The organism is Neobacillus sp. PVCKKU3, assembly GCF_058323225.1.
The window spans coordinates 115,343-163,556 of record NZ_JBLVQN010000007.1 but is presented as its reverse complement, the minus strand read 5'-3'; the positions used below and the strand labels follow the sequence as shown (position 1 = coordinate 163,556).

At 41.4% G+C, this 48,214-nt stretch carries 40 protein-coding genes (1 of these 40 only partly in view); 33 read left to right on the top strand and 7 right to left on the bottom strand.

From position 1 onward, the window contains the following. The coding region (gene glmS / locus ACNQGS_RS07180; RefSeq protein ID WP_491486739.1) for a glutamine--fructose-6-phosphate transaminase (isomerizing) at positions 1 to 1,621 on the top strand (1,621 nt) is incomplete at its 5' end. A gap of 322 nt (positions 1,622 to 1,943) precedes the next feature. Here glmS and ACNQGS_RS07175 read toward each other — a convergent pair. From ACNQGS_RS07175 to ACNQGS_RS07165, 3 genes are all read right to left on the bottom strand, one after another. Next, positions 1,944 to 2,930, bottom strand: a complete 987-nt coding sequence (locus ACNQGS_RS07175) for a hypothetical protein (protein WP_491486738.1) — start codon at positions 2,928 to 2,930, stop codon at positions 1,944 to 1,946. 16 nt (positions 2,931 to 2,946) lie between these two features. Further along, positions 2,947 to 3,918, bottom strand: coding sequence for a phosphodiester glycosidase family protein (locus ACNQGS_RS07170; protein WP_491486737.1), 972 nt, complete (start codon positions 3,916 to 3,918; stop codon positions 2,947 to 2,949). Between the two features lie 429 nt (positions 3,919 to 4,347). Further along, positions 4,348 to 4,986, bottom strand: coding sequence for a YigZ family protein (locus ACNQGS_RS07165; RefSeq protein ID WP_491486736.1), 639 nt, complete (start codon positions 4,984 to 4,986; stop codon positions 4,348 to 4,350). Positions 4,987 to 5,268: 282 nt separating this feature from the next. Between ACNQGS_RS07165 and ACNQGS_RS07160 the strand changes: the two genes are divergently transcribed. The 12 genes from ACNQGS_RS07160 to ACNQGS_RS07105 all read left to right on the top strand — a co-directional run bounded on the left by ACNQGS_RS07160 (position 5,269) and on the right by ACNQGS_RS07105 (position 17,342). Beyond that, entirely contained in the window at positions 5,269 to 6,411 is a 1,143-nt protein-coding gene (locus ACNQGS_RS07160) for a sensor histidine kinase (protein WP_423799679.1), read from the top strand. A 66-nt stretch (positions 6,412 to 6,477) separates the two neighbouring features. Beyond that, positions 6,478 to 7,161, top strand: coding sequence for a response regulator (locus ACNQGS_RS07155; protein WP_213144093.1), 684 nt, complete (start codon positions 6,478 to 6,480; stop codon positions 7,159 to 7,161). A 139-nt stretch (positions 7,162 to 7,300) separates the two neighbouring features. After that, positions 7,301 to 8,143, top strand: coding sequence for a DegV family protein (locus ACNQGS_RS07150; RefSeq protein ID WP_491486735.1), 843 nt, complete (start codon positions 7,301 to 7,303; stop codon positions 8,141 to 8,143). A 128-nt stretch (positions 8,144 to 8,271) separates the two neighbouring features. Then, on the top strand, positions 8,272 to 8,400 hold the full coding sequence (locus tag ACNQGS_RS07145; protein WP_491486734.1) for a hypothetical protein: 129 nt from the start codon (positions 8,272 to 8,274) through the stop codon (positions 8,398 to 8,400). Between the two features lie 68 nt (positions 8,401 to 8,468). Beyond that, positions 8,469 to 9,446, top strand: a complete 978-nt coding sequence (locus tag ACNQGS_RS07140) for a nuclease-related domain-containing protein (protein ID WP_491486733.1) — start codon at positions 8,469 to 8,471, stop codon at positions 9,444 to 9,446. 21 nt (positions 9,447 to 9,467) lie between these two features. After that, complete coding sequence (locus ACNQGS_RS07135; protein WP_491486732.1) at positions 9,468 to 10,958, top strand: ATP-dependent helicase ComFA; 1,491 nt, start codon at positions 9,468 to 9,470, stop codon at positions 10,956 to 10,958. 29 nt (positions 10,959 to 10,987) lie between these two features. Then, positions 10,988 to 11,704 carry a ComFC family protein gene (locus ACNQGS_RS07130; RefSeq protein WP_491486731.1) on the top strand — a complete coding sequence of 239 codons (717 nt, stop codon included), beginning with the start codon at positions 10,988 to 10,990 and terminating at the stop codon, positions 11,702 to 11,704. Positions 11,705 to 12,028: 324 nt separating this feature from the next. Further along, complete coding sequence (hpf, locus tag ACNQGS_RS07125) at positions 12,029 to 12,571, top strand: ribosome hibernation-promoting factor, HPF/YfiA family (RefSeq protein WP_491486730.1); 543 nt, start codon at positions 12,029 to 12,031, stop codon at positions 12,569 to 12,571. 164 nt (positions 12,572 to 12,735) lie between these two features. Then, positions 12,736 to 14,346 (top strand): gamma-glutamyltransferase family protein, encoded by a 1,611-nt coding sequence (locus ACNQGS_RS07120; RefSeq protein ID WP_491486729.1) that lies wholly within the window; start codon positions 12,736 to 12,738, stop codon positions 14,344 to 14,346. Between the two features lie 182 nt (positions 14,347 to 14,528). Further along, positions 14,529 to 15,377 carry a DUF1028 domain-containing protein gene (locus tag ACNQGS_RS07115; protein WP_491486728.1) on the top strand — a complete coding sequence of 283 codons (849 nt, stop codon included), beginning with the start codon at positions 14,529 to 14,531 and terminating at the stop codon, positions 15,375 to 15,377. A gap of 178 nt (positions 15,378 to 15,555) precedes the next feature. After that, on the top strand, positions 15,556 to 15,960 hold the full coding sequence (locus ACNQGS_RS07110) for a cytochrome-c oxidase (RefSeq protein WP_491486727.1): 405 nt from the start codon (positions 15,556 to 15,558) through the stop codon (positions 15,958 to 15,960). A 158-nt stretch (positions 15,961 to 16,118) separates the two neighbouring features. Then, positions 16,119 to 17,342, top strand: coding sequence for a DUF5667 domain-containing protein (locus tag ACNQGS_RS07105; RefSeq protein ID WP_491486726.1), 1,224 nt, complete (start codon positions 16,119 to 16,121; stop codon positions 17,340 to 17,342). A 301-nt stretch (positions 17,343 to 17,643) separates the two neighbouring features. On the opposite strand, the gene secA is transcribed toward ACNQGS_RS07105, so the two are convergent. Beyond that, positions 17,644 to 20,154 carry a preprotein translocase subunit SecA gene (secA, locus tag ACNQGS_RS07100; RefSeq protein WP_491486725.1) on the bottom strand — a complete coding sequence of 837 codons (2,511 nt, stop codon included), beginning with the start codon at positions 20,152 to 20,154 and terminating at the stop codon, positions 17,644 to 17,646. Positions 20,155 to 20,640: 486 nt separating this feature from the next. On the opposite strand from secA, the gene ACNQGS_RS07095 reads away from it, so the two are divergent. From ACNQGS_RS07095 to ACNQGS_RS07065, 7 genes are all read left to right on the top strand, one after another. Continuing rightward, on the top strand, positions 20,641 to 22,059 hold the full coding sequence (locus tag ACNQGS_RS07095; protein ID WP_491486724.1) for a NapC/NirT family cytochrome c: 1,419 nt from the start codon (positions 20,641 to 20,643) through the stop codon (positions 22,057 to 22,059). A gap of 28 nt (positions 22,060 to 22,087) precedes the next feature. Beyond that, the gene (locus ACNQGS_RS07090; RefSeq protein WP_491486723.1) at positions 22,088 to 23,248 is read left to right on the top strand and encodes a cytochrome c3 family protein; all 1,161 of its coding nucleotides are present in this window, start codon (positions 22,088 to 22,090) and stop codon (positions 23,246 to 23,248) included. Between the two features lie 43 nt (positions 23,249 to 23,291). Then, positions 23,292 to 23,999 (top strand): tetratricopeptide repeat protein, encoded by a 708-nt coding sequence (locus ACNQGS_RS07085; RefSeq protein WP_491486722.1) that lies wholly within the window; start codon positions 23,292 to 23,294, stop codon positions 23,997 to 23,999. Next, complete coding sequence (locus ACNQGS_RS07080; RefSeq protein ID WP_491486721.1) at positions 23,996 to 24,967, top strand: 6-bladed beta-propeller; 972 nt, start codon at positions 23,996 to 23,998, stop codon at positions 24,965 to 24,967. The genes ACNQGS_RS07085 and ACNQGS_RS07080 overlap by 4 nt, the downstream gene beginning before the upstream one ends. Before the next feature lie 161 nt (positions 24,968 to 25,128). Further along, entirely contained in the window at positions 25,129 to 26,739 is a 1,611-nt protein-coding gene (locus tag ACNQGS_RS07075; protein ID WP_491486720.1) for a cytochrome c3 family protein, read from the top strand. Positions 26,740 to 27,077: 338 nt separating this feature from the next. Further along, a complete protein-coding gene (locus ACNQGS_RS07070; RefSeq protein WP_491486719.1) occupies positions 27,078 to 29,186 on the top strand; it encodes a multiheme c-type cytochrome in 2,109 nt (702 codons plus the stop codon). 363 nt (positions 29,187 to 29,549) lie between these two features. Continuing rightward, a complete protein-coding gene (locus ACNQGS_RS07065; protein ID WP_491486718.1) occupies positions 29,550 to 31,499 on the top strand; it encodes a cytochrome c3 family protein in 1,950 nt (649 codons plus the stop codon). A gap of 100 nt (positions 31,500 to 31,599) precedes the next feature. Here the strand turns inward: ACNQGS_RS07065 and ACNQGS_RS07060 are convergent, their stop codons facing one another. Together ACNQGS_RS07060 and ACNQGS_RS07055 are read right to left on the bottom strand one after the other, a co-directional pair. Next, on the bottom strand, positions 31,600 to 33,522 hold the full coding sequence (locus ACNQGS_RS07060) for an SEC-C metal-binding domain-containing protein (RefSeq protein ID WP_491486717.1): 1,923 nt from the start codon (positions 33,520 to 33,522) through the stop codon (positions 31,600 to 31,602). Between the two features lie 6 nt (positions 33,523 to 33,528). Further along, on the bottom strand, positions 33,529 to 33,936 hold the full coding sequence (locus ACNQGS_RS07055; protein ID WP_491486716.1) for a UPF0158 family protein: 408 nt from the start codon (positions 33,934 to 33,936) through the stop codon (positions 33,529 to 33,531). A 225-nt stretch (positions 33,937 to 34,161) separates the two neighbouring features. Here ACNQGS_RS07055 and prfB point away from each other — a divergent pair. Beyond that, a protein-coding gene (gene prfB, locus ACNQGS_RS07050) for a peptide chain release factor 2 (protein WP_464491568.1) occupies positions 34,162 to 35,263 on the top strand; the annotation gives its coding sequence in 2 pieces (ribosomal slippage) (positions 34,162 to 34,233 and positions 34,235 to 35,263; 1,101 coding nt in all). 136 nt (positions 35,264 to 35,399) lie between these two features. Here prfB and ACNQGS_RS07045 read toward each other — a convergent pair. Further along, positions 35,400 to 35,696, bottom strand: a complete 297-nt coding sequence (locus ACNQGS_RS07045; RefSeq protein ID WP_491486715.1) for a hypothetical protein — start codon at positions 35,694 to 35,696, stop codon at positions 35,400 to 35,402. Positions 35,697 to 35,928: 232 nt separating this feature from the next. Here ACNQGS_RS07045 and ACNQGS_RS07040 point away from each other — a divergent pair, with 232 nt between their 5' ends. The 12 genes from ACNQGS_RS07040 to ACNQGS_RS06985 all read left to right on the top strand — a co-directional run. Further along, on the top strand, positions 35,929 to 36,795 hold the full coding sequence (locus tag ACNQGS_RS07040) for a YitT family protein (protein WP_423799659.1): 867 nt from the start codon (positions 35,929 to 35,931) through the stop codon (positions 36,793 to 36,795). Between the two features lie 51 nt (positions 36,796 to 36,846). After that, positions 36,847 to 37,179 carry a cytochrome c551 gene (gene cccB, locus ACNQGS_RS07035; protein WP_491486714.1) on the top strand — a complete coding sequence of 111 codons (333 nt, stop codon included), beginning with the start codon at positions 36,847 to 36,849 and terminating at the stop codon, positions 37,177 to 37,179. 376 nt (positions 37,180 to 37,555) lie between these two features. Beyond that, a complete protein-coding gene (ftsE, locus tag ACNQGS_RS07030) occupies positions 37,556 to 38,242 on the top strand; it encodes a cell division ATP-binding protein FtsE (protein ID WP_464491565.1) in 687 nt (228 codons plus the stop codon). Next, on the top strand, positions 38,232 to 39,125 hold the full coding sequence (gene ftsX, locus ACNQGS_RS07025; RefSeq protein ID WP_423799657.1) for a permease-like cell division protein FtsX: 894 nt from the start codon (positions 38,232 to 38,234) through the stop codon (positions 39,123 to 39,125). The genes ftsE and ftsX overlap by 11 nt, the downstream gene beginning before the upstream one ends. 114 nt (positions 39,126 to 39,239) lie before the next feature. Next, positions 39,240 to 40,499: a murein hydrolase activator EnvC family protein gene (locus ACNQGS_RS07020; RefSeq protein ID WP_491486713.1), complete on the top strand. Its 1,260-nt coding sequence runs from the start codon at positions 39,240 to 39,242 to the stop codon at positions 40,497 to 40,499. A 316-nt stretch (positions 40,500 to 40,815) separates the two neighbouring features. Further along, a complete protein-coding gene (locus tag ACNQGS_RS07015; protein WP_491486712.1) occupies positions 40,816 to 42,291 on the top strand; it encodes a S41 family peptidase in 1,476 nt (491 codons plus the stop codon). Positions 42,292 to 42,633: 342 nt separating this feature from the next. Beyond that, positions 42,634 to 43,827 carry a PDZ domain-containing protein gene (locus ACNQGS_RS07010; protein WP_491486711.1) on the top strand — a complete coding sequence of 398 codons (1,194 nt, stop codon included), beginning with the start codon at positions 42,634 to 42,636 and terminating at the stop codon, positions 43,825 to 43,827. A 280-nt stretch (positions 43,828 to 44,107) separates the two neighbouring features. Beyond that, positions 44,108 to 46,327: a TniQ family protein gene (locus tag ACNQGS_RS07005; RefSeq protein ID WP_491486710.1), complete on the top strand. Its 2,220-nt coding sequence runs from the start codon at positions 44,108 to 44,110 to the stop codon at positions 46,325 to 46,327. A 446-nt stretch (positions 46,328 to 46,773) separates the two neighbouring features. Next, the gene (locus ACNQGS_RS07000) at positions 46,774 to 47,028 is read left to right on the top strand and encodes a hypothetical protein (protein ID WP_491486709.1); all 255 of its coding nucleotides are present in this window, start codon (positions 46,774 to 46,776) and stop codon (positions 47,026 to 47,028) included. 29 nt (positions 47,029 to 47,057) lie between these two features. Next, complete coding sequence (locus ACNQGS_RS06995) at positions 47,058 to 47,300, top strand: DUF4871 domain-containing protein (protein ID WP_491486708.1); 243 nt, start codon at positions 47,058 to 47,060, stop codon at positions 47,298 to 47,300. Between the two features lie 229 nt (positions 47,301 to 47,529). Further along, positions 47,530 to 48,036, top strand: a complete 507-nt coding sequence (locus ACNQGS_RS06990; RefSeq protein ID WP_491486707.1) for an RNA polymerase sigma factor — start codon at positions 47,530 to 47,532, stop codon at positions 48,034 to 48,036. Continuing rightward, positions 48,020 to 48,214, top strand: partial view of an anti sigma factor C-terminal domain-containing protein gene (locus ACNQGS_RS06985; RefSeq protein WP_491486706.1) — the beginning only. Its footprint extends 738 nt past the window's final position; 195 of the gene's 933 nt are visible here — the first part of the coding sequence; it begins with the start codon at positions 48,020 to 48,022; its stop codon lies off the right edge, out of view. The genes ACNQGS_RS06990 and ACNQGS_RS06985 overlap by 17 nt, the downstream gene beginning before the upstream one ends.

Sequence of the window (48,214 nt, the reverse complement as noted above, 5' to 3'; positions counted from 1 at the left end):
TGTATTGGCACACGTTGGAATTGGCCATACACGTTGGGCAACACACGGAGTTCCAAGCAGGGGCAATTCCCACCCGCATCAAAGCGCATCTGGCCGCTTTACGCTTGTTCACAACGGCGTCATCGAAAACTATGATCTGCTAAAGCGCGAATATTTAGCAGATGTTCCTTTCAAAAGTGAAACCGATACAGAGGTCATTGTGCAGCTTGTCGAGAAGTTTGCAAACGAAGGCCTGAGTGTATTAGAGGCTTTCCGCAAAACATTGACACTTTTGCATGGCTCATATGCACTAGCGCTTTTGGATGCAGAAGACAATAACACCATTTATGTAGCAAAAAATAAAAGCCCGCTGCTTGTCGGCCTAGGGGAAGGCTTTAATGTGGTCGCAAGCGATGCCATGGCAATGCTTCAAGTAACCGATCAGTTTGTTGAATTAATGGATAAAGAAATTGTCATCGTAACAAAAGATGCTGTGACCATTCAAAACTTAGATGGAGAAGTCATCAGTCGTACGCCATACACAGCCGAGCTTGATGCCAGCGATATTGAAAAGGGGACATATCCTCACTATATGTTGAAGGAAATTGATGAGCAGCCTGCTGTTATTCGTAAAATTATTCAGCATTATCAAGATGAGCAAGGAAAGCTTGTGATTGACCGCGACATCATTGATGCTGTAAACGCTGCAGACCGCGTCTATATCATTGCCGCAGGGACTTCTTATCACGCTGGACTTGTGGGTAAGCAGTTCATTGAAAAAATGGCAAAGATTCCGGTTGAAGTCCATATCTCCAGCGAATTTGGCTACAATATGCCGCTTTTATCTGAAAAGCCATTGTTTGTGTTCATTTCACAAAGCGGTGAGACTGCTGACAGCCGTGCTGTGCTTGTTCATGTAAAAGAAATGGGCTATCCAGCGTTGACGATTACAAACGTGCCTGGGTCGACATTATCACGTGAAGCGGATTATACTTTATTGCTGCATGCGGGTCCTGAAATCGCTGTAGCTTCGACTAAGGCTTATACAGCACAGTTGGCAGTTCTTGCAATTTTAGCCGAAGTGACAGCGAAGAGCCGCAGTTTAGAAGTTGGCTTTGATCTGATTCATGAGCTGGGCTTAGTTGCTAACGCGATGGATGTTCTATGTGACTCTAAGGAAATCCTTGAAGTCATTGCCCGTGAATTCTTCTCAGTCACACGGAATGCTTTCTTTATCGGCCGCGGCATTGATTTTTATGTCGGCTTGGAAGGCGCCTTGAAGCTTAAGGAAATTTCTTATATTCAGGCTGAGGGTTTTGCCGGCGGAGAATTGAAGCACGGAACGATTGCCCTTATTGAAGAAGGGACACCGGTCATTGCTCTTGCTACTCAGGAAAGCGTGAATTTAAGCATTCGCGGCAATGTCAAGGAAGTTGTTGCCCGCGGCGCCAATCCATGCATTATCTCAATGAACGGACTTAATATGGACGAAGACAGCTTCGTTATTCCAGAAGTGCACGAATTATTAACACCACTTATCTCTGTCATACCATTACAAATCCTTGCCTACTACGCAGCCCTGCACCGCGACTGCGACGTCGACAAACCACGTAACCTTGCTAAATCGGTAACGGTGGAGTAGATTTAATAAGATATAAAATAAGTTTTGTTCAGGTATATTAAAGATGTATAGTGAACATTAAATATAGTTCGCTTTTAAAATTGGGAATCCCTACTCCTTTTGGATAGGGATTCTTTCTTTTCTGAATTTACTTTTGTTTACTTAAAACTAATGTTTTCCTCAAATCCATCATGCACAATCAAAACGGAAGCTGAAACTTTTTTTCTTTAAAGGAGCCGATGTTTACATAATCAAGACGGTCATAAGATTCGATAACAAAATTAAAAGAATATCTATTTGGATAAAATAAAAGCGGCAGTGTTAGCCGCTTTTTTAACGATTATTATCGAATTAAATTCGTATCGTTTTTGGTAAGAAGGATAAAATTGTGATTTTCGACGGTGACTTCTGAATCTTTTGGCAAGGTAAAATGTTTATCTTGGCTCATATCGTAATAAACGTTATCTTTGATATAAAGAGTATTTTCATCTTTTGTGATCAGGATATGGTCACCTGATACAGGAGTCGGAAGTTCATCAATCAGTTGTTTTTCGCCATCTTGATAAGAACAAATGCTTGTAACGTATCCATCTTGGTCTAGCTTCCCGTAATAAATTGTATCTTCGTAAACGGAAAGGATCGTAGCATTGGATTCAATGTTCTTTACGGAAGAATTTCGGTTCAACCATATGTTGTGAGACATGTCTTCATAGAACAATTCGTTTTTTGTTGATAACAATGTAGGTTTTTCAATGTAACTATTGCGTAATGGAACATTTGTCATTTTTCCGTTTGTATTAAAGTGATACAATTTGGTAATGGTGTCATTACCAATGAGTGTATACACGTCGTTAGTATACGGACTGTAGCTGATTGATTTAAACGTAGAAGTTGGCGTAACACCTGTGAATGTTGTGATGATCCGCTCTTTTTGTGTCCCTACTTGGAAAGTCTTTAGGACCAAATGGTTTTGTTTTGATTTTAATCCAATAAAGAGACTGTCGCTCCGGATCCATTTGATATAGTTTATTCCGTCTTCTTCATTTGCAGAATACAGCTTGGTATTATGTTCTAAATCAATAATATGAAGCTGATTGTTATTACTTACATATGCCACATATCTTTGATTTTCAGAAATCGAAACTAATTTGACTTTTTCTTCTGCTAAAAGTTTCTTGTTCAAAATAGGAGTTTCGACTTTTTTCTTTGTGCTTGTTTCGGATGCAGATGCAGTAACGGATTGCTGCGCTTTCAATGCATTGTCATAGTGCCAAAAGACACCTGTTTCCAATGCGGAGATGAACACTAAAGCAAGTAAAAATATTCTCACAGTCTGTCATTCCTCCTTATTCTTGTGGCATCACGATGAAACTTGTTGCGATTTTTCGTTCGCCAAGAACATCAGATGGTTCGTTGATTAACATACCATCCTTTACCATTGTGGCAGACGAACCGCCATCTAAGTTCGCTGCGTTCACAGCACCATATTTCAACATTAAATGCATTAAGTCTTTCATGGTGGCACCCAGGTTATTCGCTCCGTGAATCATCCGTCCATCAGTGACGATCATAATGACGGTACCATCTTCTCTTTGGCCAATGGCCGTTCTTGGGGCTGCTCCCCAACCACCGTCACCTTTGACGAGCCCTTTTCCGTCTTTTACAAGAACAGGTCCAAATGATAATGCTTCTGTCACGTCTCTTTCAACTAATTCTTTGTCTGTATAGGTACCTACCAATAAAATTCCGTCACGAGTAAATCCAACAATCGGTGAGGTTCCGCCCGTTGTCACAAATTTACCACTTTGTATGGTGGTACCCAACGGAACTCCACCCGTTCCACGATACCCAACGTCCTGGAACATCCCGCCGTTGATGCCCGCAATTGCTTTATAGTCCTCCACCATTTCGCTTACAGTTTGGCCGACATCACCTATATATTCCGTCACAGCCACACGAATACGGGTTGGGTCCGGAACTAACATGATTTTGGCGGAATACGTTTTGTCTTTATAGTCTTCGATTGTGATAGAATCGTCAGTATTGTTTTCCAAATGGGATTTGATATTTTTATAAATCTCTTTATCTTTATTTATATCTTTTTCGACTTCCACCATCATACTTGGTTTGTTTTCCTCTGCAGATACCGTCCACATGGATAAAGGTGCTAAGTATTGTGGATGCATAGAGGTGGTAAAGATTCCGATCACATAACTTTTAAGTGAGTCAAACGGTCCGTGGAAGACCAAAATAACACTGGAAACCCAAGCGTATATAAAAGAAAGAACAATATACCCAATGATTTTTAAAAATTTCACCAAATGCACTCCTTTACAAACAATGCAAAATTTTTATGGAATCAAACAGAAATCTTTCTAGTTCAAATCTATTATTCAATATCCATATTTTTAAAGATGATAAAATGCAAACACTAGACTATTGTAATGGAAAATGTGCATTTTTACCATAAGAGAATGCTGGTAGCATTGTCAAAATGGGATTTAATCTGAGGAAATCATCGCCGAAAAAATCGGCCTCATCGGTAAAAACTCCCCCATCCTCAACATCCTATAAATATAAGAATAAGCACAGCAAAAAAATAAAAGGGCTTCGGAAATTCGAGAGCCCTTTCAAAATTTATTCATCATAAAAATTTGTCCTACGCCAAAATAGTCCAAATTAAATATTTTTTCCCAATTGCCTACCGCCAAATGTCCTACTATAATTCAAATAAAGAACAACTCGAATTACCGAACAAAGTCTTCTTCCAGATAAACCGTCTCGCCCTTGCCAAGCGTACATTGTCCATTGGTCTGCTCGACCATCCAGTCCATGAAGATTTTACTCTTTTCTTCCTCAACATAGACATCAATTTGGACGTTATCTAAATAGAGAATATCTTTAATTTTGTGCTCGGAAGCACGCAGTTCCCTTTCAATTTTCCCAAGCCAGGTGTAATCGATTTTCACCTGCATGATTTGAACAAGCCGCCTTTCGACAGCACCGACTGCATCTAGACCTTCAGAAGTAGCTTTTCCGTATGCGCGAATTAGTCCGCCTGCACCGAGCTTGATCCCGCCAAAATAGCGGGTAACTACTACAACCGTGTCCTTCAGCTGTCTCTTTTTCAAAACTTCAAGGATAGGTACGCCGGCCGTGCCGCTTGGCTCGCCGTCATCATTCGCTTTTTGGATTTGGTCATGCTCGCCAATTAGGTAAGCTGAGCAGTTATGGGTGGCGTTCCAATGTTTTTTCTTGATGCCCTGTATAAAGTCTTGGGCATCTTGTTCGGATTCGACTCTTTTCAGTTGGGCAATAAAACGGGACTTTTGGATATTTATTTCATGTTCTCCATACTCTTTTACAGTTAAGTAACGAGGCAGCATGTTAAACTCCTTTCTTTAGCAAAAACGTAACACTAATGTAATATAATATTTTTTAAAAAAATTAATGTAATATACCTATAATATGGGTGTAAAGTTCGAATGATATAATAAATACAGCTTTATAGTACCTTGTAATAGGCTAAAGGTAGTAGACTGATATAGTAATTATACTACTTTTTTACAAAAGTCACGTAAGCAATAATTATAGCTTAGCAAAGTATTTCAAAAAATGGTAAAGTATGTTAAAGGCCTAAGGGAAAAAAAGCCCCGGAGGAATCAGAAATGAATTTAAAGCAATTAGATTTGAAATCGATTGATGACATTCGTGAAGCGATGATTGAGGCTGTGACCTGCAGCAAAAGTGATATCTTCCGCATCAGCGAGCAATGCCGTACTGATTTTGACAGCATCACCAATGAGCTGGCGAACATTAAGGAAGTGATGGCTAAGCTTATTGAGGAAGGAAATCAGCTGGAGGCGCAGGTTACTGCCGCGAGGCACAGACTTTCAGAAGTAAGCATGAACATGAAAACCTTCTCGGAGGAGGAGGTACGTGACGCCTACGAAAAGGCGCATCAGCTGCAAATGGATCTCTCCATCAATTGGCAATACCGCAAGCAGCTTCTTGAAAAAAGAGAAGAACTCGAGCACAGGCTTGTTGGTATAAATGACACGATTGAACGTGCAGAGCAGCTGATTTCGCAAATCTGCGTGGTCATGAATTACCTGCAGAGCGACTTAAAACAGTTTGGCGAAGCGTTTGAAAATGCCAAAGCGAAGCAGGATTTGGGCTTGAAAATTATTGAGGCCCAGGAGGAAGAGCGCAAGCGTCTCTCGAGAGAAATTCACGACGGTCCGGCGCAAATGCTGGCAAATGTCATCATGCGTTCTGATATTGTGGATCGTGTTTTTCGTGAGAAAGGTCCTGATGATGCATTCGCAGAGATTCAGAGCTTTAAGAAAATGGTTCGCTCAGCACTTTATGAGGTCCGCCGGATTATTTACGACCTGCGTCCAATGGCATTGGATGATTTGGGACTCGTTCCGACCCTCAGAAAGTATTTGCAGACCATTGAAGAATATCATAATCATTCAAAAATTGAATTTGTGAAAATAGGAAATGAGAAGAGACTTCCGACGAAATATGAGGTTGCCCTCTTCCGGCTTATACAGGAATCGGTGCAAAACGCGCTCAAGCATGCCAATGCCTGCTCCATAAAAGTTCAATTGGAAATGACGGACACCAGTGTGAAAGTGTTAATAAAGGACAACGGCGTCGGTTTCGATACGAACCAAAAGAAGCCGGGTTCCTTCGGCATGATGGGCATGAGAGAGAGGGTCGACCTGCTTGAAGGCGATTTGACGGTTGATTCGAAAATCGGCAAGGGCACCGCTGTTTCCATCCATGTGCCGTTAATGAATTAAGCTTAGATTATAAACGAAAGTAACATTCTCTGATGGGGAATTTTTGAAAACTAGGAGGCGTTACACATGACTACAAAAATTATTATTATTGACGATCACCAGCTTTTTAGAGAAGGTGTTAAAAGAATACTAGAATTTGAGAAATCGTTCCAGGTTGTGGCAGAAGGCGATGACGGTACCGAGGCATTAACGCTTGTTGAAGAGCACCGTCCTGATGTTGTCATCATGGACATCAATATGCCACAAATGAATGGTGTCGAGGCAACCCGCGAGCTAGTCGCTAAATATCCGGATACAAAGATCATCATCCTTTCTATTCATGATGATGAGAATTATGTCACTCATGCACTGCAGACAGGTGCCTGTGGCTATCTGTTAAAAGAAATGGATGCCGATGCGTTGATTGAAGCGGTCCGTGTCGTGGCAGACGGAGGTTCCTATCTGCATCCGAAGGTAACTCATAATTTAGTCAATGAATATCGCAAACTAGCAGCAGGTGTGACGCGCGGAGGTTCTTACGTGCAGACGATTGAAATCCGCCGTCCGCTTCATTTATTGACACGCCGTGAGTGCGAGGTACTGCAAATGCTGGCCGATGGAAAAAGCAACCGCGGTATCGGCGAAGCGCTTTACATCAGTGAAAAGACCGTTAAGAACCATGTATCTAATATCTTGCAAAAAATGAATGTTAATGACCGTACTCAGGCTGTTGTTGTGGCGATTAAGAATGGCTGGGTAGAAGTTAGGTAGTTATTTTTCTGAAAAACTAATTTTATGTTATGATTGGAGAGCACGCGCAATGCGTGTTCTTTTTCTTCTTTGGAGAAAGCTGTTTTGATAAAATAATGAGCAGTATTATTGTAAAAAAATAAGGATGGTAAACATACATATGAAAACGGCAATTGTCACAGACAGTACCGCATACATTCCAAAGGAATTACTAGATAAATGGAATATACATATGATCCCGTTGAATGTCATTTTCGGCAATGAAGTCTACCGGGAAGAAGTCGATATTCACTGGCAGCAGTTTTTCGAAGAGGTAAAAACAAAGGACCTGCCGACGACATCCCAGCCGCCGATTGGCCAATTTGTGGAGTTGTTCGAACGGTTTGCGGCGGAGGGTTACGATGCGGTTATCAGTATCCATTTATCGAGCGGCATCAGCGGCACATATCAGGGCTCGGTAACGGCTGGAACGATGGTCGAGGGTATCAAAGTATTTTCCTTTGATTCGGAAATTAGCTGCATGGTTCAAGGGTTTTATGCATTAGAAGCTGCGGAATGGGCATCTAGGGGAATGGATCCCGAGCGGATTATGGCTCGCTTGGAAGAACTGAAGAGCACAGCTCGCGCTTATTTCATGGTTGACGACCTGTCGCACTTACAGCGTGGCGGACGCCTATCAGGTGCGGCCGCATTAATCGGCAGCTTGTTGCAGGTTAAACCTTTATTGCATTTTGTGGACAAGGTAATCGTCCCTTTTGAAAAAATTCGCACCCGCAAAAAAGCAATGAAACGAATTGCAGATTTACTTGGAGAGGATGCAATGGGCGGCGGCCGTTACCAGGCTGTAGTGATCCACGCTAATCGCGAGGCGGAAGCAAAGGAATGGAAGAAAGAGCTTGAGGCTCTTTATCCAAACGTTGACTTCTCGATAGGCTACTTCGGAGCCGTTATTGGAACCCATCTCGGGGAAGGTGCCATGGGGATGGGGTGGATGAAGAAATAAGTTACTGGCCATTCCGGGTTGCTGGAATGGTTTTTTTGCGGCATCTATATGGTTAGAGGTATCAAAAAAGGTAATTTAAAAGTGGTTTGGCGGATATTCTTTGAGATTGGGCGGATTCTGGATAATAGTTGGCGGATATTGGACTTGGTTTGGCGGATAACCTCCGTAAGTTAGCGGATATCAGGCTTGTTTCGGCGGATATCCTAACCAGCCTCCTCCTCAGCATCATCAAAATCCATAAAATTCACACTGGTTAAAATTCGACAATATTTCCCTGAAAATATAAAATATAGGTAGAATTTCATCGAAAATATGTGAAGGAGCGATGATTCCATTGTTAATGAGAGACCTGCCTATTCCACAATGGCTTATCTTGACCGAAGCTTTACACTATCGACTCATACCTGGCCATCCCAAACATCCTGAAGTCGAAAAAGACCTCGCGAAAATTAAAGCCGGTTATAAAGGTGAACTTACTTTAAGTTATTATGTAAAACAACTTCCGCATGAGAAATATTACATCTTCCACGACCTCCAGCTGGAACTTAACGGAATACATTTCCAAATTGACACTCTCCTTATCTCCCGTAATTACATTCTCATTATTGAAGCGAAAAATATAATAGGTACGTTGATATTCGATAATGTTTTTAACCAATTAATACGTATTAATCAAGACGGTTCAGAAGACGTTTTTGAGGACCCCCGCGTTCAAGCCGCAACACTAAGGACGCTTCTTGGAAGATTCCTTGCGAAATATGGAATCAACTTTTTACCAATCGACCAGCTTGTTTTTTTCAGCAATATAAAAACCAATTTAAAAACCTACTCCAATGATATCAATGTTTTTAAAAAGGTATGTAAGAGGAGAGATCTTTTTAATAAGATTGAAGTATTTGAAAAAACCTTCCCACAATCAAAGATTGATGACAATACCCTCCTTAAAATAGCAAACTTCCTTTTAAGCAAGCACACTCCAAAGAAAATAAACATCTTGGAGAAATACTGCCTAACGGCAAGAGACATCATTTCTGGTGTCCGATGTCCACAATGCCTCAACATTCCGATGAATTATAGTAGGGGAAAATGGCATTGCCCACTTTGTCAAACAACCTCAAAAGATGCTTATATTGAGGCAATTAAGGACCACTTTCTTTTGATAAAACCATCGATTACCAATGCTGAATTACGAAGCTTCCTCCACCTGCCAACAAATGATACCGCTCAAAAAATTCTCTTCCGTTTACATCTGCCTTATGAAGGAAACAACAAAGCCCGTCTTTATTTTCCATCAAAACTTTAATAAAAAAAAGAAGGTGCCCACATGCGTTTTCAAATAAAGGAAGAAAAACTCATCCCGCAAAAATTTCCCGCAGGAGATTCCTATCGAATCACACAAATCCCAGAAATCCTGCAGCCGTCATTAAACCCTGACTTTCCATACAGCCGCGAACTTCAACAGCTTCTCACCGGCAAGCAGCTCCTCCTTGAAGATATCCCGCACCCACTAAACGAAATTCAATCGCACTATGAAAATGGCTATGTTACATATCGTAAAGGAATTGACTATATCGGGAAAAAGCTAGTGTGTATGCGATGTGGAAATAAGGACCCGCAAATGTTTGCCCAATTCCCTTGTGCCCGCTGCGGTGAACCTTGCCTTTATTGCCGCCACTGTATCATGATGGGAAGAATCAGTGAATGCACCCCATTAATAGGCTGGAATGGTCCGGCGCCTGACACCGCCATTCCGCAAAAAATTATGGCCTGGAATGGTATTCTTTCTGAAGGGCAGCGGGTGGCTTCCGACAAGGTAGTTGAGGCTATCCGACAAAAAAAGGAGTGCCTTGTCTGGGCCGTTTGCGGAGCAGGCAAAACCGAGGTGTTGTTTGCTGGAATAGAAACTGCGCTTGCCGCCAAAGAAAGAATTTGCATCGCCACGCCGAGAACAGACGTAGTTCTTGAACTGACGCCGAGACTTAAGGCGGCTTTTCCTGAGATCGGGGTCGCTTCTCTTTACGGCGGCAGCGAGGACCGCTATCTTTATGCCCCTTTAACCATCGCCACTACACACCAGCTGCTCCGCTTTTATCAAGCCTTTGATGCGCTGATATTGGACGAAGTTGACGCGTTCCCATACACGGTGGAGGAGTCTCTCCAGCATGCTGCGATTCAGGCCCGGAAGCCATCGTCTGCGATGATTTACCTCACTGCTACCCCCAATCAAAAATGGCAAAGAGAATGCCGCACTGGCAAACGGTCGTTTATTACCATTCCGGCCCGGTTCCATCGCAAGCCTCTGCCTGTTCCTGAATTTGCATGGTGCGGCAACTGGCAAAAGCAGCTCCAAAAAGGCAGGCTACCCACCAATGTCCTTCGGTGGATTAAAGACAGGCTCGAGAGCGGCAAACAGGCACTTGTTTTCTTCCCTCATATAAAATTAATGGAAAAAGCACTCCCATTACTGCGCAAGCTCGATTCCAGAATCGAGGCCGTTCATGCGGAAGACCCTGAACGGAAGGAAAAGGTGCAAAGGATGCGGGCCAAAGAAATCCCACTGCTGCTAACGACCACCATCCTTGAGCGGGGCGTTACTTTTCCCAATGTTGATGTTGCCGTTGTGGGTGCCGAGGATTTGATTTTTACCGAAAGTGCCCTTGTGCAAATCGCCGGCAGAGCTGGCCGAAGCAAGGATTACCCAGATGGAGTGGTGACTTTTTTTCATTATGGAAAAACAGAGGAGATGCTGAAGGCTAGAAAGCAGATTGTCACGATGAACCGGGAGGGGGTGAAGCGGGGACTGATGGACGTGTAATCGATCTTTCAATGAAAGGGATAAAACAAATGAATTTTCTCAGTCAAAATCGATGTCTTATCTGCCAGGAAATAATCTATCCGGATATAGGATGGAGTGCTATTTTTTCAAAAGAAAAAGAGCACCGTGTATGCACAGATTGTGATGCGAAGTTTGAAAAAATAGAAGGAGATATCTGCCGGATGTGCAGCAGACCGTTCCTGCTTTTGGACGAGCAATTTCGCGACGGGCAAATTTGCCATGATTGTACGCGCTGGGAAGAGGATCCTGACTGGCGAGGGTTCCTTCAAAAGAATACTTCAATTTTCCTTTATAATGATTTCTTAAAAGAGGTAATGGCTAAATATAAATTTCGAGGGGATTATGCAGTAGCCAAGGTGTTTGCGGATTACTTCAAGGAGGTTACGAAAGGCTGGGAAGCCGATTTATTTGTGCCGATCCCGTTAAGCGATGAACGGCTTTACGAGCGGGGCTTCAATCAGGCAGCGGCAATCTTGACAGAATCGGGAATAATACCAACTGATATACTTTCGCGGGTCCACACTGAAAAGCAGTCCAAAAAATCCAGGTCGGAGCGAATCCATCTCCCCCAAGTCTTTCAAATCGACGCCCAAACCAACCTGCATGGAAAAAAGGTCATCCTTATCGACGACATCTATACCACTGGCTCCACCCTAAGGCATGCTGCAAAACTCCTTAAACAAGCAGGCGCCAACGCAGTCTGGTCCATAACAATAGCTAGATAGGAGTAATGGTGTCAGACACCGCTCGTGAACACTGTCCACCTTAGCCAGACAACTAGGGGAATCCTCTATCGTTTCAAATCAATTTCACATATTCCCTAAACTTATTAGTGGCAAATTGTCCCAATCAATATTAAAATAAAGATGAACAACCATTCATAATAGTAAATTTCCCCACATAAGTCAAAGGCTGTTTAAAACATTGTCACTATTTTCCCATTGTTTTTGTCAATAAATCGACAAACAATTTATATTGATTCAGCAGGATAATCATAGGGTAAAATAGAAATGTAATACATAGCCTTAAAATAAAGGAGGACTCCACACATGAACTATAACGTACGTGGTGAAAACATTGAGGTAACTCCAGCAATCAGAGAGTATGTAGAAAAGAAAATCTCAAAATTGGAGCGTTATTTTACAGAAGCACCTGATGCAAAAGTTAACGTGAATCTTAGATTCAATCCAGATAAAACTTCCAAGGTCGAGGTAACAATTCCACTGCCAAATTTAGTACTGCGTGCCGAAGAAACAAACCAGGATATGTATGCTGGGATTGACCTGATCACTGACAAGCTAGAGCGTCAAATCAGAAAGCACAAAACAAAGGTGAACCGCAAGTTCCGTGAAAAAGGAAATGTTGATTTCCAATTCACAACTACGAATACTGCAGATGTCCATGACGATGAGGAGTTGGAATTAGTTCGTACGAAACGCTTCGACCTTAAGCCAATGGACAGCGAAGAAGCAATCCTGCAGATGAATATGTTAGGCCATAACTTCTACGTGTTCACAAATTCCGACACTAACCGTACAAACGTTGTATACAAGCGTAAAGACGGCCGTTACGGTTTAATCGAAACACATTAATAAACTATCAAAACGCTGCTGGGGCGCCTATCCCCTGGCAGCGTTTTTTAATGAGTGATGCACGGGGACGGTTCTTTTGCATCACTATGAAAATATTACGGTATCCTAAATTCTGAATCTTCTTTATAATGGAAGTAATATACAAATGAAAGAGGGGTTCTCAAATGAATTTTGATTATCAGTACAATCCGTATCCATCCCACCGAACGACTGTGTTTGCACGGCGGGGAATGGTTGCCACTTCCCAGCCGCTTGCTGCTCAAGCAGGTCTTGATATCCTAAAAAAGGGCGGTAACGCCATCGATGCCGCGATTGCAACAGCAGCGGCATTAACGGTCCTTGAACCAACCTCTAACGGCATCGGCAGTGACGCCTTTGCACTCGTTTGGACGAAGGGCAAGCTTCACGGACTGAATGCCAGCGGACCGGCCCCAAAATCACTGACTATTGATGCAGTAAAGGCGCGCGGCTATGATAAAATGCCGGCACATGGTCTTATCCCGGTAACAGTTCCAGGCGCACCCTCAGCATGGGCAGAGCTCTCCCAAAAATTTGGCCGCCTCCCGCTAAAAGAGGTACTCCAGCCTGCCATTGACTATGCCGAAAACGGCTATCCATTGACGCCTGTTCTTGCGAAAAACTGGGGACGTGCCTACCAGCATTACAAACAAACGCTCACCAGCGAAGAATTCCAGCCTTGGTTTGAAACCTTTGCCCCTAATGGGTGCGCACCAAAGGCTGGCGAAATCTGGCGTTCCCCGGACCACGCAGAAACGTTGCGCTCCATTGCGAATACGAATGCGGAAAACTTCTATCGTGGGGAAATTGCCGACCAAATAGCAGCTTTTTCCGAGCGATACAAAGGATTTATTTCAAAAAAGGACTTGGAATCATACAGGGCCGAGTGGGTTGAGCCGATTAAGCTGAACTACCGCGGCTACGACGTGTGGGAGATTCCGCCGAACGGACAGGGGCTAGTGGCGCTGCTCGCCTTGAATATCGTCAAGGGCTTCGAACTTACTGAAAAGGAAACCATCGATACATATCACAAGCAAATCGAGGCTATGAAGCTTGCCTACACCGACGGCAAGGCCTATATCACTGATCCAACTTTTATGAAAATGAAGATAGCTGATGTTCTCTGCGACGAGTATGGTGATACGAGACGTAGGGAAATCACTGACGAAGCGCTACAGCCGCTTCCGTATGAGCTGCCGCGTGGAGGAACAGTCTATCTCGCTGCCGCCGATGGTGAAGGGAACATGGTGTCATATATTCAGAGCAACTATATGGGCTTCGGCTCAGGTATTGTGGTGCCAGGCACCGGGGTATCGCTGCAGAACCGTGGTCACGATTTCTCATTGGACCCTTCGCATGCCAATGCACTAAGACCGGGCTCCAAAACGTACCACACCATAATCCCAGGTTTCTTGACAAAAGGAGATCAGCCAGTTGGACCGTTTGGTGTCATGGGCGGCTATATGCAGCCACAAGGCCATATGCAGGTCATCATGAATACGGTTGACTTTGGTTTGAACCCTCAGGCTGCGCTGGACGCTCCAAGGTGGCAGTGGATTGAAGGGAAGAAAATTCAAGTCGAGCCGCATTTTCCGAATCACATTGCTCAGGCCTTGGCCCGGAAAGGACATCAGATTGAGGTTGCCCTTGACACAGGCTCGTTTGGTCGTGGGCAGATCATCTGGCGTGACCCGGATACTGGGGTTTTGATGGGCGGCACTGAACCACGAACAGACGGGGCTGTTGCGGCTTGGTGATTCAAGGATGGCGGAAGCTCGGACATGGTTTTAAAAAACTCCGTTCGGCGGATAAACCTTAAAATTCGGCGGATAACAATTCTAACTTGGCGGATATTTCCGAGATTCGGCGGATAAAACAGCATACTCGGCGGATATCCGCTCTAAATCAGCGGATTACTTCAAAAGGAGAGGCAAATCAAATGACATTTTCAATCGTTGGTTATGACCCAGTGGAAAAAGAATGGGGCATTGCCGTTCAATCTAAATTTTTAGGCGTAGGAGCGGTAGTTCCATGGGCCAAAGCGGGAATCGGGGCGGTTGCAACCCAATCCTATGCCAATACGGCTTACGGTCCAAAGGCGCTTGAATTGATGGCGCAAGGAAAGTCAGCACAAGAAACACTTGAAGCCATCCTTGCCGATGACACTGACAAAGAAATGCGCCAGGTTGGACTCATTGATGCAAATGGCAATGCCGTAACATTTACCGGAAGCGCCTGCTATAACTGGGCCGGTGGCGTCACAGGAGAACACTTTGCTGCGCAGGGAAACATATTAGTGGATGAAAAAACAGTCCAGGCGATGGCTGAAATTTTTCAAAAAGCGGAGGGAACGCTGGCCGAAAGGCTTCTAGCAGCCTTAGATGCCGGGCAGGAAGCGGGCGGTGACAGCCGCGGCAAACAATCTGCCGCCCTTTATGTCGTGAAAGAAAAAGGCGGCTACGGCGGCTATAACGACCGGTACATCGACCTTCGCGTGGACGACCATCCTGACCCAATCAAGGAGTTAATCAGAATCTACCTGCTTCAGCAGCTTTATTTTTCGCCATCTAAGCCTGAAAAAATAGCATCAGTTGAAGGAGAAGTTAAAACAGAGGTAACGCAACATTTAAAACGTTTAGGGTACCTTCCGGGCGCCGACAGCAGTGATGATAAAATCTATCATGCGCTCACCACTTTTATTCATACGGAAAACTTCGAAATGAGAGAACAAAAGAGGGGCTGGATTGACCTAGAAGTCCTCGAATTTATGAAGAATAACATGAAATAAACATTGCCCTCCACTTACTGGAGGGTTCTTTTATTGGGTTTGTTTTCTATTTGCTCAAATCATCTAGTTAATTTTTACTATCATCATAGTGTTTTTTCTCAAAATCTATTGAAAATATGGTAAAAATCTATTAAATTGGAAAAGTATACAATATAGGTCTTTTGGAGGAATAAACAGGATGGGGAAAGCGTTTTTAAAGGTTGCATCTATTTATTTTACAATTGGGGTTTTGGCAGGTATCACGATGGGGATTATCCATGACTTCCGTCTGGCATCAGTTCATGCTCACATAAATCTGCTCGGTTGGGTGTCGATGGCGATATTCGGACTTATTTATCATTTTTATCCGCAAGCAGCCAACACGAAGCTGGCAAAAACTCATTTTTGGTTCCATAATATCGGTTTGCCGGTGATGATGATCGGAATTGCAACACAGGTTTTAACTGGAAGTATGGCGGCCCTGCCGGTAGCGGTGATTGGCTCCATTGTTGTGGTTGTAGGCGTTATATGTTTCACAATAAACCTTTTCAAACATGTTGGAAAAGGTACAAACGTACAATCTGGTAATAAATTTTCAGTTTAATAGGACTTATTTTGACGGCTATCATTTATTTGATAGTTTTTTTTCATAATGAAGTAGGTAAATGTAACCGTTTATAGATTTTTTAAAATATCACCTACAAAAAAGAAAAAGACCTGACGTAAAGTTTAGTAGAACTTCACAAGGAGGCAATAAAAGACATGAAAAACAAGAAACTGACAAACATAGTAACTAGCGGTGTACTGGCATCTTCACTTATTTTTTCAGTAGGAGCAGGGGCGGCCTTTGCTACTGGTAATGACACAGCGGAGCATTCTGCAGTAACAGGTACGACTACAGAACAGGTTACAGACCAAACAGCAACGACTACTGAAAACGCAACTGAGGAAACCACTACTGAACAAGAAAGTAATGCAACAGAAACAACAACTTCCGAAGAAGCTGAAACTCCATCAGACGAAGCAACAGTAGAAGACACTGATACTGACGAAACTGTGGCGGCCGATGACGAAGTAAAACAAGGTGACCAAGCCCAAACAGAAGATGTTGAAAAAGCAGAAGCGCCATCATTGGTTCCTGGTGATTTCTTTTATTTTGTAAAAACCATCACTGAAAAAATCCGCCTTGCATTTACTTTTGACGATTATAAAGAAGCACAGCTATTGGCTCAATTTGCTGCAGAACGTATTGCTGAAGCAAACGCTTTGATTGCAGATGGTAAAACGGACGAAGCGGAGCAGCTACTTAAGGACGCTCTTGCAACACAAGAGAAGGCAGCGGAGCAGCTTACAGCTTCTGAAGAAGGCACTGACACAGATGCCGCTGATGTGGAAAAGGCAGACGACACTCAAACTGCTGATGTTGAAAAAACTGACGATACACAAACCACTGCTGAAGGTACTGTTGAAGGCAAGTTAGCTAACAACATCGATGCGCTACTGGGTGCCCTTAGCCATGTGAAAAATCCGACTGCCCAACAGGCTTTAATGAAAAACATTCAAAAATCATTTGCAAAACTTGACAAGAAGTTTGCCAAGCTTGAAGAGAAAGATGCTGATTTTGCTGAACAAGTGCAGCAGATTGAAGAAAAAGTTTCCGACGATCAAACAGCAACTGTGAAAAAACATGGTAAAGCGCTAGGAAAGCAAAAGAAACAAGAGACCGAAACAGCAGTTGAAGAAACTACTCAAACTACAGACGAAGCAGCAACTGTGACAGAAGAAAGCAGCCAAGGCGAGGATACTGCAGTTCAAACTGAATCCGCTAATAAAGGGGCAGAGCACCAAGCTGCAGCTCAAGCAAAAGCTGCTGAAAAACAAGCTGCAGCAGCACAAAGAGCTCAAGAAAAACAAGCCCAAGCAGCCCAAAAGCATGGTGAAGCAGGTAAAAAAGCTGCAGAAGCACATGGGAACGGAAATCATTAATTCTAATAAATTTTAAAATTTGGAATGGCCTCGGTTAAACCGAGTTCATAGACACTGAGTCAGGGCGGTACGCTCTGGCTCTTTTTTGTCATGATATTATATTGTGAGATATTTTTTGAAAATTATACCAATTAATGTCGTGAGACTACGTGTTTTTGTCTTGAAGGTCTAAAACGATGTTGTGAACCTTCGAAACTTTGTCGTAAAATCCCTAATTTATGTAGTGAGGACTAATTCGAATGCTACGAAACCAAAAAAAGAGCCGGCAATCCAATTGCCGACTCCATCTCATATCCAAATATTATATCCCTGCCCCATGGCAATTCTTATACTTCTTCCCGCTTCCGCAAGGACATGGGTCATTCCGTCCAACATTCTCTTTATTTACCTTCGGCTTCTTCTTCACAGCCTCGCCGTCTTCCTTCGGGTTTACGGCATGGCCCTGGGCGACCTCTTGGCGCTCAAGGTTATTGCGAATTTCCGCTTTCATGATGTACATGGCCGCTTCATCCTCAATGGACTCCACCATTGCCTCGAACATTGCAAGGCCTTCATGCTGGTATTCGCGTAAAGGATCCGTTTGTCCGTAAGCCCGCAGGTGAATCCCTTGGCGAAGCTGGTCCATCGCATCGATGTGGTCAATCCATTTTGAATCGACAGCACGCAATGTAACAACCTTTTCAAACTCGCGCATTTGCTCAGGTGACAGAAGCTCTTCTTTTTCCTCGTAGTGCTCTTTACACTTAGCAAAAATAAACTCGGTCATCTCTTCCTGGTCCTTACCGCGCAAGTCTTCAACCGTCACAGCGCCTTCCCCAAGCAAGTTTGCATGGGCAAAGTCGACAATCCCTTTAAGATTCCATTCTTCTTCATCCATATGTCCAGGCGCATTGACCTCAACATGGCGCTGAATGGAGCGCAAAATCATATTCTGGACAATTTCACGTAAATTCTCGGATTCGAGTACCTCATCACGCTGCGTATAAATAATCTCACGCTGCTGGCGAAGTACATCATCATATTGCAATAGCTGTTTCCGGGCATCAAAGTTGTTGCCCTCCACGCGTTTCTGCGCGCTTTCCACAGCTCGAGATACCATTTTACTTTGAATTGGCTGTGTATCATCCATGCCAAGTTTTTGCATCATTACTTTCATGTTGTCAGAACCGAAGCGGCGCATCAATTCATCTTCCATGGATAAGTAGAACTGAGTGACACCAGGGTCCCCTTGACGTCCGGAACGACCGCGCAGCTGGTTATCAATACGGCGGCTCTCGTGACGCTCGGTACCAATTACTGCAAGTCCGCCCAGCTCTTTAACACCTTCGCCAAGTTTAATATCGGTACCACGTCCGGCCATGTTCGTCGCAATCGTGACCGCTCCTGCCTGACCCGCTTCTAAGATAATTTCCGCTTCACGTGCATGGTTTTTCGCGTTCAAGACATTATGGCGAACACCCTTTTTCAAAAGCAACCGGGAAATCAGTTCAGATGTTTCAATTGCGACCGTACCCACAAGTACAGGCTGTCCTTTTTGATGGCGCTCGGCGATATCCTCGACAACAGCATTGAACTTGCCTGCCATTGATGCGTAGATTAAATCGGCACGGTCATCACGGGCAATTGGACGATTCGTCGGAATGACGATAACGTTCATATTGTAAATGTTGCGGAATTCTTCTTCTTCTGTTTTCGCTGTACCAGTCATCCCAGATAGTTTTTCATACATGCGGAAGTAGTTCTGGAACGTAATGGTTGCCATCGTCATGCTTTCGTTTTGGATCTCGACACCTTCCTTTGCTTCGATTGCCTGGTGTAAGCCTTCGCTATAGCGGCGGCCTTTCATCAAACGGCCGGTAAACTGGTCAACGATGACAATTTCGCCGTCCTGAACGACATAATCAACGTCGAGGTGCATCGTCACAATCGCTTTCAGCGCCTGGTTGATATGGTGGTTCAGGGTCACATGTGACATATCAAACAGGTTGTCAATGCCAAACGCCTTCTCTGCCTTGCTAATGCCTTCTTCCGTCAGCATAACCGCTTTAGTTTTTTCATCGTACGTATAATCATGGTCTCTTCTCAGCGTACGGACAAACGCATTTGCCTGCATATAGAGAACCGTAGACTTCTGGGCAGACCCAGAAATAATTAATGGTGTCCGCGCTTCGTCAATTAAAATTGAGTCAACCTCGTCGATTACTGCAAAAAAGAGTGGTCGCTGTACCTTTTGTTCCTTATAAAGGACCATATTATCACGCAGGTAGTCGAAACCGAACTCGTTATTCGTACCATACGTAATATCGCAGGCATAGGCAGCTTGTTTTTCATCCTTATCCATGCTGTTTAAGTTCAAACCGACGGTCAGCCCCAAAAATTCATACAGCTGTCCCATTTCGGTGGCGTCACGGCTTGCCAGATATTCGTTGACGGTGACAACGTGCACTCCTTTTCCGGACAAGGCATTCAAGTACACCGGCATCGTCGCCGTTAATGTTTTACCTTCACCAGTCTTCATCTCGGAAATATTACCCTCGTGGAGAGAAATACCCCCCATCAGCTGAACATGGTATGGATAAAGGCCAAGCACGCGGCGGGCACCCTCACGGACAACCGCAAACGCCTCAACCAATAGGTCATCAAGCGTTTCGCCCTTTTGGTAGCGGGCCTTGAACTCTTCCGTTTTTTCACGCAGCTGCTCATCGGTCAATCGTTCGGTTTCCGAGGCAAGCGCATCAACTTTTACAGCCAGCTTGTCCAGCCGTTTCAACTCACGTTTATTTAGGTCAAACACTTTATTTAAAATCCCCATATTTGATGAAACGCTCCTTTTATCTGAGACTCAAAAGCATTTTTTGAAAAAATGGATCCAATAAAAATCGCTAATTTTCCTATTTAATCTTACCATTTCCACTATGCAGGTGACAACAATGGAAGAAACTCAGCAAAAAATCACTGCTCTACGTCTTATTATCCACTTCATTTATGACAAATCTGTGAAAAATGTATAGAACTTATAAGTTGCCTTTAAGAGTGTATGGTTATTTGCATATTTTTAAATATTTTTGTATAAAAATTAGTTTTAATACAGTTTTACACTCTGCCTATATTGTTTATCAAACTCTTATATTACAACGTTTATATGTTGTTTATTTAGCAAAATGTATCAATTCTGTGAATGTAAAAATATTCACAAATTGTACATTGGATTCTCCTTTTTAATGTAAGATACTACCTTTAGAGAGGTAGCAATGGAAAATAAATAGAGAACCAATCAAATATGGGAAGGGTGAGGAAAATGGCCTTTTGGGGGAAAAAGAAAAAAGAAACCGATCCCGATGCAAGAGAAGATAGAAAAAAAATGGGCCTATTTCGCAGACTTTGGCAAAAAGTCAGAAACATAGATTGGAAGGATCCGGTCACAAGATGGAAAGTCATGTTCATTTCACTAATAGGGTTGATTGTAATTGGAGGCGGTAGCTATGGGGCACTGGCCATCACCAACTCGCCGGCGTTCTGCTCGAGCTGTCACGAAATGGCACCAGAATACTCAACCTTTACGGCCAGTGCTCACAATAATATCACGTGTGTCCAGTGCCATATCAAGCCGGGCACCATCAACATGCTGACTCATAAGGTTAAGTCGTTGAAGGAAGTTTACTATCACGTTACCGGGGTCCCAGAACAAATTGTCCAAACAGAAGATGAGGTTGTTTCCAACGAGAACTGTATGCAGTGTCACTCCAAAAACCGCCTTGTTACCGCTTCTGGGGACCTAAAGGTTAATCACAAAGGGCATATTGAAGAAGGTATTCCATGTATCTCCTGCCATGCCGGTGTCGTTCATGCGAAGATGGCGGCCCGCGGTATTAATACTGAAGAAGTTCGCGGTGAGTATACGAAAGAAACAGCCGAAAAAATCATGGAAAAGAAATATTTGCGCCCAAACATGGGTACCTGTATCGATTGTCATGACAAAGTGAACAATGGCGAAAAGCCTTGGAAGGACGTCGCTTATCTAGTTCCGCCAAACCCGGAGGAAGTGGAGAAAAAGATTGATGAAAGCAAAAAAGAAGGAGTCAGCGAGCCTCCAGCAACTGAAACAAAAACGGAATCAGCTGTAGAAGGAACAACAGGAAGTGGCACAGCTGAAGACTTAGCTAAGGTTCATGAAGAAAAGACTCAGGATCTCATTTTACAAGCCATTGGAAAGCAGCAAAAGGATGTTAAGATTTCCATGGCATGTGAAACGTGTCATAGAAAAGTTAAGGTTCCTAAGAGCCACAAAGAGGAAGGATGGAATCAGGCACACGGCGGTACTGCTATTCAAGAACTCGACAAATGCGTGAACTGTCACCAAGATTCCAAATGGATTAGAGAAATTCCTAAAGAAGACATCATTTCCTTGCTAAAAATGAAAAGTGCTGAAAATAGCAGCCATAAATATACGGCAAACCTAACTGTCGTAAAAGACCAGTCTCGGGTTAATAATTTCTGCAGTGCCTGTCACGGCAAGCGTCCTGCAGGACACTTAGAAAGCGATCAATGGTTAACAGCACATGCAAGCAAAGCCAAAACAGCAGACCAAAAGGCCGAATGCTTTGTCTGCCACGACCGCGATAAGCCAGGAGAAGGTTCAACAAATGTTAAAGCACCAACAGACGTCTATTGCCAATACTGCCACAGAACCGGCTTTAAAGACGATGTGAAAAACTAGAAAACCCTAAAATAGGAGGGACTTGATTATGGAAGAGGAGCGTAATGAGCTGCCGGCCCCTCCCAAGTTTCGCTATAAGCTATTCAAATATGCAACCTTAACGGTGTTGTTTCTAGCCGTCTTCCTTGGACTCGGCTTTACGGGACTGGAGGCAACATCGTCTTCGAAGTTTTGTGCTTCCTGCCATGAGATGAAGCCTCAATATTATACTTGGAAAGCTTCCTCTCATAGTGAAGTAGAATGCGACAGTTGTCATATTCAACCTGGGGTAAAGAATTATGCTAAGGCAAAAGGGGAAGGCGTAGTAGAACTTTACAAAAAACAAACAAACACTTATATCGCACCAATAAAAATGCCAAATCTCATTCCAGATGAAGCATGCGAGAAATGTCACAATATGGATAAGCGCGAAGTTACTCCCTCAGGGGATATCATCATCCCGCACACGAAACATAAAACTGAGGGGGTTAAATGTGTTGAGTGTCATAGCGGTACGGCCCATGGGGAAATATCTGACCGCAAAGTAACTTATAAAAGTGATTATGAAAAATGGGATGAAAAACTCGGCGCTGCTCTGATGAATGATAAAAAGTTTACCAGCCCGCAAATGGACACTTGCATGGAGTGTCACCAAGCACGAAAGGCTACTTTGGAGTGCAAAGCTTGTCACGAGACAACGATGCTGCCTAAAACTCATAAATCAGCAGATTTCAAAGCTGGAGGACACGGGAAAATTCAACCTTCAGAATTGAAGAACTGTGAAAAGTGCCATTCTTACATGTCAACAGAGGAGTACGATTTATTTAAAGAGGATCCATCCTATACAAAGTTTTTGAAAAAGGATACAACCAATACTACTAATGTAACTGTTTCTCAATATGCAAAGACGAATACATTCTGTAAAGAATGTCATGGAAAAAGGCCGGAGAGCCACCAAATAGCTTCTTTTATGGCTAAGCACGGCACTCTGTCAAAGGATACACAAAAGTGTATGACTTGCCACGAAAATCGGATTACAAGTAATTCGCCCGTAACGAAAGTGCAATGTGCGTCATGTCATCCAAGCTCACACAAGGATACTTGGAGAGAAAGACATCCATTTAAGGTTCCAGAAAATCAGAAATACAATAAAACCTGTTTAAAATGCCATGTTGAAAAGACATGTGCCAAGTGTCACAAGACCAAATAGCGACTTTAAAAGCAAACGAATAAATTCCGAGAGGGGATTTAAGATGGAAACAGAAAGAGAGCCTCAAGAGCAAGATGAGGGAAGAACAGCCAAGAAAAAGCCGAAAACTTTTTCGAAAAAAACTAGTATCCTACTATTATTGTTAACCTTAGTCTTTTCTGTAGGAACAGGTTATGCTCTCGGTCACTTTTATTTTTGGAATGACATTGATATGAAACGAGTGAATGAGCAGCTTGCTTTCTACAAAGAAGAAGTAAGAAAAGACCCGACCAACCTGCAAAACCGAATTGTATTAGGTTATACCTATTACTTAAAAGGTGATAACGACGAGGCAATCAAACAGTATGATTATGTTTTGGAGCAAGACAAAAACTATTATGATGCCCATTACAACATGGGGTTAGTTTACGTGAAAGAAGAGCGTTATAATGAGGCGCTGATTGCGTTTGAAAAGTGCGTTAAAATTGCGCCGAAAGACTTTAAAGGCTACGTGCAAATGGGGATCGCCTATCGGGGATTGAAAGAGTACGATAAGGCAACAAAGGCTTTAGAACAAGCTAACAAGATGGCGCCGACCAATGCCGATATCATTTATCAAATTGGTATGGTCGCTGAAGCACAAGGTCAGTATGATGATGCCATTGCTATTTATAAGGATGCACTTCAATACGATCCCTTGTATAAGGATGCAGTGGCTGCACTTGACAGACTTAAAGATAAAGACACAGTGGCTGAAGGTGAAAAACAATGAAAAGACGTAATGTGTATATCGGAATGGCGCTCATTGCTATAACCACAGCAGCAGTTTTTACTTTCCTTTTCTTAAATCAAACAAAGGCTGTCGATACGGGGTTGCTAAAGGTTTTAAATCCAAATGGGGCACCGTCCTACAGTATGTCTCTTACCGGTGACTTTAATAAACCGTTTGAGAAACCGATGGATGTAACCGCAAATGGTTCCTTTACTTATGTATCTGATACAAATAATAAAAGAGTCGTGGCGTTTGATGCCGGCGGCAATTTGCTCTTTGCTTTTGGCGAGGAAGGAACCGGAAAAGGTCAATTTAAATTCCCGTACGGGATTGCAACGGATAATCAAGGAAGGGTATTTGTAGCCGATTTGTATAACGGCAATATCTCCATATTCAATGAAAAGGGAAAATTTATTGATTACTTTGCCGAGAAAACTTTCACAGAAAAAAATATCTCTTCACCAGCGGCCTTAAGAATTATCGATAAGAAGGTATATATGACCGATATTAAAACTAATAAAGCTTATGTTTTGGATATGAACGGTAAGCTACTTCTTGAAGTAGGTAAACCAGGCACTAAAGAGGGTGAGTTTAACGCACCGAACGGCATCACAACTGATGGAGAAGGTAATATTTACGTTGTTGATACCGGTAACCAACGTGTTCAGATTTTCAATAAAGAGGGTAAGTTTGTAAAAATTATTAATGGCAGCACAAATGGGCAAGGGGAATCGATTTTTGTCAACCCGAGAGGAATTGGCGTTGACTCGAGAGGCATCATGTATGTTGTCAGCAACCTGACCCACTTCGTTTATGGCTTTGACAAGGATGGCAAAAAGGTATTTGAAATGGGAGGCATGGGTGAAAACAACGGCCAATTCTCTCTGCCAAACGGATTGTTTATTGACAAAAACGACAATGTTTTTATTACAGATACACTCAACATAAGGGTACAGGTTTTCAACTAACGTTCGTAGGACAAGGAAAAATGCAGTGAATTAGATTTATCACTTTTTCCCTTAACTTGAAAGGGGGCGGTATAGAAAAGATAGAATGAGATTGTTTCTTCAGCGGATATAAAACAATACAGAGAGAGAAAAAAAGAGAGTTATTTTGGGAGGTTTTAAGAATGAGAAAGTTTAGTTTAAGCTTACTCTTTGCACTCATGCTGTTTGGTATGTTTGCTGCAGCTGCATCTGCGCAGGGCGAATTGTATACCCCTAACAACGGCAACATTTCTCCAGGGATAGTTGGGGATAATATTGAAAATGCAAACGATACTGCTGAAGGTGCAGACGTAAATGACGGTTCTACAAAAGGTACTGTAGTAAAAGCCTTAACAGGTCAACACGTGCACACTTCTTATCAAAACAACACAAACTCTTGTGCAAGCTGCCATCAGGTCCATACTGCACAAGGTGATCAATTGCTATTTGCAGACACTGTGTATAACACATGTACTGCATGTCATGATGGTACTTTAGGTTTCTTAAACGTATTCACTGATGGTTCAGCCACTGCTGATACTGCTAAAACAATGGGTGGTGCAGGTACATTCGGCGGAACTCACGGCGCATCTCAGCACATGTCTAACGATAGCCTGCAAATCAGTGCTGCTCCCGGTGGAAATCCAGTATCAACAGACAAAACAAATGGAACTCAATGGGGCGAAAGCTTCAGCTGTGCAAGCTGTCACGCACCGCACGGATCTTACTCTGACCGATTGCTTTCGTACAATCCGAACGGAATTGCTGCAATGCCAGTATCTAAAGGTGGTAACCAATTAGAGAACGTTCCTGTAGTGGATACTTTACCAGCAGTTTCTGCTTCTGCTCCTGCTGTAGTATTATTACGTACTGAAGATGCTACTACTAAAGTAGTAACAGTTGCTCAATACAACAAAGGTACTTCCAGCTATACAAAATCAGAAGCTCCTTGGTTATATGGCTATGACGGCCGTACAGATGGTTTAACTTACTATTCTCGTTTAGTTAAAGCAGAAAAAGGAGATAACCCAGCAACAAAAGATGTAGTTGAAACAGACTCTGATATTATCGCTGCTTACGGTTCAACATCTGGGGTGTATTTCGACTACGAACATGCTCAAGCATATTCTACTTCTACTGCAGGAGCTGATGCTCTAAAAACTGCTGCAAGAGGTTTCATCGCTCGTCCTGTAGTGGTAAAAATGGCTAAAAACGGTTACGACATAATTCAAAGTGCTTACTTTGCAGGTGCTCCTCTTGCTAAGTTTGGGAATGTAACTGAACAAGAAATGAAAGACCTTGGCTACAAAGTAGGAACTGATACAGATAAAACTGTTACAAACGTTGGGGTACAAATGTCCAAATTCTGTGCAGCTTGCCACACTGACTACCTGCAAGCTAACGCTGATGGCAAGAAATCTCACTTCGGTGATGAATATGCTGCCTACCGTCACAGCACTAACAGCGACAGCTACACTTGCGTACGCTGCCACTACGGTCACGGTACAGACGCATATATCATGAAAGATGCTCTTGGACGAACAATCAAAGACCTAGTAGCTGAGGGTGGGAAATTCGCAGGTGATGAGAAAGCAGCTTTAGGTTACATGCAAGATAACAACTCTTCTTCAGCACTTAAGAAGTTCACTAACATGTCTGTATGTTGGGCTTGCCACAACAGCTCACACGCCGAAACAATCAAGAACACTGAGCGTGAAGCTGATCACCCAATCGGAATGCCTAATGGCTATTAATAAAATAAGCTAATAATTAGCTGCAACTAATTATTAGCTCGATAAGAAAGTTTGGATAATAAGGTGTTATGCTTTGGCATAACACCTTATTAATTGTAATTAAATTTTACTAGTTTAGACAACATATTGTCAAAGTTAATACTTTACAATGATTCTTCTAAAGTATTTTTAGAAAAACCTTATTTCTTTAACACAAATCCATATTTTTTACAAAAGATATATGAATTTTTATTGAATTATAGCCCAATCCTCTAGTGCCTTGCCAACCAAGAGAATAAAATATTTGTAGAGGCCTATAATTTGCGCTACATAAATAGCAGAGAAGTGAGGGGTGCTAAATGGGAAGAAGAGGACTCCTGCATAATTTGAAATTCCAAGTATTGGTCATACTTGTTATATGTTTTCAATTTCTAGGATCCCAGCAGATTTCGTTTATATCACATGTCAATAGTGAGGGAGTTGTTGTTCCCCAAATAACCATTACTTCGCCAAAATCAAATGATATTTCCAAAGAAACAACTTTACCTATTTCGGGTATGGTTGAAAATTTCCCAGTAGGAGTGTCTATTGATCTTTACGATAGTACAGAGAAAAAAGAAACAACCAACCAAATAACCGATAATAATTGGAGTATTAGAGTAACATTAACCGAGGGTACCCATACTATTACTGCCAGATCAATCGTAGACGGGGTTGAAATTAGTTCAGACCCTATTAATCTAATAATTGATTCCCTGCCATCTGTTAGCTTTGAAAGACCAATAAACGGAGAAGTTACTAAATTCCGAAGTTTGGCAGGTTCCACTGACCCTATGACTACGGTAAGTCTATGCATTGATTGCACTCAGGATACCGAAGGAGGGGAGGTAACAGGAACCTGGGTCCCTGTTAAGCCGGACAGTACAGGAAGATGGGCGTATGAGGATAACAGTATAATAGATGGGCCCCATGAAGTTTTTGCGAAAGCTATCGATGAAACAGGAAACGAAGGAAATATTAGTAAGGTAGGCTTTACATTGGATACCCAGCGGCCGATTATACTGCCCAATATACTTCCAATGCAAAATTATACCCAAGTACAGTTGGACTCGACTATTAAAGTAAAGATTTCTGACCTAACTCCAATTAATAATAGTAAGGAATTAATTGATAACAGTATCAAGGTTACCAGAAATGGGATTAATGTTGATGGAACAAACTTTTTCAATGACAAAACAAATGAGATCACCTTTACACCATTGAGCGCATTGCTGCCTAGCACAAGATATTATGTTATGGTGAATCCGAATGGAATAGTGGATTCGGCTGGAAATGGTGCTTATCCGAAAGTTTGGTCCTTCACAACGGTTAGTGATGCATCAGCGGGACACCAGAATCCGCATGGAAGCTATGCAGCCAATGCGAAAACTTGTGCAAATTGCCATGGCACTCACAAAGCGCAGGACCCTAATTTGCTGTCAGCCAAAAAGCCTGCGGAACCTGGCCAAAAAGAAGAGATTATCCCAGTAGATACGTATTGTATGGCATGCCATGACGGGACAGTTGCCCCACAACCTGAAAATAGTCAAAAGACACATGTACATACTGCCGCTGTTGGGTTTGATGGTAAGCCAAATGGAAGCTCCTGCTCAACGTGTCACAATCCGCATTCGGAATGGACAGTGGATAATCCAAACTTGGCCCAAGGAGATATTACTTATACCCATAATAATACTCCGGATCCTGACAAACCAACGGGAGAAATTAACAGTAAACTTCAATTATGTGAATCCTGTCATGAAACAGACAGTGCTGAAAGGCTCAGCGACCCTGGAGTAAAATATCGTCTGTTTGAATATAAAAAGTCGAATACGGCATTAGGAATTTACGAAGACTTTCAGCTTTGCCTTCGCTGTCATAATGGAGATTTTCAGAAAAAAGCTGTGAACACCCCTGACATAGCCAGGTATTATAATAATTTAACGGAAGAAACTATAGCGGAGTATGAAAAAACAAATGGTCAATCGTCATTTGCAAACCGCGAAATTTCGGCAGCAGAGAAAAACTTTTCAGGTCATATCATCAAAGCGCAAGATGGAAGTCCTCTTGCGGGTCACATCCCATGTGCTGAGTGTCATGATACACATGGGTCTAACAATGTTGACCAAATAAAAACGCAAATTGGACATGAAAATCCAACAACATTTAATTTAACATCATTTGACCCAAATGCCATTGAAAAATGGGATGCAGGGATGCAGCAAAATTTCTGTATTGCCTGCCATAATGGCTCAACTGCCATATACGGTGTTACAGGTAAAGCGATTTATGATGAAAAGACAGGGCTAGCCATTAATCCTGCAATACCTGATCATAATAAGAAAATTACAGAAACAACAAAACCTTGTTCGGAATGTCACAGTAACAGTAGGTCATTTGTTGAGGCAGCACATGCTCCCAAAAAATAAAAAATCGAGAGAATTCCTCTCGATTTTTTTATTTTTTCCGGTTATCAATATAAATAATATGGCAAATATCATTATATGAAAATGGTGAAAATACCAATAATTCAAAAAGATTACACATTATTTTTAAAATACGTTTGCTATACTTTTTTTAGGACCTTATTACCATATAAATTAGGTCTTTATACATATGGTTAATAAGCGGAAAATAGTGTAAATAGACCTATTGGATAATAGGTCTATTTACACGCTTTCTAATCTGTTTCCAAGGGGAAGGTGATTTTGTAGAAATATTGATTTGGCCATAACGAAAGTGGGTAGAGAGAGGAGAAAGAGAAAATGTCTCGTAAAATGGGGAGTTTTAAGTTGAGACGAAAACCTATTCTGATTATGTTGTTGTTTTTATCCCTTGGATTGTTACTAAGTGCATTCTATGTTTCTGCAGTTGATACTTTTTATAGTAATTACTATCCTGCAAAAGGCTCCAAGATTACACTTTCAAGTCCAAAAATATCTGTTTATGTAAAAAGCTTATATGAATTAGACAGTTCCACAGTAAAAATGCGGTTAAACGGATTGGAAGTCACTCCGACTTTTGTAAATAAAGGTCTTAAAGAAGGAACTATCAGCTTCAATACCTCTAATCTAAAAGACGGGGTCAACACAGTAGCGGTCAGCATTAATGATAAAGGCGGGAATATCCTTAGTGATTCCTGGACATTTACAGTTGCAGAGCCACCTAAGTTTAACGGCATCAATCCTGCTGATAAAAGTGAGCAGTTAACCGCAGACCAATTAACGGCAGTTGTAAGTGACAATCATGCAGTTAATTGGGATACGGTGAAGCTCAAAATAAACAATGTTTATGTTGACACTACCAAGTTGGAAATCAATCGGGAAACAGGACAGATTACCTATAATTATATTTTTCCAAATAACAGTTATACTGCCGTTCTTGAGGCAAAAGATATCTCGGGCAACAGTGGCACCAAGAGTTGGACCTTTACAGCTGACTCGGCTGCACCTAATTTAGTTAACCTCTACTATTTTAAGGATAGCGCTGTCATTACAGATGGGATATTAAAATTTAGCGGGGAGTTAAAGGATCTTGTTGATATTAAAGACAATGTTACTCTGTCTTTGGATGGATCCTCTTTAAAGATAAATTTTAAGTATAAAGGATATTTAGATTATTATGATGAATATATTATTACCTCTAAAAAGCAAGCCTTTATAGATTACGAGGGAACTATCGCAAATGGCAGCCATACATTAACATTGTTTGCAGAAGATACATTAGGCAATGCAGTTACCCGGAACTGGAATTTTACCGTTTCAGTCAAGCCGGTGGTTTCAAATCAGACTCCACTAAAATATGGAGTGGAAGATTTAAAGCCAACTATATCTGCAGTAGTAAAATCACCAAATGGATCGATTAATCCTGATTCTATTCAATTTAAATTAGATGGGCAGCCCGTTGCCTTCCAGTATGATGAAAGTTCAGGCTTAGTTAGTTACACCCCTCCAGCAGCCTTGGAAAATGAAGTTTATCACACTGTTAATGTTGCTGCGTCTGATTTGACAGGTGTTTCAATAGATAAACAGTGGAAATTTTACACCAATACCTACCCAGATATGAAGGATTCAAATATTTCCAACTGTACTTCTTGTCACCAGGCAAATAGCTTTGAGGGAAGCAATGGGGATTTGGAAAATGTTCATATTAAAAAGCTATACTTTAATGGAACACATTCAAACAATCGTTGTGATAACTGTCACAATTATATATCCGTCCCGTCTAACTGCAGTCAGTGCCATGAAGACCTTGATGGGACATTTGCTTACGCGCCACACGGATCTACACCATCGATCAAATATCAGCCAACCAATGTTGATCCAACAATGCCGTTAAGGGTAACGGAGAATCGTGAAGTGAATGACTGTATCCTTTGCCACCAGCCAGGATCACAGGTTAAAGGCTATACAGGATATCAGTCTACACCCACCAGACTTCTAAACAATCACGATATTCCGGAACTTCATAAGGCAAATAATGAACCAGATTGTACAGGATGTCACGCTAAATCACTAACACACGAACATGCACGCGATGGCAGACAAGATGCAAATGGCAACCCGATCACTTGCAATACTTGCCATCAAAGTACGAACCCAGCAGTGGTGCAAGCGATTAAAGATAAAAATACATCTTGTACGTCCTGCCACTCTAGGGATACTGTCCATAAGGACATCCATTCGAAGTGTGCAAACTGTCACTCGAAGGGCAGCTATGAAGATTCACGGCATGCAAATTAATTCACAATCGCAAAAATAGATAAAGGGGCTTTCCAGAAAGTCATATTATTTGGCTTTCTGGTAGCCCCTTTTTAGAATTCCTTTGATTTTGACTTCTTTATCATATCTTTTTCAACCATTCCTTCAGCCCCTCAACCTTCCCCCACAAATGTAAATGCATCGACGCATACACAATAGCTTCGTTCTCATCCCCGAAACCGTAATATTCAGGCGTTTGATTTGGCATCTTCTTTTTGCCGGTTAGGTAATATAACACAAACCTATTACTTTTTTTGGCCTGTTTCACTAATGTTTTTGCTTTTACGGTATAGCCGTTTACAAGTAGCTCTAGCAAAAGCCTATTGTAGATAGTTTCTGTTGTTTCCTCATCAAATTTTTCCAACAGTGCCTCGGCCTTTTCAAATTCTTCTTTTTCCATGTAAGCCACAAACAAGGAAGTACGGACACCCTGATTATCCATTGGGTTCAACCTTAGAAGTTCCTCATAATGCTGGATAGCCTCATCTTTTTTCCCTAGCAGAAAGATTGTCTCAGCATAATTGAACTTTGCCCGCATGTAAGGTCTCGTTTCAATCAGCCCCCAGAAATAACCCTCGTTTTCCTCGAAAAACTGATTGCCGAGATGCTTTTCGCCAACCTGCATGCCATGCCAATATAATTCCGCAGATTCTTCGGGCTTTTGAGCAATATCACCAAGTAAAACAAAGGCATCTACACAATACGGATTAATATTGATTGCTTCTTGGATGAGGTGGAGAACACTAACCCCATCTGCACGCAAGGCCTCAAAAACTAATTCCTGAGCACGGTCTTCATTACGTCTTGAAACCTTCTTGGGCAATTTGTCAGGAATATTTATCGTAAAGGTGGAAGCCTTACTTGGGTTTCCTCTACGCCCCTTTTCATCTTTTCCTTTCGGAAACTTAATGACCTCAGCCTCTTCAAACTGTGGTTCCTCGTCAACCCCGTACACAATATTCATCATTTCGCTTATTTCTTGGCTCAGGACATTTTCCATGTCCGATGAGATGGTGGAAATGGACCTCGCGGACACGCTGTATATCTGCCCAAGCTCCTTTTGTGTGAATACTTTTTCCAGCATCGGCATCATTTTTTGCATTAAATAATGCAGCCCGGCGGCATATAGATTCGGGTTCTGAATCCGCTTTTTTCGCTTCTGGCAATAACTAAACCAAAGCACAATCCCTGCGTCCGCAACTGGCGCAGGTGTGTTGAAATCTTCTGCTTGTGCTTTGAAAAGGTCGGCAACTTCCTTGTAAACCGGGGCGGGCCATTCGATTTCATCCGTTTCGATTAGGCCGCCAACCATCGGCAGTTCACTCAAAACTTCAATAAAAAAATCATCCAAATACTGTTGAGGGGACGGATAGTCGGCGGCGATACTGCTATCCTCGATATAAGAAAAAGCAACCTCAGGTTTTAAATCCGGCAAATCAAATGGCGCTGGGAAAAACGCAAAGTTTTGGCCAAATGGTACCAACATACCCAAAAAGAGAGTGCCTTCCTCAAAGTCAGCCGGCGTACCTGTAATAATTGTCTCAAACTGTTCCCCCGTAAAGCCATCCTCCACTGTCAGCTTGTTGTTTTCAACTTTTAAGACTTTCCCGGCAATCGTTCGACCATTCGTCCATGTTTGAAAAATTTGCTTCAGCTTCGGCCGCTTAATTTTTCCTGCCTCGGCCGCAATAAATTTCTCAATAACTTTTTTTCCGTCATCCAATTCTTCAAAAAGGGAAAACCAGATGGCATGAACCACTTCATAGAATTCCCGTTCTTCTTCATCCTCTAGCTCGAGGCTGCTATACTCCATGAACATTTCAAAATCATCTTCGATTTCCGCCCCAAAATAATTGAACGCAAAATGAATCATTTGCTTCTGCAGCTCGTCGGCTTCACTTTCAAGTAAATGGGTGATGGACACAGCTTCACTTGCGCCGCAGCATTTTTTATACTTTTTTCCGCTCCCGCAAGGACATGGTTCATTCCGGCTTGGTTTCTCCATCTCGCTTTACACCTCTTTTTTCTCTATAAATTCTAACCAGTCTTCCATTTCTTTTTTTGCATACTGATATTCAAAGGCATACCACTCATTTTCAAGCCCCGCTTCTATCAGCCCATCTTTAAATTTTCGAAAAGGCCGATGACTGCTGCTTAACGCTCGAAACAGCGGCTCGCTTTTTTTGTCATCATTAACCTGTGCTGCAAATAGCTCCATTAGCCGAAATGCTTGAAAAGATTCGATGCTTGGAATCTTAACATAACGGTCTATATTTTCCTCATCATCCCAGTCTATTCCTTCTTCGCCGGTAATGAGTGGGTCTCCGTCATAGACAACTTGTTTCGTCCCTAAATCCAGGTAGGACTGTCCGATATTGTTCGTTAAATATGTATCAATTAGTTCATCCAATAAATTCATATTTTACACCTGCTCATATTTAATAGTACCATTTTCGACAGATTCATATAGGAAAATACGAAGGTTTTAGGGGATAATTTCTTGATTATCGCTAAAAATGACTAAAAAAACAAATCACACCTTTTTTTGAACTTTTCCCACTTCTCAAGTTATAATGAACAAGGACTTACAAGCATTTAAGGAATACACTATAATAAACGTTATAACTTTTTAGAGGTGACGAAAATGGAATTAGCGGAAATTCGCAATGAACTTGAAATTACGGCTAAGAAATTAGCGGACTTTAGGGGGTCTCTTTGACCTTGAAAACAAGGAAGCCAGGATTGCAGAGCTAGAGGACGAAATGCTCCACCCCGATTTCTGGAATGATCAAGAAAAGGCCCAGAAAGTAATCAGCGAGGCCAATGGATTGAAGGACCAGGTTCATGAGTTTTATGAACTGCACGAATCATTTGAGAATCTGGAAGTGACCTATGAGCTGGTAAAGGAAGAAAGCGATGTCGAGCTGCAGACCGAACTGGAAGAAGAGCTTCAGCAGTTGACAGACCGGTTAGGTCAATTTGAATTGCAGCTTCTTTTAAGTGAAGAGTACGATAAAAATAATGCCATCCTTGAGCTTCACCCGGGTGCCGGTGGAACAGAGTCACAGGACTGGGGCTCCATGCTGCTAAGAATGTACACAAGGTGGGCCGAGAAAAAGGGCTTTAAGGTAGAAACCCTTGATTATCTTCCGGGTGATGAAGCAGGCATCAAAAGCGTGACCCTCGCTATTAAAGGGCACAATGCCTATGGTTACCTGAAGGCAGAAAAAGGAGTTCACCGCTTGGTAAGGATTTCGCCGTTTGATTCATCAGGCCGGCGGCATACATCTTTTGCATCCTGTGAAGTAATGCCGGAACTAAACAATGATATCGAGGTTGAAATTCGGACAGAGGATTTACGAGTAGATACGTACCGTTCCAGTGGCGCCGGCGGACAGCACGTTAACAAAACAGAATCAGCCATCCGAATTACCCATCTCCCGACCGGCATTGTGGTAAGCTGCCAAACCGAAAGGTCGCAGATTCAAAACCGTGAGCATGCCATGAACATGTTAAGATCTAAACTTTACCAGCGAGAAATTGAAGAGAAGGAAAAGGCGTTGTTGGAAATTCGCGGCGAGCAAAAGGAAATCGGCTGGGGAAGCCAAATTCGCTCTTACGTCTTCCATCCGTATTCCATGGTAAAGGACCATCGTACTAATGCCGAAACTGGTAACGTTCAGGCTGTCATGGATGGAGAATTGGATCAATTTATTAATGCTTACTTACGTTCACGTATTTCATAATAGGAAATAATAATTTTTAAAGCCTTTGTCGACTTAGTTGGCAAAGGCTTTAATTTTGGAAAAATATTTGCGGATCATGGTGGATTTAATGAAGATTAATGAGCGGTCTGATTGATTTATGATTATTTCGTAGAGGTTATTTTTTAGAGCCAGAAATTAATTCAAACATTTTATCATGGCTTTCCAGTTTATCTTCGATACGGCGGAAATGGCTTCTAAATTCCGAAGCGTTGTTTTTTACTGTTTCTTCTAGAGATTGAATTCGATCTTCAATTCTGTCAAAACGAGAGTTCATGAGGCTGAATTGCTGGTTTACTTGATCAAATTGCTGATCTATTTTGGCAAATTGCTGATCTATTTTGGCAAATTGCTGATCTATTTTGGCAAATTGCTGATTCATCTGGTCCATCATTTGTTTTATTAATTGTTCCATCGTGTTCACCTCCTCATTAACAAATTATAACATAATTAGCCCCCAGCATTCGACAAGTACTAAACTCATTTGGGAAATTAGATTTAAAAATTCTTATCTCTAATGAATTCGACGTAAGAAGCAAATGCTAAATAAAAATTTACCCCTTTATCGCGTTAACCTAATGCCATTTACACCATATTTTTCCCATGCTATACTCTCAATCGGAATTTAATAAGAGAGGTATCATTTCATGAATATACTGAGCAATTTAACAAACACTTATCCAAAAACTAGAATCGCCGCCGACTACCTTTTTGTTCTGGTCGGTGCAGCCATTATTGCGATTACATTCAACGTTTTTCTCTTGCCAAACCAAATTGCCTCGGGCGGGGTCAGCGGCATCAGCACTATTTTAAAATCTGTGCTCGGCCTTGAGCCCGCCTACGTCCAATGGGCTTTCAATATTCCATTGTTTATTGCTGGAGTTATGCTGCTTGGAAAACAATTTGGCGTCAAAACACTAGCCGGAACTGTTTTTCTACCTTTTGTAGTTTTTTTAACAAAAGGTTGGGAACCGTGGACTCATGATGCATTGCTTGGTGCCTTGTTCGGCGGGATTGGCGTTGGTCTTGGTCTTGGGATTGTCTTTAGAGGAAATGCATCGACTGGCGGAACAGACCTTGCCGCACAGATCATTAATAAATACACGGGTTTTACTCTAGGTAGATGTGTCGTTATGATTGACGGCCTCATCGTCCTCACAGCGGCCATCGTTTTTGATATTGAAAAAGCCTTGTATGCCTTAATCGGACTGTATGTAACCAGCAAAACCATTGATTTGGTTCAGGTCGGTTTTGGCCGGTCAAAGATGGCGATGATAATTACAAATAAGCAAGAAGAAGTTCGTGCAGGAATTTTGCATAAAATAGACCGTGGTGTGACAAAACTATCTGCATACGGTGGTTTCACCGAGCATGAACGCCCAGTTTTGATGTGTGTGGTGGATCAAACGGAGTTCACAAAATTGAAACAATTGGTCAAAACCCTTGACCCGTCTGCATTTATCGTGGTTATGGATGCTGCAGAGGTGTTAGGGGAGGGTTTCAAACGCCCATAACATTGGTATAATTAATCAGTGATGGGATTATTTACTTTAGGGGGAGTAACAATGAAGAAAAAGTTGCTAACGTTGTTATTAGGAACATCATTAGTAATGGGACTCGCTGCTTGTGGCGGCGGCGGGGACAAGGACACTGGCGGCGGTGGTAAAGACACTGCAACCGGTGATGAAGCTGCTAAGATCTTTGATCAAAAATGCTCCAGCTGCCATGGGGGAGACCTTAAAGGCGGAGTAGGACCTAACCTAACAAAGGTTGGCTCTAAGTACTCCAAGGATGAAATCCTGAATATCATTCATAATGGCCGCGGCGGAATGCCTGCAGGCGTCATTGCTGGTGATGATGCTGACAAAGTGGCTGAATGGCTATCTGCGAAAAAGTAAAAACTACACAAGAAACGCTCTGTTCCCATACAGGGCGTTTTTAATTTTTATAACCTTTGAAAAAAAAGTTAATCCTAACTACTTTTTCCAGAATCTCCTTCCCCCTAATCCTTGGACATTCAAATTATGTATGTTATCCTAATATGGTCCGTGAAGAAAATTCGACAAAAGAACATGAATCTACTAAAAATATTGTTATATGTAAAAAACATGTCTCTTTTTGTGTTTTTGAAAAGAAACTGTAATATAAATACCACTTTTTTTGACAAATTATGATGTTATAATATTATTATGCAGAAATATGCATATAGTTGTAGATATTTTGGCCGTATTGTCGAAATTTGTAAAACAAACTTAAAACAATAGGTGATTTTATATGATAGAAATGCAGGAAGTATACAAAAAATATCCGAATGGCGTTTCAGCTATCAATGGGATTGACGTCCGGATTAATCAAGGTGAATTTGTTTATGTCGTCGGGCCAAGCGGTGCCGGCAAATCTACATTTATTAAAATGATGTACCGCGAAGAAATTCCAACCTCTGGAACGATTACGATCAATGGAGCGAATCTTGCGAAGTTAAAGATGAGCAAGGTTCCGTTATTCCGCCGTAACCTTGGCGTCGTCTTCCAGGACTTTAAACTACTCCCAAGTCTAACAGTCTATGAAAATGTGGCATTCGCTTTAGAGGTTATTGAGGCACAGCCAAAGGTAATCAAGAAGCGTGTCATGGAAGTTATGGACCTTGTTGGCTTGAAGCATAAAATAAAAATGCTTCCTTCCGAGCTTTCCGGCGGTGAGCAGCAGCGTATTTCGATTGCCCGCTCCATTGTCAACTCACCAAGACTCGTTATTGCCGATGAGCCGACAGGTAACCTTGACCCGGATACATCATGGGAGATCATGAAAATTTTTGAAGAAATTAATAATCGCGGCACAACTGTCGTGATGGCAACCCACAACAAAGAGATAGTCAATACTTTAAAACATCGCGTTATCGCCATTGAAGGCGGAAGAATTGCGCGTGATGAACAAAGGGGTGAATACGGTTATGAAAATTAGAACAATTGGCCGTCACGCCCGGGAAAGCTTAAAAAGTATTAAAAGAAACGGCTGGATGACATTTGCTTCAGTTGGTGCTGTTACCGTTACCCTTATCTTAGTCGGTGTCTTTTTTGTGATAATGATGAATTTAAATAAAGTGGCCGATACGATTGAAGAGGACGTGCAAATCCGCGTTCATATCGATGTTGCTGCCAACAAGCAGGACCAAGACGCCTTGAAGGCGCAGATTCAGGCCATTCCTGAGGTGAAAAGTGTCAAATTTTCTCCTAAGGAACAAGAGTTGAAAGATTTAGTACAAAGCATGGGTGAAGAAGGGAAAGCCTTTAAGCTTTTTGAACAGGATAACCCTTTAAATGACGTGTTTATTGTAAAAACAAAAAACCCAACCGACACGATGAAGGCGGCGAAAAAAGTGGAAAAGCTCCATTATGTTGCCAAGGTCAAATACGGTCAGGACAAGGTTGAAAAACTATTTAAGTTCATTAAAGCCAGCCGAAATGTCGGAGTTGTGTTAATCCTAGGCTTGTTCTTTACGGCGATCTTCCTTATTTCCAATACGATCAAAATTACGATTATTGCGAGAAGAAGAGAAATTAAGATTATGAGGCTGGTAGGAGCGACAAACTCCTTTATTCGCTGGCCGTTCTTCCTTGAAGGGTTATGGCTTGGAATTATCGGTTCGATTTTGCCAATCATCTTAATCGGCATCGCTTATTATCGTGCCTACGATTATATCAGCCCTAAGCTGGTTGGGACATTTATCAAAATCTTGCCGTTTGACCCATTCTTCTACCAAGTTGCCGGTATTCTCCTTTTAATGGGGGCCTTTATCGGAGTTTGGGGCAGTGTCATGTCGGTAAGGAAATTTTTAAAAGTTTAATAAGATCAGGAGGGAACCGTATACTGTTCCTTCCTGATTTTGTGTGTTTTATAGAATCATTTGAAAAATAGGGAAGATTAACCGATGAGAGAGAGAAACGAGGGAGAAATCGGAATGAAGAAGACGATAATTACGCTGACCGCTGCTGCCACCGTCGGACTTGGGACTGTCCTTGGAGGCTTGCCGCTGACAACAGAAGCAGCCTCTATTTCCAGTCTGAAGGGTGAGCAGAATAAAATCCACAGCCAGCGGTCCGAACTTAAATCAGGAATTAACGATGCGAATGCAAAAATTAATGACCTGCAAAATCAAGAAAACAGTGTTCAAAATGAAATCAGCCGTCTTGAAGCTGCCATGAACGACACAACGAGTAAAATCAATCAAAAAACGGCAAAGATTGACGAAACAAAGGCTGAAATCGCCAAGTTTCAGGAAGATATAAAGGTCTTGCAGGAACGGATTGAAAAACGTAATGTCCTTTTGAAGGATCGGGTCCGCAGTTATCAGGTAAATGGAACTGTAATAAATTATCTGGATGTTTTGCTGGGGTCGCAGAGTTTTAGTGACTTTATCGACCGGGCAAGTGCGGTAGCAACATTCATGCAGGCAGACCAGGATATTTTAAAGCAGCACGAGGCTGACAAAGCTGAAGTGGAAGAAAAACAGAAAAAAGTAGAATCGGATCTTGCTAGTTTAGAAACGATGGTCGCTGATTTGAAAAAGATGAACGAGCAATTAAGCGCACAACGTGCTGAAAAAGATAATTTATTGGCTGCAATAGCTGACGAAAAAGCAGAAGCACAGGAATATGTAGTGGACATGCAGGAGCAGGAGCAGATTCTTGCTGCTCAGGAAGCTGCAATTCAAAGGTCAATCAAAGCTCAGCAAGCAGCCGCGGCCGCTGCCGCTGCAGCTGCTGCTGCGGCAGCTAAGCCCTCCGGTAATGGCAGCAATACTGTAGCTGTAGCACCACCGGTTTCTGGAGGCAGCTTCACAAGACCGGCTGCTGGTGTCATTACTTCAGGATACGGCGGAAGGGACGGCAGTTTCCATTACGGCGTTGACATTGCCAAGGCGGGCTCTGTGCCAATCGTTGCCGCTGCCGATGGGGAAGTGTATGTTTCCCATTTCTCAAGCAGTTATGGTAACGTCGTTTACATTTTGCATAATATCAATGGTCAGTATTATACAACCGTTTATGCGCATATGAGCACGAGAATGGTTGGCGAAGGCACTACCGTGACAAAAGGTCAGCAAATCGGACTTATGGGGAACACTGGCGACTCCCACGGCCAGCACTTGCACTTCGAGCTATACAGAGGCAAATGGCAATACCACGCGGCCATCAATCCGGTGGGAATTGTGCCGTTGTAAACATAATAACTTACACAGGCGGGGCGGATGCTCCGCCTGTTTTTTTTCTAATAGGACGTAAAAATTCAACTTTGCCTCGTGAACCATCCTAACGGACTCGCCAAACGGCGAGTTTTCATTTAGCTAATAAGAAAGTATAAATTCAACTACGCCTCTGTCTTCGTCCTATCGGACTCGCCAGTCGGCGAGTTTTCATTTATCCTCTCTGCCACTCATAACTCGTCCATTCCTTACATATATCTTAATAATCGGGCAGGAATTCGAAGCCTTTTTAGAAAATAAATTATTAGGCGTACTATATGAGGAGGACCTTTGAATGAATCGAAAATGGATAGCCTTGATGATGGCAGGGTCGCTGATAACAGGGGCAGGTGGCACATATGCGAGTATGCAGTTTTTAGAGAAAAAGGATGCATCCTCCCAGCTAGAACAGGCGTTGATTCCGCAAAACAAGCCTAAAGCTACTGATGTCCAGACGGCGGCATCCGAAACGGAAGCCAAGGATTTGAAAAAAGTGGAGAAGGCCTATGAACTGATCCTAGACAACTATGTCGAAAAAGTAGACCAAGATAAGCTGGTCGAGGGCGCCATCCAAGGGATGCTTTCGGTATTAAAGGATCCATATTCCGTATATATGGATAAGGATACAGCCCAGCAGTTTACACAAACATTGGAATCCTCCTTCGAAGGAATTGGTGCCGAAGTGGGAATGGTCGACGGCAAAATTGTCATTGTCTCGCCTTTTAAAAATTCACCAGCTGAAAAAGCAGGAATCAAGCCAAATGATCAAATTTTAAAGGTGGACGGGGACTCTGTTGAAGGACTTGACCTGAATAAAGCGACGCTTAAAATTCGCGGCAAAAAGGGGACAACCGTCACTTTGGAGATTGCCAGAAAAGGCCTCAAGGAACCATTGACAGTAAAAGTAAAACGCGATGAAATTCCGCTTGAGACCGTGCATTCTTCCGTCAAAAAGCAGGACGGCAAAAAAGTCGGCTACATCGAAATTACTTCTTTTTCTGATCAAACAGATGAAGATTTTAAAAAGAGCTTAAAAGAGTTAGAAGATGACAAAATTAAAGGACTCGTGCTTGATGTGCGCGGCAACCCGGGAGGACTCCTCGAGAGTGTTGATGAGATTTTAAAAGAGTTTATTCCAAACGACAAACCTTACGTTCAAATTCAGGAGAGAAACGGCGACAAGCGGCGCTTTTTTTCAACGATAACTGTGAAAAAACCGTATCCGGTAGTCGTTCTTACAAACAAAGGCAGTGCTTCAGCATCGGAAATTTTAGCTGGAGCGTTAAAGGAAGCGGCCGGCTACCCGATTGTCGGCGAGAAAACATTCGGCAAGGGCACTGTTCAGCAGGCGATGCCGATGGAGGACGGCAGCAACATCAAGCTGACATTATATAAATGGCTGACTCCGGATGGGAATTGGATTCATAAGAAGGGCATCAAGCCAGATGTGGCCGTGAAGCAGCCGGTTATCTTCTCTACTCATCCGCTTCAGATTGAAAAGCCGCTTGTTAAGGACATGAACAATGAACAGGTGAAGTACGCTCAGGAAATTCTTGACGGATTGGGGCTTGCTCCAGGGCGGACGGATGGATATTTCAGTGAGGAAACTGCAGCAGCCGTGAAAGGCTTCCAGCAAAATCACGACCTTCCTGCAACTGGGAAAATTGACGCGAAAACGGCCTCCAAACTAGAGGAAGCTGCGATGAAAGAAATGAAAAAAGAGAAAAACGACCTGCAGCTGCAAGCGGCGTTGAGGCTGGCGGCGAAATAGGGTATCTTTTTGGAGCAGAGCAGCGGCCCCTTGGATAGAGGGTAGCTGCTTTTTTGTGCTCCCGAATCCGGTTTGGCGGATACCATTCGTATTTTGGCGGATAGCTCTATCAGGTTGGCGGATATTAGAAAAATCCGGCGGATAACTTCACAAAATTGGCGGATATCCAGTCAGATTCGGCGGATAACCGCAATCACACAAAAAACCCGTCCGCTCCAAATTAACTATTTTAAAAGTTTCTATAATCTAGCAATATGTTTTATGGTTTTAATTTGGTAAAATAAAACTTAGAGACTTTTAAATTCCATTACTAGAAACTTTGATAGAGGCAGGTGACAGGATTTGGTACAAATATGGCTTGTGGAACTTCTCAAAGGGACAGGCAAGTTATTTCTTCATCCTGTTTTATACTATCTCGTTTTCCTTGCAGGTATCTTGGGTGTGATGAGGGTAAAACGTGAACGGAAAAATTTCCATGTGCGGGCGGAGGATGCCTATTTTGAACTGCGGCAGCTGTTTCCTCTCGGGCTTATGATTGGCCTAATTCTATCGGTCATTGTAGTCGCCGCGGGAATCGCTGTGCCATTTGCGGCAATCCTGCTGATTTTAGGGACGACCCTTCTGTGGTCACTGACTACCAATGTCCGCTGGATGTCTCCGGCATACACGGTTGGGGCTGCTTTCTTTGCGGTCATCCTGTTTGCACAAAACAATTGGTCGATTCCGTTTTTTTCAAAAGCCTTTAACCAGATTAGTGACAGGATTTATCCGTCCATTGTGGTCATTTTGGGTTTCCTCATAATCGCTGAAGGGATCCTTATTTTTAAAAATGGTACCAAGGGGACTTCGCCAAAGCTGGTCAAGAGCAAACGCGGCCAAAGCATTGGTGCCCATGAGGTGAAGCGTCTCTGGATGCTGCCAATGTTTATGCTGGTACCGGGAAATGCACTAAAGCTGCCATTCGATTGGTGGCCGGTATTTCATTTGGGTGTTACAGAATATTCTCTAATTCTAGTTCCTTTTGCCATCAGCTTTCACCAGCAAATCAAAGGGATGCTTCCAAGTGAAGCCGTTAAAAAGCTTGGCCGTCAAGTCATTACGCTTGGTGTATTGATTACCTTACTTTCAGTAGCTGGCTATTGGTATCCGCTATCCTCGATTGTGACGGTCGGACTTGCTGTCATCGGCCGGGAAGCTTTATCATTATTTGCTTACTTAAAGGATGACAACAAACCAGTTTATTTTTCGAAAAAAAATAACGGCTTGATGATTATTGGCATCATTCCGCAATCGCCGGCAGATAAAATGGCTCTCAAGGTCGGGGAAACCATTGCGAAAGTGAACGGAATGCAAATTCGTGATGAGTCGACATTCTATGAGGCGCTGCAAAAGAACCGCGCCCACTGCAAGCTTGACGTTCTCGATACAAACGGCGAGATCCGCTTCGTCCAGCGTGCCCTGTTCGAAGGTGAACACCATGAACTTGGAATCCTTTTTGTACAGGAACAACGGAAATATGGTAAAAAAACAGGGTAATTGTAAAACTTCAAAGATAAACGGATTTGATTAATCATTTACCGGATTTCGTTCGTAATTTCCGGATTGTAAATTAAATTAGCCGGAATCAAAAAATCCTAAATAGCCGGAATAAAATCACATAAACCGGAATGTAAAATCAAAAAAACCGTAATAGGATCCTAATAATTGGATAGAAATCAAATAAATCCGATTTTGATCACAGGCAAGTAATCCTTAAATAACCACTTAGATTTTTATATCTAAGTGGTTAAATTAATTTTTAAGGACTGATAATAGATTGACAAAAAATCCAAAAGAATTAATAAAATTTCGCGAACCATTCGAGGATGAAAGTTTTGATGGTTATATTGCAAGATTAGCTAAAGAAAATTACTATCAAAAGGTAACTTCTTTATACGAATTAGCAGGATTATTTGAAGGACGCAATATTCAATCTATAAATAAACTTAACCCTAAGCAGTTTAGCTTGAAAAACTTTTCAAAATTCACTGGGGTAAGTGAGCAGGATTTATGGAATCTTACCTACTATAACCAGTTATCAAATAATACGAGCCAATCAATTAATTCAGTTATTTTGAATTTTGTAAGTAAAAGAGCTCTACATAGTAGAAAACAAAAAAAATATTGTCCCGATTGTCTAAAGGAACACCTATATTTTAGAAAAGAGTGGGAATTAGTTATTTATCAAGTTTGCTATAAACATAAATCTATTCTGATAAGTGAATGTCCCGTTTGTAATAGGAAAGTAGATAATAGTAAGGTTCCTTTTGACAAGTGTGTTTGTGGATTTGAATACATAAATAGTGTCTCTCATAGGGTTGATAATGAATATGGGGAATTAGAAAGAGCGATTAAATACAAGTTAGAGGGAACAGTCAATGAATCATTATCAAATAATATTTTATTAAATATTGAATTTCCAATTTTTGTTTATCTTGTAATGAATTTTGCTAGATACATCAATACTGTGTCTTCGGAAGAAGCACATTTTAATACTAACATATTTACGTACAAGGAACTTGCCTTTGCATATAAAGCTTTTAACAATTGGCCAGGAGGATTTCACGAGTATATAAATTCTTACAAAACTTTAATTAAGAAAAAGGATAATACCTTTTTCGGATTGAGGGAATACGGAATATTGGGAAGGAATGTCTTCAATAGTTATGGGAAATTAGGGTTGGAATTTATAGTAAAAGAATTGAAGGAATTTTTATTAAAAAATACTGAGTATATTCCTCTTCATAACAATAACCTCACCCCTTCTGCAAAGTGGATTTCTTTTGAAAAATTTTATAGAGAAATTCTAAAGACAAGTGAATCAATTGCAAGGAGATTGATATCTGAAGGGAAGATTGAATCCAAGGTAGTGAAAAGAAATAATAATGGCAACAATATAACCTTAGTGAATTTGGAAAGTGTTATGAAATATAAGGAAGAATTAAAAAACGAAATACCATATAAAGAGGCTTATGAAAAATTAGACATAACCTATTTAATGTTTAAAAATTTAATTGATGGAGAGATATTTAATGAAAGCAATTACTCCGGAGTCAAGAGTAAAAAATTTATCACAAAAGACAGCTATGATAAATTTTTAGAAGAGATTTGGAATCGAACTAATTTAAAAGATGATATTATTGATTCTCAATATGTTGGTTTAGTTCAGGTGTCAAAATCCCTAGGAAATCATAACATCACTTTTATAGACATTATAAAGGGAATACTAAATAAAAAATTGATTTCCTATAGGGAAAGGGGTGCATCAGAAAGTAGTTTACGGGCCTTATACTTATTGCGAGCGGATGTAGAAAAATTCCTCGATAGCCAAGATTTTTATATAAAGGCTCAGTTGGCAAGAAAGTTAGAGGTAGATCCTAGAACAATTGATGACTGGATTAAAGAGGGTTTATTACTGTGTTACAAAGATGGAAAGTTAGTGAAAATTTTTAAAAATGATTTCGCGGAGTTTAAGGAAAATTATATTACCTTGAAAGAAATTAGTTTAATAACAGGAGATGATAACAGAACTTTAGTGCATTTATTGGAAAATAATAATATATTTCCACTGTGCCGAAACACTAATTTAGAAGTAAATTTGGGTTACTTATATAATCGAAAAGAAATAGAATTGTTCTTAACCACTTATAAAATGCCGGAATTTAAACTTGAGGAAAAAGAAGTACTTCGAATACCAGAAATTGGTTTAGTTCTTAAAATAAATAAAGGTGATTTATATAAAATAATTAAAAATGGATTTTTAAAAGGATCTAAATTTAAAAGAGAATATTATATCCCTAAGAACGAAGTTGAGGAATTTAAAAGAAAATATATTGCATTTAATGAAATAGAATTACTGTTAGATATGAATACCATAAGAGCAAAAAAATATTTAATTGATAAAGGTATCCGACCCGTAACCGGTCCGAAAATAAATAACATCACAAAAACATTATACCTTAGAGAAGAGATATTAATCTTAGTAAAAAATAAGTAAGTGCAATAAAAATTGCTACAAACTCTTTAAGGGATGTAAATTCGGGAAAACCTTTATAAAGAATGTAGCAGCAAATACAACGGAGTTCTTTTATCTTATCAATCCAGCAGTAATGTTCATTAGAAAAAGTAAAAATAAAAGTAAAACGATTGTTAAAGAGAATCCGGAGGAAAAAATATGACGGAATATTGGGGATAAGGAAGAGAAAAGATTCAAATGTCCTTTTTCGAGGTACCGATGCCCCTCGTACTAAACGTTTTTATTACCTTGTTGGTCTGAATAGCCTTGAAGATTTCTCTCAATCATATTGTGGATATTATAAAATAGAAGAATCACCCTACATAATTAGGGTGATTCTTCTCGCTAATTTAATTAGCCTGACCAGTACCATTATTCCCAAATAAATTAAGTGTAATACATTTTACATATAATAAAATCACCGGAACTTGAGTGACAAATATGACGATGAGCTAACTAAGAACACATTAGTTCTTAGTTTGTTAATAATTTTTCCATTAACAACTGTTGGCTGTACTAAGGTTACGAATGATATTGATGAAACAGTAAATAACAATCAGGACAAAAGAAATCGATCACAAAATTGGAATGAAAGTTCTTTGTTTAAAGCTGGTAATTATACTTTGATTGGTGAAAAAGGACGTTTAGGTTTTATTTATGATGATAGTGAGGTAAGGTACTAAGATTTTATCCAAATAAAACCCAAAAATATATGTGGCATTTTTGGGGAGAAGATAAAGAGTTTGAAGGAAAACTAAAAGTTGTCGCCACACACGAAAATGATAGTGAACAAATAACTGTGTTAGAAGGTGTAGATATAAGTGGTCCAAATAATGGAGCAGACCGACACACGCCATCCAATATGTCACTACCTAAGAGCGGAATGTGGAAGTTAGTTGCTTATATTGGAGATACACTATTTGGAACTGTATTTATTAAGGTTCATAAGAAATAAACGGCTTCTTGAGCTAAAGTGGGATTTCCTTGAATTTTGGCTGCCATAAAAATGCAGCCTTTTTGTTATTGTACTAACTAGGCAGGTTAGCAGAATATAAAACAAAATATTTTAGTCTTAAAGCGATTCTAGATTGAAGAATCGCTTTTTATGCTTGAAAATATTTTTATAGACATACTGTATACATTTTAGTTCTTCTAACGTTATATAAACGGAAGGAGGAAAACACTTGAAGAGTCGGGTTTCAAATGACCAGCTAATTAAAGTTATGAACGAACTATATTTCTATTTAAAAAAGCAAGGTTCGGATTCGGAAACAGCTAAGGATATTGTTCAAGATGCAGTTTACAAGTCAATGGTACATATTGAGTCAATTGATACCGACAAATACAGAGCTTGGCTTTTCAAAGTAGCTATAAATTTGTATTACGATTATTGTCGTAAAAATAACAAGTCTCCGTCCCATCAATTAAATGAAAATCTTACTTCAAATTCTAAGTTGATTGAGGAATTAATAATTGAAAAAGAAGATGAACGTCAAGTAAGAGAGACATTGGAACAACTGCCAATTAAATTTAAACAGCTACTCCTTCTTAAATATGAATTAGAATGGTCGTATCAACAGATTGCTCAATATTTAGAAATGAAGCCAGATGGAGTGAAAACGTATTTAGCTCGTGCAAGAGCAAAATTCAAGGAGCTATATAGGAGGAAAGAAAATGAACGACAAAAATAATGCACAATTTGAATCAGTTTTTGATGATAAATCATTAGGTAAAACATTGAAAAAAGCAAAACGAGTTACCCTTTTAAGAACAATTCTCATATCTGCTTTTGTTTGTCTTGTAATTGTCTTTGGTATTTATAAAGTTAATATATGGTGGGTAAGTAAAATAGGTGGTGAAACAGCCACT

What these genes read in the sequence shown, in the direction of transcription:
- hpf (WP_491486730.1), top strand. Translation starts at nt 12,029, where the DNA reads ATGAACTATAACGTACGTGGTGAAAACATTGAGGTAACTCCAGCAATC.
- ACNQGS_RS07095 (WP_491486724.1), top strand. Translation starts at nt 20,641, where the DNA reads ATGGCCTTTTGGGGGAAAAAGAAAAAAGAAACCGATCCCGATGCAAGA.
- ACNQGS_RS07085 (WP_491486722.1), top strand. Translation starts at nt 23,292, where the DNA reads ATGGAAACAGAAAGAGAGCCTCAAGAGCAAGATGAGGGAAGAACAGCC.
- ACNQGS_RS07135 (WP_491486732.1), top strand. Translation starts at nt 9,468, where the DNA reads ATGCGTTTTCAAATAAAGGAAGAAAAACTCATCCCGCAAAAATTTCCC.
- ACNQGS_RS07160 (WP_423799679.1), top strand. Translation starts at nt 5,269, where the DNA reads ATGAATTTAAAGCAATTAGATTTGAAATCGATTGATGACATTCGTGAA.
- ftsX (WP_423799657.1), top strand. Translation starts at nt 38,232, where the DNA reads ATGAAAATTAGAACAATTGGCCGTCACGCCCGGGAAAGCTTAAAAAGT.
- secA (WP_491486725.1), bottom strand. Translation starts at nt 20,154, where the DNA reads ATGGGGATTTTAAATAAAGTGTTTGACCTAAATAAACGTGAGTTGAAA.
- ACNQGS_RS07040 (WP_423799659.1), top strand. Translation starts at nt 35,929, where the DNA reads ATGAATATACTGAGCAATTTAACAAACACTTATCCAAAAACTAGAATC.
- ACNQGS_RS07055 (WP_491486716.1), bottom strand. Translation starts at nt 33,936, where the DNA reads ATGAATTTATTGGATGAACTAATTGATACATATTTAACGAACAATATC.
- cccB (WP_491486714.1), top strand. Translation starts at nt 36,847, where the DNA reads ATGAAGAAAAAGTTGCTAACGTTGTTATTAGGAACATCATTAGTAATG.
- ACNQGS_RS07130 (WP_491486731.1), top strand. Translation starts at nt 10,988, where the DNA reads ATGAATTTTCTCAGTCAAAATCGATGTCTTATCTGCCAGGAAATAATC.
- ACNQGS_RS07115 (WP_491486728.1), top strand. Translation starts at nt 14,529, where the DNA reads ATGACATTTTCAATCGTTGGTTATGACCCAGTGGAAAAAGAATGGGGC.
- ACNQGS_RS07090 (WP_491486723.1), top strand. Translation starts at nt 22,088, where the DNA reads ATGGAAGAGGAGCGTAATGAGCTGCCGGCCCCTCCCAAGTTTCGCTAT.
- ftsE (WP_464491565.1), top strand. Translation starts at nt 37,556, where the DNA reads ATGATAGAAATGCAGGAAGTATACAAAAAATATCCGAATGGCGTTTCA.
- ACNQGS_RS07080 (WP_491486721.1), top strand. Translation starts at nt 23,996, where the DNA reads ATGAAAAGACGTAATGTGTATATCGGAATGGCGCTCATTGCTATAACC.
- ACNQGS_RS06995 (WP_491486708.1), top strand. Translation starts at nt 47,058, where the DNA reads ATGTGGCATTTTTGGGGAGAAGATAAAGAGTTTGAAGGAAAACTAAAA.
- ACNQGS_RS07140 (WP_491486733.1), top strand. Translation starts at nt 8,469, where the DNA reads ATGATTCCATTGTTAATGAGAGACCTGCCTATTCCACAATGGCTTATC.
- ACNQGS_RS07155 (WP_213144093.1), top strand. Translation starts at nt 6,478, where the DNA reads ATGACTACAAAAATTATTATTATTGACGATCACCAGCTTTTTAGAGAA.
- ACNQGS_RS07060 (WP_491486717.1), bottom strand. Translation starts at nt 33,522, where the DNA reads ATGGAGAAACCAAGCCGGAATGAACCATGTCCTTGCGGGAGCGGAAAA.
- ACNQGS_RS07045 (WP_491486715.1), bottom strand. Translation starts at nt 35,696, where the DNA reads ATGGAACAATTAATAAAACAAATGATGGACCAGATGAATCAGCAATTT.
- ACNQGS_RS07105 (WP_491486726.1), top strand. Translation starts at nt 16,119, where the DNA reads ATGAAAAACAAGAAACTGACAAACATAGTAACTAGCGGTGTACTGGCA.
- ACNQGS_RS07015 (WP_491486712.1), top strand. Translation starts at nt 40,816, where the DNA reads ATGAATCGAAAATGGATAGCCTTGATGATGGCAGGGTCGCTGATAACA.
- ACNQGS_RS07070 (WP_491486719.1), top strand. Translation starts at nt 27,078, where the DNA reads ATGGGAAGAAGAGGACTCCTGCATAATTTGAAATTCCAAGTATTGGTC.
- ACNQGS_RS07150 (WP_491486735.1), top strand. Translation starts at nt 7,301, where the DNA reads ATGAAAACGGCAATTGTCACAGACAGTACCGCATACATTCCAAAGGAA.
- ACNQGS_RS07020 (WP_491486713.1), top strand. Translation starts at nt 39,240, where the DNA reads ATGAAGAAGACGATAATTACGCTGACCGCTGCTGCCACCGTCGGACTT.
- ACNQGS_RS07075 (WP_491486720.1), top strand. Translation starts at nt 25,129, where the DNA reads ATGAGAAAGTTTAGTTTAAGCTTACTCTTTGCACTCATGCTGTTTGGT.
- ACNQGS_RS07110 (WP_491486727.1), top strand. Translation starts at nt 15,556, where the DNA reads ATGGGGAAAGCGTTTTTAAAGGTTGCATCTATTTATTTTACAATTGGG.
- ACNQGS_RS07120 (WP_491486729.1), top strand. Translation starts at nt 12,736, where the DNA reads ATGAATTTTGATTATCAGTACAATCCGTATCCATCCCACCGAACGACT.
- ACNQGS_RS07165 (WP_491486736.1), bottom strand. Translation starts at nt 4,986, where the DNA reads ATGCTGCCTCGTTACTTAACTGTAAAAGAGTATGGAGAACATGAAATA.